This is a genomic window from Xinfangfangia pollutisoli (assembly GCF_020179405.1).
Lineage (GTDB): Bacteria > Pseudomonadota > Alphaproteobacteria > Rhodobacterales > Rhodobacteraceae > Pseudogemmobacter > Pseudogemmobacter pollutisoli.
Window position 1 is genome coordinate 1 of sequence record NZ_JAICBZ010000003.1, and the last position, 55,562, is coordinate 55,562.

Genomic DNA, 55,562 nt, shown 5'->3' on the forward strand with positions numbered 1-55,562 from the left:
ATGCCTCGACCGCGGCGTTCGAACTGACCTCGGGCCGCCGGCCCTTGGTGGTCAATTGCGGCTCGGGCCTGCCCTTCGGCGCCGATTGGCGGCTGGCGGGGCGGGCCACGCAATCGCATTCGGCGCTGACGCTGGCGGGGTCGTCCTCGTCGCGCTTCGGGCGCAGCGCGGGGTCGGCGCGGCTGGACGATGCGGCCCGCGTCACCGATCTGCGCCAGGCCGCCGGCAGTGAAGGCGCGCTGGTGCATCTGGCCCATGACGGCTGGTCGGCCACCCATGGCCTGACCGCGCTGCGCGACTTGCACCTGTCGGCCGATGGCCGCCGGCTGGGCGGCACTGACACGCTGGTTGCCCTGACCGCAGCCCAGCGCCGCCGGCTGCAGGATGTGCTGGCCCGGTCGAACCTGGCCGGCATCGGCTTTTCCATCCGCTTCCATCTGCATCCCGATGTGGATGCGCGGCTGGACATGGGCGGCAATGCCGTGTCGATGGCGCTGCGCTCGGGCGAGATCTGGGTCTTCCGCCATGACGGCCAGGGCCGCCTGGCGCTGGAGCCTTCGGTCTATCTGGAAAAGACCGGCCTGACCCCGCGGCCGACGCAACAGATCGTGCTTTCCGGCACGGTGACGGAAATCGAGACCCGGATCGGCTGGACCTTGGCCAAGGCACAGGATACTCCGCTGGCCATCCGCGACCTGGACCGGGACGATCCGGTCCCCATCTGACTGCCATCAGAGGACCAGCATGACCGTCACCGCCCCCGTCTCTTCCGCCCCGACCGCCCCGATCCGCCTGCGCCGCGCGCTGTTGTCGGTGTCCGACAAGACCGGATTGGTCGATTTCGCCCGCGCGCTGCATGGCCATGGGGTGGAACTGCTGTCCACCGGCGGCACCGCCAAGGCGCTGCGCGATGCGGCCCTGCCGGTGCGCGACGTGTCCGAGGTGACGGGATTCCCGGAAATGATGGATGGCCGCGTCAAGACGCTGCATCCGATGGTGCATGGCGGGCTTCTGGCGCTGCGCGACAATGACGATCACGTCTCGGCGATGGAGACCCATGGCATCGGCGCGATCGACCTGCTGGTGGTGAACCTGTATCCGTTCGAGGAAACCGTGGCCAAGGGCGCCGATTACGCCACCTGCGTCGAGAATATCGACATCGGCGGCCCGGCGATGATCCGCGCCGCGGCCAAGAACCACGCTTTCGTGGCCGTGGTGACCGATGTGCAGGATTATGCCGCGGTGCTGGCCCAGATCACCGATCACGGCGGCACGACCTACGGCTTCCGCCAGCGCCTGGCGCTGACCGCCTATGCCCGCACCGCCGCCTATGACACCGCCGTGTCGACCTGGCTGGCCGGCGCCCTGGACGAAACCGCGCCCCGCTACCGCAGCTTTGCCGGCACCCTGGCCCAGACCCTGCGCTATGGCGAGAACCCGCATCAGCAGGCGGCCTTCTACCGCGACGGATCGTCCCGGCCCGGCGTCGCCACGGCGAAGCAATGGCAGGGCAAGGAACTGTCGTACAACAACATCAACGATACCGACGCGGCCTTTGAACTGGTGGCGGAGTTTGCCGGCCAAGGCCCGGCCTGCGCCATCATCAAACACGCCAACCCCTGCGGCGTCGGCCGGGGCGAAACCCTCGCCCAGGCCTATCAGCGCGCCTATACCTGCGACACGACCTCGGCCTTCGGCGGCATCGTGGCGCTGAACCAGCCGCTGGATGCCGCCACGGCCGAGGAAATCGTCAAGATCTTCACCGAAGTCGTCATCGCCCCCGGCGCCAGCGACGAGGCCAAGGCGATCTTCGCCGCCAAGAAGAACCTGCGCCTGCTGACGACCGAAGGCCTGCCCGACCCGAAACAGGGGATGCTGGCCTTCCGTCAGGTCTCGGGCGGGTTCCTGGTGCAGGATTCGGACGTGGACAGCATCACGCCGGCCGATCTGAAGGTGGTCACCAAACGCGCGCCCACCGCGCAGGAGTTGGAAGACCTGTTCTTCGCCTGGAAGGTCGCCAAGCACGTCAAGTCGAACGCCATCGTCTATGTGAAGGACGGCGCCACCGTGGGCGTGGGCGCGGGCCAGATGAGCCGGGTCGATTCGACCATGATCGGCGCGCGCAAGGCGGCGGAAATCGCAACGGCCCTGGGCCTGGCGGAAAGCCCCGCCATCGGCTCGGTCGCGGCGTCTGACGCCTTCTTCCCCTTCCCCGACGGGATCGAGGTTCTGGCGGCCAATGGCGTGAAAGCGGTGATCCAGCCCGGCGGCAGCCTGAAGGATGCCGATGTGATCGCGGCGGCCGACCGGCTGGGCCTGGCCATGGTGCTGACCGGCCAGCGCCATTTCCGGCACTGATCGCATGCGGATCGCCCTTCTTGCCGCAGCCCTGACACTGGCCGCCGATCAGGTCTCGAAAGTCCTGATCGTGCATGGGCTTGACCTGCGCAACCGCGGCGAAATCGACGTGCTGCCGCCGTTCCTGAATTTCCGCATGGCCTGGAATCGCGGCATCAATTTCGGCCTGTTCACCGGCGAGGGCGATCTGACGCGCTGGCTGCTGATCGCGGTGGCGCTGGTGATCTCGGCCTGGGTCTGGCTGTGGGTGCGACGCACGACTCCCTCGGCCCTGGTGCAGGTCTCGGCCGGAATCCTGATCGGCGGCGCCCTGGGCAATGTGATCGACCGGCTGGCCTATGGCGCGGTGGCCGATTTCCTGAACATGTCCTGCTGCGGGATCGAGAATCCCTTCGCCTTCAACATCGCCGATATCGCGATCTTCGCCGGGGCCTTCGGGCTGGTGCTGTTCGCAGGCGGTCCGGCGCGGGGGGCGGGAAATCCGCCAAAGCGCGGGAAACGTGACCGAAAGACCCCGTGACGGGGCCGGACACTTGCGCTAAGACGATGGGCGAAGGGCCGGACAAGGCCGTAAGACGACGGGCGGAGGCAGGCGAATGCGGGCAGGACGGGGCGTGACGGCCATCGCGAGCGTTGCGGTGCTGGCGCTTCTTGCCGCTTGCGGCCAGAAGGGCGACCCCAAGCTGATGAATCTGCGGTCGACCGAAGGGCCGGACGAATTCGCCATCGTGCCCCCCAAGCCGCTGATGATGCCCGACACTCTGGCCGATCTGCCGCCGCCCACCCCGGGTGGCAACAACCGCACCGATCCCACGCCCGAAGCCGATGCGATCGTGGCGCTGGGCGGCAAGCCGCAGGCCCAGGCGGGCGGCGTGCCGTCGACCGATGGCGCGCTTTACGCCCATGCCGGCCGTTTCGGCGTCGATGGCGGCATCCGCTCGACGCTGGCCGGCGAAGATCTGCAATGGCGGCGCGACAACAATGGCCGGGTGCTGGAACGGCTGTTCAACCTGAATGTCTATTACAAGGCCTATGCCGATATGGCGCTCGATCAGCAGACCGAGCTGGCCTATTGGCGCAAGCGCGGCCTGCTGACGCCCTCGGCCCCGCCGCGGGGCAAGGACGAGAAATAGGCCCTCGCGCCGCAACCCCGGCCCGGCGGGGCCGGCCCTTCCCGGAGCCCGCATGCGCCTGTTCCCCTTCCTGGCCCTGAAGCCGCTGGTGCTTCTGACCGCCCTTCTTGCCCCCCCGGCCCTGGCCGAGCAGGTGACCACCTTCCGTCTCGACAACGGGCTGGATGTGGTGGTGATCGAAGATCACCGCGCGCCCCTGGTGGTGCAGCAGATCTGGTATCGCGCCGGCGCCGCCGATGAGATGCCCGGCAAATCCGGCATCGCGCATTTCCTGGAACATCTGATGTTCAAGGGCACCGAAAAGATCCCGCCCAACATGTTCTCGGCCCTGATCGAGCAGCAGGGCGGCGATGACAATGCCTTCACCTCGTGGGATTACACCGCCTATTACCAGCGCATCGCCGCCGACCGGCTGGAAATGGTGATGGAGATGGAAGCCGACCGGATGCGCAACCTGCGCATGACGGAAGATGACGTCACCACCGAGCGTCAGGTGATTCTGGAAGAACGCGCCCAGCGCACCGACAGCGATCCGGGCGCGCTTCTGGGCGAACAGATGCGGGCGGCGCTGTTCCTGAACAGCCATTACGGCATCCCGATCATCGGCTGGCGTCACGAGATGGAAGGGCTCGGCCGCGACGACGCCCTGGCCTGGTATCGCAAATATTACGCGCCCAACAATGCGACGCTGATCATCGCCGGCGACGTGACCCCCGATGAGGTCAGGCGTCTGGCCGAGAAATACTATGGCCCCATCGCGCCTTCGGACGGCATCGCCCCGCGCATCCGCCCGCAAGAGCCGCCGCAACTGGCCGAACGCCGCCTGAAACTGGCCGACGAGCGGGTCTCGAATCCCTATGTCTACCGCGTCTATCTGGCCCCGGAACGCAATCCGGGCGACCAGGACGAAGCGGCGGCGCTGCTGATTCTGGCCGAGTTGCTGGGCGGATCGGGGCAGACCTCGGTTCTGGCCCGCGCGCTGCAGTTTGACACGCAAACCGCGGTCTATACCTCGGCCTTCTATGACGGCACCTCGATCGACGATGGCACGTTCGGCCTTTATGTCGTGCCCGCCCCCGGCGTCACGCTTGAGGCGGCCGAGGCGGCCGTGGACGCGACCCTGGCCGATTTCCTGCAGAAAGGCCCCGATCCGGCCGCGTTCGAACGGATCAAGACCCAGATCCGCGCTTCGGAAATCTATGGCAAGGACGATCTGCAGGGCCTGGCGAACATGTATGGCGAAGAACTGACCATCGGCCTGTCGGTCGAAGACATCCAGGGCTTCGACGAGGTGCTGGCGGGCGTGACGATCGAAGACGTGATGGCCGCCGCGCATCAGGTTCTGAACCGCAATTCCTCGGTCACCGGCTGGCTGACCCAGCCCGAAGAGGCCGTGAAATGAGCTTCCTGCGCCCCGTTCTTGCCGCCCTCGCCCTGGCCCTTGCCACCCCCGCCCTGGCGGAAATGAAGATCCAGGAAGTCACCAGCCCCGGCGGGGTGAAGGCCTGGCTGGTCGAAGATCACGGCATCCCCTTCACCGCGCTGGAAATTCGCTTTGTCGGCGGCACCTCGCTGGATGCGCCGGGCAAGCGCGGCGCGACAAATCTGATGGCGGGCCTGATCGAGGAAGGCGCCGGCGATTTGGACAGCCGCGGTTTCGCCGAGGCGCGCGACGCGCTGGCCGCCAGCTTCCGCTTCGATGCCAGCAATGATGCCTTCTCGGTTTCGGCCAAGTTCCTGACCGAGAATCGCGATCAGGCGGTGGATCTGCTGGCCCTGGCCCTGACCGATCCGCGCTTCGATCAGGATGCGGTCGACCGGGTGCGCGAACAGGTTCTGTCCGGGCTGCGCTCGGATGAAAAGGATGCCGGCACCATCGCCAGCCGCAGCTTCGACCGTCTGGCCTTCGGCGACCATCCCTATGCCTCGGCCGGCGAGGGCACGGTCGACAGTGTCACCGCCCTGACCCGCGACGATGTGATCGCGGCCTGGAAGGGCGCGCTGGCTCGCGACCGGGTGGTGATCGGCGCCGCGGGCGACATCACCGCCGAAGAGCTGGGCCTGGTGATCGACCGGCTTCTGGGCGGCCTGCCCGCCACCGGCGCGCCGCAACCCGGCCCCGCGCCCTGGCTGCTGAAACCCGGGGTGACCGTGGTCGATTTCCCCTCGCCGCAATCGGTGGTCTATTTCGGCCATCAGGGCATCGACCGCGACGATCCCGATTTCTTCGCCGCCTATCTGTTGAACGAAGTCATGGCCGGCGGCCGGTTTTCCTCGCGGCTGATGCGCGAAGTGCGCGAAAAGCGCGGTCTGACCTATGGGATCGGCACCTGGCTTATCCCGATGGATCTGGCCGATCTGTATCTGGGCCAGTTCTCGGCCTCGAATGACAAGGCCGGGCCGGCGATGGATGTGGTCAAGGCCGAATGGGCGCGGATCGCGGCCGAAGGCATCACCCAGCAAGAGCTGGACGAGACCAAGACCTATCTGACCGGCAGCTATGCGCTGCGCTTTTCCGGCAACGGGCCGATTGCCGGCATTCTGGCCGGGATGCAGCTGGACCATCTGCCGATCGACTATGTCGACACGCGGAATGACAAGATCGAGGCGATCACGCTGGAAGACGTGCAGCGCGTGGCCAAGCGGCTGTACCAGCCCGACCAGCTGCATTTCGTGGTGGTGGGCCAGCCCACCGGCCTGACCTCGACCCCCTAGGCACCGCCGGGGCGGGGCGCGATTTTTCGGCGAAAAATCGCCCGCTGCCCGGCCGCGCTTTGGCTTTCGCGACTCGGGGTCACCTGCTAGATATATACGGATGACCCTTCACACCCCCAAGATAACGGGCGCCGCCGGGCGCCCGGTGATCCGCCAGCTGGATGAGGCGGCAGTGAACCGCATCGCCGCGGGCGAGGTGGTGGAACGCCCGGCCTCGGCGGTGAAGGAACTGGTGGAAAACGCGCTCGACGCGGGCGCCGGCCGGATCTCGGTCGAATACAGCGATGGCGGCAAGACGCTGATCCGCGTCACCGACGATGGCTGCGGCATGACGGCCGAGGACCTGCCGCTTGCGCTGACCCGCCATGCCACGTCAAAGATCGACGGTTCCGACCTTCTCGACATCCGCTCTTTCGGCTTCCGGGGCGAGGCGCTGCCCTCTCTGGGCGCGGTCGGCCGGCTGACCATCACCTCGCGCGCCCAGGGCGCCGAAGGGGCGCGGATCACCTGCGATGGCGGCCGTCTGGCCCCGCCCCGCCCCGCCGCGCTGACCCGCGGCACGGTCGTGGAACTGCGCGACCTGTTCCACGCCACCCCGGCGCGGCTGAAATTCCTGCGCAGCGACCGGGCCGAGGCCCAGGCGATCCACGAAGCGGTGAAGCGTCTGGCCATGGCCGAGCCGACGGTGGGCTTCACCCTGACCGAGGTCACCGCCGATGGCCCCCGCACCATCCTGCGGCTCGACCCGGAAACGGGCGATCTGTTCGATGCGCTGCACCGCCGGCTGACCCGGCTTCTGGGCGCCGATTTCACCGCCAACGCCCTGCCCATCGACGCCACCCGCGACGGGCTGCGCCTGGCGGGCTATGCGGCGCTGCCCACCTATTCCCGCGGTTCTTCGGCCCAGCAATATCTGTTCGTCAACAGCCGCCCCGTCACCGACCGGCTGCTGCTGGGCGCGCTGCGGGCCGCCTATTTCGACGTGTTGTCGCGCGACCGCCACCCGGCGGCGGTGCTGAACCTGATCGCCGATCCGCAGCGCGTCGATGTGAACGTCCACCCCGCCAAGGCCGAGGTGCGTTTCCGCGAACCCGATGCGGCGCGCAGCCTGATCATCACCGCGCTCCGCACCGCTTTGTCCAGCGCCGCGCCGCGCTCGGCCACCACGCTGGCCAGCGAGACCCTGGCCGCCTTCCGCCCCGAACCACAGGCCGGCCCGCAACCCGCCCCGCGCCCCTGGCCGCAATACCCCTCGCTTGACCCGCGCCCCAGCCAGGCCACGCTGGCGCAATCCTACGCCTTCCAGTCGCCCGCCCCCGGCTTTGCCGAGGCGCCCCAGGCCCGCATCGCCGAAGACGCCGCCGCCCCCGCGCCCGAGGACAGCGCCCATCCCCTGGGTGCCGCCCGCGCCCAGTTGCATGAAAACTGGATCATCGCGCAAACCGCCACCGGCATGGTCATCGTCGACCAGCATGCCGCGCATGAACGGCTGGTCTATGAACGGCTGAAACGCCAGCTTGACGAAAACGGCATCGCCCGCCAGGCGCTGCTGATCCCCGAAATCGTCAGCCTCTCGCCCGCCGATGCCGCACTGATCCTGTCGGCCGCCCCGCAGCTGGCCGAAGCCGGGCTGACGGTCGAACCCTTCGGCGGCGCGGCCGTCGCCATCACCGAAACCCCCGCTGTGCTGGGCGCCGTGAATGGCGAGGCGCTGTTGCGCGACATTCTGGACGAATTGGCCGACCAGGGCGCCAGCCAGCTGACCCGCGCGCGGATCGACGCCGTCCTGTCACGCATGGCCTGCCATGGCTCGGTCCGCTCGGGCCGGCAGCTGCGCCCCGAGGAGATGAACGCCCTGTTGCGCGAAATCGAATCCACGCCGAATTCCGGCCAGTGCAACCATGGCCGCCCCACCTGGGTGGAGTTGAAACTGCACGATATCGAACGGCTGTTCGGCCGAAGATGATCACGCTCTTTGGCCAGACCTATGCCTGGACCGCGCCCGAGATCCTGATCCCCGGCGCCGCTCTTCTGGGCCTTGCGCTTGCGCTGCTGCTGATCCTGCGCGCCGCCCGCCGCAGCGCGCGCAGCGCCGAGCCGATGCTGCGCGAGCTGATCTTCATGGGCCAGCGCGTGCAGGCCCTGTCCGAAGGCCAGGAGCGGCTGACCGGCGGGCTGACCCATGTCTCGGAAGCCGCGGCACACAGCCAGTCGTCGCTGCTGCGGCTGATGGAAAGCCGCCTGGCCGATGTGCAGCGCCAGATGACCGAGGCCCTGCACGGCACCGCCACCCGCACCGCGCGGTCCTTGGGCGAATTGCAGCAAAGGCTGGAAACCATCGACAAGGCGCAGGCCAATATTGAGAAGCTGTCGGGCAATGTCTTGTCTTTGCAGGATATCCTGTCGAACAAGCAGACCCGCGGCGCCTTTGGCGAGATCCAGCTGCATGACATCGTGCAAAAGGCCCTGCCCTCGGATTCCTACACGATGCAGGCCACGCTTTCGAACGGCCGTCGCGCCGATTGCCTGATCCATCTGCCGCAGCCCCCCGGCCCCATCGTCATCGACGCGAAATTCCCGCTTGAGGCCTATGAGGCGCTGCGCCGCGCCCAGACGCCGCGCCAGCAGCAGGAAGCCGCCACGCTGCTGCGCGGGGCGGTGCGCCAGCATCTGCGCGCCATTGCCGAGCGCTACATCGTCGAAGGTGAAACCGCCGACGGGGCGCTGATGTTCCTGCCCTCGGAAGCGGTCTATGCCGAATTGCACGCGAATTTCCCGGAAATCGTGCGCGAAGGCTTTGGGCTGAAGGTCTGGATCGTCTCGCCCACCACCTGCATGGCCACGCTGAACACGATGCGTGCCGTGTTGAAAGACGCCCGCATGCGCGAACAGGCCGGCGCGATCCGCAAGGAATTGTCGCTGCTTTACGGCGATGTCGACCGGCTGTCGCAGCGGGTGGAAAACCTGGATCGGCATTTCGGCCAGGCCGCGAAAGACCTGGACGAGATCAAGATCTCGTCGGACAAGGCCGCCAAACGCGCCCGCCGGCTGGACAATTTCGATTTCGAGGAACTGGCGCCCGGCCTGTCCGCGCCGCCCGCCCTGGGCAAGGCGGCCGCCGAATGAAACCCTTCCCCCTGGCCCAGGCCCTGGCCGCCCTGTTCCTTTCCGCCCCGGTCGGCGCGGTCGAGATGCAGATCCCCGGCCCGCTTGGCCCGCTTGCAGCCCAGGCGATCGCGGTTCAGGACGCGCGCCATGTCGTGGTGCTGATCCCCGGCTCGGGCCCGACCGATCGCGACGGCAATGGCCCGCTGGTGCGGTCCGACACCTACAGGCTGCTGGCCGAGGGCCTGGCCGAGGCCGGCATCGCCTCGGTCCGGATCGACAAGCGCGGGCTGTTTTCCAGCGCCGGCGCGATTGCCGATCCGAATGCGGTGACCCTGGCCGATTATGCCGCCGATGCCCGCGCCTGGGTGGTCGAGGCGCAGGGGCTGGCGCCCTGTGTCTGGCTGATGGGCCATTCCGAAGGCGGGCTGGTGGCGCTGCTGGCCGCGGGCGATCCGCCGCCGGGCCTGTGCGGGGTGATCCTGCTGGCCACGCCGGGCCGCAAGGTCGGGCAGTTGATGGTCGAACAAGTGGCCGCCAATCCGGCGATGTTCTTCCTGATGGGCGAGATGCGCGCCATCGTCGCTGATCTTGAGGCCGGAACGCCGCGCCCGGCCCAGACGATTCCGCTGCCCTTGCGCCCGCTTTTTCCGCCCGAGCTGCAACCCTATCTGATCGACGTCTTCGCCCATGATCCGGCGCAACTGGCCGCGGGCTGGTCGGGGCCGGCGCTGATCGTGCAGGGCGGGCGCGACATTCAGGTCACACCCGCCGATGCCGATATCCTGGCCCGCGCCATGCCGCAGGCGCGGCGGCAGGATCTGCCCCTGGCCACCCATATGCTGAAAGACGATCTGCCCGGCCAGCCTTTCGCCACCTATGCCAATCCCGCGCTGCCGCTTGATCCGGCGCTGATCCCGGCGATCAGCGCTTTCCTGCCCTAGATCGCGGTCCCTCCGCCCTGTCCTCGGATCCCAGATGCGCCACCTGACCCAAGCCGATTACACGCGCCAAGCCTGGAAGAACGGCGCCGGCACCACGACCGAGATGCTGCGGATCCAGACGCCCGCCGGCCTGCTTCTGCGCCTGTCGCGCGCCGCGGTGGTGGAAGACGGGCCGTTTTCCGTCTTTCCCGGCATCGCCCGCAACCTGACCGTGCTGTCCGGCCCCGGCTTCCGGCTGACCGGCCCGGGGCTGGATCTGCGCTGCGACCCGCTGGTGCCGGTGGCCTTCCCGGGCGATCTGCCGGTTGTGGCGACCGAGACGCAGGGCCAGCAATCCGACGATTTCAACGTGATGACCGCTGTCAGCCTGCCCGCCCCCGAGGTGATCCTTGCCCAGAACGACCGGCTTCCCGCCGGCGGTCTGCTGGCGCTATACGCGCTGGGGCCGGTCACCGTGAACGGCGCAGACGTGGCACGCAGCGATCTGATCCTGACCGAAGGCGAGGCGCTTTTGCAGGGCGACTGGCCGGTGATCGCGGCGCGGATCTTCGGCCTGCCCCCGGCCGAAGCGGGGCTTTAGCCGCGCCGCAGCCGCGCGATGAAGAACCCGTCCATCCCGCCCTGCGCGGCCCAGTAATCCGGCCTGAGCCGCAGCCCGCCGTCTTCCGTCCACCAGGTCTCGTCCACGCCGGGCAAGGCCATCCGCTCGGTCCCCAGCCCCGGATGCCGCGCCAGCGCCGCGGCCAATTGGCCCTCGCCCTCGTCCGGCAGCAGCGAGCAGGTTGCGAAGACCAGCCGCCCGCCCGGCTTCAGCCAGGCCAGCGCCCGGTCCAGCAGCCGCGCCTGCAAGTCGACCAGGCCGGCGATTTCCGACCCGTCCTTGACGAAGGGCAGATCCGGGTGGCGCCGCACCGTTCCGGTCGCGGAACAGGGCGCGTCCAGCAGGATCGCATCGAAAGCGCCGTCCGGTGACCAGTCCAAAGCATCGGCCACCACGATTTCGGCCGACAGCCCGGTCCGCGCCAGATTGTCGCGCAGCCGCGCCATCCGCGGGCCCGAAATGTCCAGCGCGGTGACCCGCGCCCCCGCCGCCGCCAGCTGCAAGGTCTTGCCGCCCGGCGCGGCGCACAGATCCAGCACCCGCTCGCCGGGCTGCGCCGCCAGCAGCCGCGCCGGCAGGGCGGCCGCGGCATCCTGCACCCACCAGCCCCCGGCCTCATAGCCCGGCAGGGCCGAAACCTGGCCGGGTGCCGTCAGCCGCAGGCTGCCCGTGGGCAAGGCCTCGCCCTCGGGCGCCAGGGCCCCGGGGCGCAGCGTCAGGTCCAAAGGCGGCTCGGCGGCGAAGACCGTCTCCATCTCCGTCACCGCCTCGCGCCCCCAGGCATGGACCAGCGGTTGGCGCAGCCAGCGCGGCAGTTTCTGCACGCCCGGCAAGGGTCCCTCGGGCACGGCCCGCAACACGGCATTGACCAGCCCGGCCAGATGCCGGGTCTTGCCGCCGCGCTTGGCGATTTCGACCGCGGCATTCACGACACCATGGCCCGCAGCCCCCTGGGCGCGTTCGACCACCGCCAGCCGCAACAGGTTGCGCACCGTCAGAGGCGGCGCCTTCCGCAGATGCGGGGCCAGCGCCCGGTCGGCCGACTCCAGCGCCCGCAGCGTGGCATCGGCCAGCCGCAAGGCCCGCGCCCGGTCGGCCGGCGGCAGATCCGGCGCCGGCAGCGCGGCCAGCATCTGCCCCTCGCCCAGGACCGCATCCAGCATCGCCAATGCCGCCGCCCGCGCCCGCACGCCTTCTGCCATGGCCATTCCCTTTGCACCCGCCGCCCCGGCGCCCTATATCAGCCCGGACCCCGGCACAAGGAAACCCGACCATGGCCGACCCGACGCAAGACCCGGCGCAAAACCCGGCGCAAGATCTTCCCCCCGCCGCCCAGCGCGCCCTGGCCGAGGCCGAGGCCCGCCGCAAGGCCGCGACCGAAGCCGCTCTGCCCAAGGAATATGGCGGCCGCAAAGCGGGGCCCGAGCCGGTGCGCTATGGCGATTGGGAGAAAAAGGGCCTCGCCATCGATTTCTAGGCGCCCTGATTTTCGTAGAAAATCGGTTCCCCTCAAAGACCCAGCACGTCCATCATGTCATATTGCCCGGGCTTCTTGCCCTGGCCCCACAGCGCCGCCCGCAGCGCGCCGCGCGCGAAGATCGCCCGGTCCGTCGCCACATGGCGCAGCACCACCCGCTCGCCCGCGCCGGCAAACAGCACGTCATGCTCGCCCACGATATCGCCGCCGCGGATCGCCGAAAAGCCGATCGTGCCGCGGTCGCGCGCGCCGGTGATTCCGTCGCGCCCCGAAACCTTGGCCGTCTCGAAATCCACCCCGCGCCCCTTGGCCGCGGCCGCGCCCAGCATCAGCGCCGTGCCCGAGGGCGCATCGACCTTCATCCGGTGATGCGCCTCGATCACTTCGATATCCCAATCCTCGTCCAGCGCCGCGGCCACTTTCTCGACCATCTTCACCAGAAGATTGACGCCCAGGCTCATGTTCCCGGCCCGCACCACCACCGCATGGCGCGCGGCCGCCGCGATCTTCTCCAGATCCGCCGGCTCAAGCCCGGTCGTGCCGATCACATGCACCGCCCGCGCCTGCGCGGCCAGCCCGGCATAGTCCACCGTCGCCGCGGGGCGGGTGAAATCCAGAACGCCCTGCGCGCGGGCAAAGGCCTCGACCGGATCGTCGGTCGCCTTGACGCCCCAGGCCGGCCCGCCCATCGCCTCGCCCAGATCGCGCCCGACCCAGTCATGCCCCTCGCGCACCAGGCCCGCCACCAGCCGCGCCTTGCCGCTGTCCTGCACCACCTGCGCCAGCATCCGGCCCATCCGGCCCGACACGCCCGTGACCACCAGTCCCGGCATCTCGCTCATCTTCACCTCCTGCGCTGGCCCCCGCTTTAGCGCCCAACCGCCCGCACCGAAACCCCGCCGTTGCGGGCCGCCGCGAAAGGCCCTATGTCGGGCAAATGTCCAACAAGCGCACCCATACGGGGCAAGGCCCCTCGCAGCGCCAGCTGCGCGTCGGCGAATTGATCCGCCGCACCCTGTCCGACGTGCTGAACCGGGCCGAGATCCACGACCCCGAGCTGAACGCCATGTCGATCACCGTGGGCGAAGTGTCCTGCTCGCCCGATCTGAAGATCGCCACCGTCTATGTCATGCCGCTGATGGGCTCGGTTCCGGTGGCCGAAGCCATCGCCGCGCTGGCCCGCAACAAGGCCGAGCTGCGCCATCGCGTCGCGCAGGACATGACGCTGAAATACGCCCCCGACCTGCGCTTCCGTCCGGATGAAACCTTCGACCGGCTGGACGACACCCGTCGCATGTTCTCGGACCCGGCGGTGGCGCGCGACATCGCGCAGCCGGATGACGCCGAGGATCAGAACGGGGACGCAGACGGAGACGGGGCGCGCGACTGAACCATGCCTGCGCTTCTTGCCCTGATCCTGGCGCTTCTGACCCTTGCCGCGCCATCCGCGGCCCAGGCCTGCCACGATGACCAGTTCGAGGGGATCTCTTTCACCCTGTGCGAAGTCGGGCCCGGCGATGACCTGCAGCTGTTCCATTCCGGCGCTTCAGGCCCCTATGGCAGTTTCCGCGCCATCGACCAGGCCCTGGCGCAGAAGGGCCAGACCCTGGGCTTTGCGATGAATGCCGGCATGTATCACCGCGACCTGTCGCCGGTGGGCCTGTACCGCGCCGATGGGGTCGAGCTGTCGCCGCTGATCACCAGCGCCGGGCCGGGGAATTTCGGCCTGCTGCCGAATGGCGTCTTCTGCTGGGGCAAGGGCCGCTACCGGGTGATCGAAAGCCGCACCTTCAAGGCCGAGGCGCCCGATTGCCGCTATGCCACGCAATCGGGCCCGATGCTGGTGATCGGCGGCAAGCTGCATCCGAAATTCCTGGCCAGCAGCGATTCCACCTATATCCGCAACGGCGTGGGCGTGTCGAAAGACGGCAAGCGCGCCGTCTTCGCGATTTCCAACCAGGCGGTGAATTTCCACCTCTTCGCCCGGTTCTTCCGCGACCATCTGGGCCTGCGCGACGCGCTGTATTTCGACGGCAATATCTCGCGCCTTTATGCGCCCGACCTGAAACGCCATGATGGCGGCTTCCCGATGGGGCCGATCCTGGGCACCGTGATCGCGAAAGGCTAGGGCATGGCCCGCAAGCGCAAGGGAAACCCGGTCCATGGCTGGGTGGTGGTGGACAAGCCCGCCGGCATGGGCTCGACCGAGGTGGTCAGCCTGGTGCGCCGCGCCTTCGAGGCGCAGAAGGCCGGCCATGCCGGCACGCTGGACCCCGACGCGACCGGCGTTCTGGCCGTGGCGCTGGGCGAGGCCACCAAGACCGTGCCGCTGATCGCCGAGGCGCTGAAATGCTACCGCTTCCGGGTGACCTTCGGCGCCGCGACCTCGACCGACGATGCCGCCGGGGCGGTTCTGGCGACCTCGGCCCTGCGCCCGTCGCGCGACGATATCCTGGCCGCCCTGCCCGGCTTCCGCGGCCAGATTTCGCAGGTTCCGCCGCAGGTCTCGGCGGTGAAGGTCGATGGCGAAAGGGCCTATGACCTGGCCCGCGAAGGCGTGCAGATGGATCTGGCAGCGCGGCCCCTGTGGGTGGATCGGCTGGAGCTGCTGGACCAGCCCGATGCCGATCATGCCGATCTTGAGATGGTCTGCGGCAAGGGCGGTTATGTGCGCGCGATCGCCCGCGATCTGGGCGCGGTGCTGGGCTGTCTTGGCCATGTGCAATGGCTGCGCCGCAGCTGGTCGGGCCCGTTCCGCGCCGAAGATGCCGTGACGCCCGACGCCCTGCGCGCCCTGGCCGAGGCCGGCCGGCAGGACGAGGCGCTGTTGCCGCTGGAGATCGCCCTGGGCGACCTGCCGCAGCTGCAAGCCACGCCCGAAGGGGCGGTGCGGCTGCGCCATGGCAATGCCGGCCGCGTGCTGGGCCATCTGCCCTGGGGCGAGGCCGCCTGGGCTTCGGACCAGGGCCAGGCCTTGGCGGTGGGCGTCTATCGCGACGGCGAGTTGCATCCGAACCGGGTGTTCAACCGGTGATCCTGCGCCGGCATGCGGCTGGGGGCACCCTGTCCGAGGCCGCCTATTCCGCCTGCCAATCCTATCGCTACGCGCTGACCCGCTGCTGGCAGGCCCAGGCGCCGCGGCTGGCTTTCGTGATGCTGAACCCCTCGACCGCCAGCGAATTGGCCAATGATCCGACCGTCGCCCGGTGCGAGGCGCGGGCGCGCGATCTGGGCTATGGCGCGTTCCGGGTGGTAAATCTGTTTGCCTTCCGCGCCACCGATCCGCGCGCGCTGAAGGCCACGGCCGATCCGCAGGGGCCGCTGGCCGACCGGGCGCTGGCCGAGGCGGCGGATTGGGCCGACCATCTCCTGTGCGCCTGGGGCAATCACGGCGGCTTCCGTCAGCGCCATGCCGCCGTCCTGCCGCTGCTGCGCGCCGCCGGCAAGCCGCTGTTCCATCTGGGCCTGACCGGCGCCGGCCAGCCGCGCCATCCGCTTTACGTCGCCCGCGCCCGGGCGCTGGACCCCTGGGTCTAAGCCCGGCGCCGCGCCCGTTCAGGCCGCCAGCAGCTGGATATCGGCCAGGTCCACCACACCATTGACCGTGGCCAGTTCGGTCCCGTCCAGGAAGATGCGCGACAGATCCTGCCCTTCGACCGGCTCGACCGTCAGCTGCGGGTCGGCATGGGCCTGCGCATCGTAGACCACCACGATCTGATCCTCGGCCGCATCGTAATCGCTGATCGCCGCCGGATCGCCCGCGCCCTCGTCCAGCCATTGGCTGAGCGTGAACGTATCCGCCCCCGCCCCGCCCGAGGCCTGGTCACCGGCGCCCAGCAGCAGCCCATCGTCGTCCTCGCCGCCATTCAGGAAATCGGCACCGTCATCATCGCCTTCGGGAAAGACGCCCGACAGAAAATCGGCGCCGGCATTGCCATCCAGCGTATCCGCCCCCGCGCCACCGGCCAGCGAATCATCGCCATCGCCGCCGGCCAGCCAATCCGCATCCGCGCCGCCGTCCAGGCTGTCGGCACCGCCGCCGCCCAGCAGCGTATCCGCCCCGTCTTCGCCCGACATTCTGTCATCGCCTTCCCCGCCCGCCAGCGCATCGGCCCCATCGCCGCCCTGCGCCAGATCGTTGCCGTCCTGGCCCTGCAAGACGTCATCGCCCGCCCCGCCCGACAGCGTGTCATCGCCCGCGCCGGCCCAAAGAATGTCATCGCCGGCCTCGCCCCCGATCAGATCCTGTCCGGCCCCGGCATTGATCTGGTCATTGCCGCCGCCGCCCCAGATCCCGTCGTCATTGCCCGCACCATCCAGCAGATCATCGCCCGCCCCGCCCTGCAGGCTGACCGCCGCATCGGCCGGCACCGGATCGTCACTTGTGTGAATGCCGTCGCTGTCTTCTGCCGATCCCGCCGCCGCCCCCTGTGCAGAATCGTCTTGCAGCAGGTCGCCGCCACCATCGGCGGGCGGGTCCGCGGATGTGTCGTCCTCGTCGTCGGAATTGGCGGTCTGATCGATGGCCAGAACCCCTTCGGCCACGACCCCGGCAAAAACCGCCCCCAGCAGGCTGATCAACCCCAGCATCACCCGTCCTTCACCCACAGCCGCGCCGCCAAGGTTAACGCAAGGATTTGTTAACCATTTGATAGCGCGTATGAAATCAGGATCCGAATAGCACGAATCGGCCGTTTCCGCAAAGCGGCCGCCCCGCGGCAATTGCGACAAATGCGGCAGACAGCTTGGCGCCGATGCGCCGGCGGGTGGGGCGGATGGTGGGCCGCATCGCGGCTCTTCCCTTTGGGCGCGTTTTCCCCTATAGGCGCGCATCCGCCCCGCAAGGGCGGTCAAGGGCCCTGCTGGACGACATCCCGGCTTGTGCCGTCATCGTAACCCGAAAGGAGCATCCGATGTCGATCACTGTTGAAGAAAAGACCCGCCTGATCAAGGAATACGGCACCAAGGAAGGCGACACCGGCTCGCCCGAGGTGCAGGTTGCGATCCTGTCGTCGCGCATCGCGACGCTGACCGAGCATTTCAAGACCCACAAGAAGGACAACCACTCGCGTCGTGGCCTTCTGATGCTGGTCGCCCAGCGCCGCAAGCTGCTGGACTATCTGAAGAAAAAGGACGAATCGCGCTACACCGCGCTGATCGGCCGCCTGGGCCTGCGCCGCTAAGGCCAGCCGCAAGGTTCAAGGAAACGCCCGTGCCGAAAGGTGCGGGCGTTTTCATTTGGGCGCTCATGATTGGCTTGTCTTGTAGCCCAGAACACCACATCTTTTGGCCAAAGGCCGAAGCCCGGGGAACGAAATTGGCAAATGATCTTCGCAAAGGCAAAGTCGTGCGTCGAACGACCGGCAAACTCGCCTCCGCCGAACTTAGTGTATCGAAAGTGACCGGGGGTTGGGTCACCCGAGAAAGTTCGGGCGGCCGTCTTGTCGATGTTCGCAGCGCCGAAGGGACTTCAATGCCCAGTCCGAAGTCGCAAGCGGTGGTCGACGAGGCTTCCGGCCGGCGACGCGACGCACTCAAGCGCCTGGCCGATCGGTAGATGCACTATCGGCTGACATTGGCCGACGCGTTGACTGCCCATGACGAAGCCCTGCGCTATGGCGGGCGCGACGGGATCACCAGCCTGCACCTAATCGAATCCGCACTCGCTCGACCTTATTCGGGCTATCATCGCCCGATGGCTCGCAAGGCCGCTGCCGTCCTGCACAGCATGGTGGGCAATCACGGCTTCGTCGATGGCAACAAGCGGACAGCCTGGCTGCTGGTCGAACTCCTGATCGCTCGCAGCGGATACAGGCTCGCCATTCCTGACGACGCCCCCATCGATGACCTTGTCGTTGCCGTCGCCGCGGGGGAAATCGATTTCGGCGCGCTTGTCGACTGGTTCAGGGACAACCTGCGCAAAGCCTGACCGCGAATCTCTCTGCTTCCCATCCCGCCCGATTTCCTGTATGGCCCCGGCCATCTGTGACGTGACGCCCTTGGCCCCGGGCACATGCATCAGGATTGGGGCGGCGGCAATGGGGCCGCCAGACACGCGCGGCACCCGTCAGGGGATGGGAAAGCCCGCAAGAGGAAACCTTATGTTCAACATTACCAAGAAATCCATCCAGTGGGGCCATGACACGCTCACGCTGGAAGCGGGGAAGGTTGCGCGCCAGGCCGATGGTTCGGTCATCGCGACGCTTGGCGAAACCCAGGTCATGGCCAACGTGACCTTCGCCAAAGCCCCCAAGCCCGGCCAGGACTTTTTCCCCCTGACCGTGCATTATCAGGAAAAATACTACGCCGCCGGCAAGATCCCGGGCGGCTTCTTCAAGCGCGAAGCCCGTCCGAGCGAAAAGGAAACCCTGGTTTCCCGCCTGATCGACCGGCCCTGCCGCCCGCTGTTCGTTCCGGGCTTCAAGAATGAAGTCCTGGTCATGGCGACCGTCCTGTCCTGCGACCTGGTCAACGATCCCGACATCGTCGCGATGATCGCCGCCTCGGCCGCGCTGACCATCTCGGGCGTGCCGTTCATGGGCCCGATCGGCGCCGCGCGCGTCGGCTTCTCGAAGGGCGCCTATGTCCTGAACCCGCCGATGGACGACATGACCAAGCTGCGCGACAACCCCGAGCAGCGGCTCGATCTGGTTGTGGCCGGCACCAAGGATGCGGTCATGATGGTCGAATCCGAAGCCTATGAGCTGACCGAAGAGGAAATGCTGGGCGCCGTCGTCTTCGGCCACGAGCAGATGCAGCCGGTCATCGACCTGATCATCGACTTCGCGGAAGAATGCGCGAAGGAACCCTTCGACTTCGCCCCGCCGGATTACGCCGCGCTCTACGACAAGGTGAAGACCGCGGGCGAGGCGCAGATGCGTGCCGCCTTCGCGCTGAAGGACAAGCAGGAACGCACCAACGCCATCTCGGCCGCGGTCGACGCGATCAAGGGCACGCTGTCGGAAGAAGATCTGGCCGACATCAACCTCGGCTCGGCGATCAAGAAGCTTGAATCGTCCATCCTCCGCGGCGACGTGGTGAAGAACGGCATCCGCATCGACGGCCGCGACACCAAGACCGTGCGCCCGATCACCATCGAGACCGGCGCCCTGCCGCGCACCCATGGCTCGGCCCTGTTCACCCGCGGCGAAACCCAGTCGCTTTGCGTGGCGACCCTGGGCACCGGCGAGGATGAGCAGATCATCGACGCGCTGAACGGCAATTTCCGTTCGAACTTCCTGCTGCATTACAACTTCCCGCCCTATTCGGTTGGCGAAGTGGGCCGCGTGGGTTCGCCCGGCCGCCGCGAGATCGGCCATGGCAAGCTTGCCTGGCGCGCGCTGCAGGCGGTTCTGCCGCCGGCGACGGAATTCCCCTATACGATCCGCATCGTGTCGGAGATCACCGAATCGAACGGCTCGTCCTCGATGGCCACCGTCTGCGGCGGCTCGCTGTCGATGATGGATGCGGGCGTGCCGCTGAAATCGCCGGTTGCCGGCGTGGCGATGGGCCTGATCCTGGAAGATGACGGCTCCTACGCCGTGCTGACCGACATCCTGGGCGACGAGGATCACCTCGGCGACATGGACTTCAAGGTTGCGGGCACCGAAGCCGGCATCACCTCGCTGCAGATGGACATCAAGATCGCCGGCATCACGCCCGAGATCATGAAGCAGGCGCTGGCGCAGGCCCGCGACGGCCGGATCCATATTCTGGGCGAGATGAACAAGGCGCTGGCCGCTCCGGCCGGTTTCTCGGCCTATGCGCCGAAGATCGAAACGCTGACCATCCCGACCGACAAGATCCGTGAAGTGATCGGCTCGGGCGGCAAGGTCATCCGCGAGATCGTGGAAGTCTCGGGCGCCAAGGTCGACATCAATGATGACGGCGTGATCAAGATCGCCTCGTCGGATGCGGCGGCGATCAAGAAGGCGCATGACATGATCTGGTCGATCGTGGCGGAACCGGAAGTCGGGCAGATCTACACCGGCAAGGTGGTGAAGCTGGTCGATTTCGGCGCTTTCGTGAACTTCTTCGGCAAGCGCGACGGTCTGGTCCATGTGTCGCAGATCTCGGGCAAGCGGCTGAACCATCCGAACGAGCTGCTGAAGGAAGGCCAGGAAGTGAAGGTCAAGCTTCTGGGCTTCGACGAACGCGGCAAGGTTCGCCTGGGCATGAAGATGGTCGATCAGGAAACCGGCGCCGAGATCGCGCCGGAGAAGAAAGAAGAAGCCGCCGAAGGCTGATTTCTTTCACACCCTGTACAATCAAGGCCCCGCGGAACACCGCGGGGCCTTTTCTTGTCGTGAAGGCACGGGCCCGGCCAACATGGCCCCCTCCAGCTTCCAGAACAACCGCGTCACCAGCCACGACCGGATCCCGTCCCATGTCGCGGCAAACATGTCGCGCAAGCTGCGCCAGCTGGGCATCCTGTCGCAGATCGTGCCCGGCGCGGGTCGCCGGCCGGCGATCTACGGGTTCGAGCCGCTGATCGCGATCCTGCGCGAAAAGACCGGCGACTGACCGCCCTATCCCGCCAGATGCTCGACCAGGATCAGCGCGCCCAGGGCGAACAGGGCGCAGCCGCCCAGGGTCTCGGCCAGGCGGCCGAACTGGCGGCCCAGATAGCGGCCGGCCAGGATCCCGGTTGAGCTGAACAGCATCGTCGTGCAGCCGATCGCCGCGGCGATCACCAGGATATTGACCTCAAGGAAGGCCAGTGACACGCCCACCGCCATCGCGTCGATCGAGGTGCCAATCGCCGTGACCACCGTGGCCCACAGCGTCAGCGGCGCCCGGTCCTCGGCCGCGCCGCCGCGCCAGGCCTGCCAGACCATATGCCCGCCCACCGCGCCCAGCAGCGCGAAGGCGATCCAGTGATCCACCGCCGCCACATATTGGCTGAAGGCCATGCCCAGCGCCCAGCCGATCAGGGGCGTGATCGCCTCGATCAGGCCGAAGATCACCCCGGTGCGCAGCGCGAACCCCACGCCCGGCCGGCGCAGGCTGGCGCCCCGGCCAAGCGCCGCCACGAAGGCGTCAACCGACATGGAAACGGCCAGAACGCCGATGGAAACCGGGGTCATCACAAGATCCTCTGGGCTGATCCGGGCAAGGAACGGACCCCGCCCGCAGGGTCGCTTCGCCACGGTCTTGCAAGGCCCTGTCAGGCTAGGTCGTGCCACGCAGATCCGCTGCGAGAATGTTGACACGCCTCCGCCCGGTCTGGCGGCTGCTACTCCCCGATGCGGGCGACTTAGGCAATTGGGCAAAGAGTGTCAATGATAACAATCAGTTACACATGCTTCTCATTTGCAACTGGCAGGGCTTGCCCTTCGCGGCCCGCAATAGTAACGTTATATCATAACCATTCCGAGAGCCCAGATGCCCCGCCCCGACACCCGCCTGCCCGTCACCGTCCTGTCCGGCTTCCTTGGCGCCGGCAAGACCACGCTGCTGAACCACATCCTCAACAACCGCTCGGACCGCCGCGTCGCGGTGATCGTCAACGACATGTCCGAGGTGAACATCGACGCCGATCTGATCCGCGAAGGCAGCAGCCTGTCGCGCAGCGAGGAAAAGCTGGTCGAAATGTCGAATGGCTGCATCTGCTGCACCCTGCGCGGCGACCTGTTGGACCAGGTCCGCAAGCTGGCGGCTGAAGGGCGCTTTGACTATCTGTTGATCGAATCCACCGGCATTGCTGAACCGCTGCCCGTCGCCGCGACCTTCGATTTCCGCGACGAGGCGGGCGACAGCCTGTCCGATGTCGCGCGGCTGGATTGCATGGTCACCGTGGTGGATGCGATCAACCTTCTGGGCGATTTTTCCAGCCATGATTTCCTGGCCGACCGCGGCGAAACCGCCGGCGAGGGCGACGAGCGCACGCTGGTGACGCTGCTGACCGAGCAGATCGAATTCGCCGATGTCGTCGTGCTGAACAAGATCACCGATGCCGGGCCCGACCGCGCCGATGCCGCGCGCAAGATCATCAAGGCGCTGAACCCCGACGCGCGCCTGATCGAGACGGATCACGCCCATGTCGCGCCCGAGGCGATCTTCGACACCGGCCTGTTCGACTTCGACCGCGCCGCGACCCATCCGCTTTGGGCCAAGGAGTTGTACGGCTTCGCCGATCATACCCCGGAAACCGAGGAATACGGCATTTCCTCCTTCACCTATCGCGCCCGCGCGCCCTTCCACCCGGCACGGCTGCATGCGGTGCTGAATGGCGCCTTGCCCGGGGTGATCCGGGCCAAGGGGCATTTCTGGCTGGCGACGCGGCCCGACTGGGTGGCCGAGTTTTCGCTGGCGGGGGCGGTGTCCTCGGTGGCTCCCTTGGGCCGCTGGTGGGCGGGCGTGCCGCGCGACCGCTGGCCCGACCACCCCGAGGCCTTGCGCGAAATGGCGGCGAAATGGCAGGAACCCTGGGGCGACCGCCGGCAGGAAATCGTCTTCATCGGCCATGGCATGGACGAGGCGGCGATCCGGGCCGCGCTGGATGCGGCGCTGGTCGGCGCGCCGGGCTTTGTCCCCGCCGCCTGGGCCGGCCTGCCCGATCCCTTCCCCGCCTGGGGCCGCCGGGCGGCCTGATGCGCAACCTCGCCTCGCCCCGCGCCCGGGCCCGCGCGGGCGATCCGATGCGCGATCATGACGCGCTGCCCCCGGCCCTGCGGCAATGGGCGGCCCAGGCCGCCCTGCCCTGGAGCGCGCGCAGCCTGCGCCGCGCCTGGACCCGCGCGCTGGCCCGCACCGGCTGCCCCGATGCGGCCCTGCACCGCCTGGCCGCAGCCGAGACCGCCACCCTTGCGCGCGAGACGGCCCGGGTCTGGGGCCCGGGCTATCCGCGCGCCGATTGACCCGCCGATTGACCCGCCGATTGACCCGTTGCCCGGCCCGGCCCTCTGGCGCTATCCTGTGCGAAAAAGAGGCAGGCATGCGCAGCGACGACCGCAGCGACGATTTCGGAGACGAGGCCGCAGGCCCAGATGAGGATGCCGAGGCGCCGGTCGCGGTCGATGCTTTCGCACTTCAGCGCCAGCGCGTCGCCGATCTGGGCGGCTTCATGCTGGAGCTGGACCATCACGTCCTGACCTATCTGCCCGGACGCGGCGAAAGGCTGGTGGTCAGTTTCGACAATCTGGCCGCGGTGCGCGAAATGGATGACCGGATCATCTGGGGCCAGAAATTCCTGACCGCCCAGGGCTTTGACGTTCTGGGCCTGCAGATCAAACGCCGCGACTGGTACCGCGACCGCCAGGTGATCGGCGCCCTGACCGATCTGCGCGATGACGGCTTCTTCCGCCGCTTCCCGGCCGTGTCGATGTATGGCTCGTCGATGGGGGGCTTCGCCGCCCTGGCCTTCGCGCCCTTGGCGCCGGGCTGCACGGTGATGGCCTTCGCCCCGCAGCGCAGCCTCGATCCCGCGCTTTGCCCCTATGAGACGCGCTATCGCCATGCGCGGCAGACCACCGACTGGTCGCTGCCCTTCGGCGATGCGGCCCAGGGCCTGCGCGCGGCCAGCCGCGCCTATATCGCCTTCGACCCGACCCAGCCGGAAGACCGCGCCCATGCCGCAGCGCTTGACGCGCCGCATGTCACCTTCCTGCCGATGCGGCACATGGGCCACAAGCTGCCGCCCGGCCTGCTGAAGATGGGGCTTCTGAAACCCGTCTCGCTGGCCGCTTTCGAGGCGCGGCTTGAGCTGCCCGCCTTTGCCCGCCTGATGCGCGCGCGGCGCGACTCCATGCCCTGGCGGGCCGATTTCCTGGCCCGCTGCAAGGCGCGCGGCCATTACCGGCTGGGCCTGGCCCTGGCCGAAAAGATGATGGCGGACCGTCCGCATTGGAAGATCCGCCATCAGAAGAAGGAATTGGCGGCCGCGCTGGCGGCCGCCTGAACGGGGGCTTGCCGGTTCAGACCGGGCGCTTGGCGAAGCGCAGATAGGGCAGCTTGATGTCCAGCTCGCCGAACTTTTCCTTGGCCTGCTCATTGTTCAGCGACAGCGCCACGATCACGTCCTGGCCCGGAACCCAGTTGGCCGGCGTGGCGATCGGCACGCCATCGGTCGCCTGCACCGCGTCCAGCGCCCGCAGGATCTCGGCGAAGTTCCGGCCCACCGACATCGGATAGGTCATGGTCAGCCGCACCTTCTTGTCCGGCCCGATGATATAGACCGTGCGCACCGTGGCGGTGTTGGCCGGCGTGCGGCCTTCGGACGGCAGGTAATATTCGGCCGGCAGCATGTCATAGGCCTTGGCCACCGTCAGCGAGGTGTCGTCGATGATCGGGAAATCGGCCGGGCTGCCGGCGAAGGCCTCGATGTCGCGCTTCCACTTGCCGTGATCGTCGACCGAATCGACCGAAACGCCGATCACCTTGGTGTTGCGCTTGGCCCATTCCGGCGCCAGCTGCGCCACGGCGCCGAATTCGGTCGTGCAGACCGGGGTGAAATCGCGCGGATGGCTGAAGATGATCGCATAGCTGTCGCCCAGCCAGTCGTGGAACTTGATCGTTCCGGCCGTCGATTCGGCAGTGAAATCGGGGGCGATGTCATTGATGCGGATGGACATGGCAAACTCCTGTTCGGTTCCTGTCCGAAGACATAGCCCCAGAGGGAAAGAGTTTCACCCCCCCGTGCAACCAATGCGACAAAAGAGAACAAAAGACCGCCGGCCCGGATCAGAACAGAATGCCCGTCCCAAGCCGCCCGCCGGCACAATGCCGCGCCTTCCGCCGGAATGCAGCGTTTCCCGACCGCATTCCGTCGCTTGGTCGCTTGCGGCTTTGGCCGCGCCGCGACAGAATTGATCAAATTCCCCGGTTGTGGAGACGGCAATGCTGACAAAGCGCGACTTCTATATCAACGGCGCCTGGGTCGCCCCCGCCAAGGCCCGCGATTACAACGTCATCGACCCCTCGACCGAAGAGCCCTGCGCGGTCATCTCGCTGGGCGACCAGGCCGATACCGATGCCGCCGTAGCCGCCGCCAAGGCAGCCCTGCCCGGCTGGTCGGCCACGCCGCCCGCCGAACGGGCGCGGCTGGTGGCGAAGATCCTCGATCAATACGAAGCCCGGGTGCAGGAATTTGCCAAGGTCATCGCCATGGAGATGGGCGCGCCGATCGACTTCGCCCTGTCCGACCAGGCGCCCTGCCTGCCCTGGCACACCACGAATTTCCTGAAGGCCTTCGAGAAGATCGAATGGGTCCGCCCGCTGGACCCCTCGGTGCCGGCCGAAAAACCCCAGCCCGCCGTGGCGATGGAGCCGATTGGCGTCGTCGGCCTGATCACGCCCTGGAACTGGCCGGTGAACCAGGTCGCGCTGAAGGCCATTCCCGCCATGCTGGCCGGCTGCACCTGCGTCTTGAAACCCTCGGAAGAGGCGCCGCTGGATGCGATGATGTTCGCCGAATTCTGCCATGACGCGGGCATCCCCGCCGGGGTCTTCAACCTGGTGAATGGCGACGGCGCGGGCGTGGGCTCGCAACTGTCGACTCACCCGGACGTGCAGATGATCTCGTTCACCGGCTCCACCCGGGCCGGCAAGGCGATTTCCAAGGCCGCCGCCGAAACGCTGAAACGCGTGGTGCTGGAACTGGGCGGCAAGGGCGCCAACCTTGTGTTTGCCGATGCCGATGACAAGGCCGTCGAACGCTCGGTCCGCCGGATGATGGAAAACACCGGCCAGTCCTGCAACGCCCCCTCGCGCATGCTGGTGGAACGCTCGTTCTACGAAACCGCCGTGGCCAAGGCGGTGGCCGTGGCCGAATCGATCCCGGTCGGCCCGGCGCTGGAACACGGCGCCCATATCGGCCCGGTCGTGAACAAGCGGCAATGGGACCAGATCCAGGGCTATATCCAGAAGGGCATCGACGAAGGCGCGCGCCTGGCCACCGGCGGCCCCGGCCTGCCCGAAGGCTTCAACCGCGGCTTCTATGTGAAGCCCACGATCTTTGCCGATGTGAAACCCGGCATGACGATCGAGCGCGAGGAAATCTTCGGCCCGGTGATGTGCATGATCCCCTTCGACACCGAAGAGGAAGCCGTCGCCATCGCCAATGACACGCCCTATGGCCTGACCAATTACGTCCAGTCGGGCGATCCCGCCCGCTCGAACCGTCTGGCCCGCCGCCTGCAGGCCGGCATGATCGAGATGAACGGCAAGCCGCGCGGCGCCGGGTCGTTCTTCGGCGGCGTCAAACAGTCGGGCCGCGCCCGCGAAGGCGGCATCTGGGGGATCGAGGAATTCCTCGAACCCAAGGGCATCTCGGGCTACGACTTCACCGTGAAGGACGCGGCCGAATAAGCGGAAGCGCACAAGACATGCCGATTCCCGCGCCTGCGTGCGGGAATCGGTAGAGACGAAAGGAAGACGCAAGGAAGACGGCCGGAAGACTGGCGGAAGACGGAAAGCAGACGCCGAAACGACGCTTTCCGGCAAGCCTTCCTGGCCTTCGGGGCTAGCCTTTGCTGCATCGAGGCAGCTTCCCGGACCTTGCAGATGCAACACCGCCACCTCACCTCGCCCCTGCAATTGCGCGGCCATACGCTGCGCAACCGCATGGTTTTTGGGGCCCATACCAACAACATGGCCGATCAGGGCCTGCCCGGCCCCCGCCAGGGCGGCTATCTGATCGAACGCGCGCTGGGCGGTGCGGCGATGGTGGTCTGCGAACCCGTGCCCGCCCATCGCACCGGCGTCTTGACCGGCCGCAACCTGCGCCCCGAATCCGACGACATCATCGCCCCTTTCCGCCCGATCACCGCGGCGATCAAACAGGCCGGCGCGGTCGCCATCCAGCAGATCTACCATGTCGGCGCCCATGGCGATTCCGACCTGTCCTTCCAACCGCACTGGTCGCCCTCGGGCGGGCCCTCCTACCATGACAGCGACGGCAGCCACCGGATGACTGTCAACGAAATCAACGAGATCCTTGATGCCCACACCGCCGCCGCGATCCGCGCCAAAGCCTGTGGCTATGACGGGGTCGAGGTCTGGGCCGCCTACCATTCGCTCCTCGATCAGTTCTGGACCCCCTGGTCCAACACCCGCGACGACGAATGGGGCGGGTCCCTGGAAAACCGCACCCGCTTTTCCCGCAGGCTGATCGAAAACATCCGCCGCGCCTGTGGCGAAGATTTCGTCATCGGCCTTGCGATCAGCCATTCCGAGATCTTCACCGAGGTCACTCTGGGGCTAGAGGCGATGAGCGAAATCGTCGCCCTGCATGATGCGACCGGCCATGTCGATTACGTCACCGTGGGCGCCGGCAGCTATCTGGATTTCGAACGGATCATCCCGCCCTTCACCCATGCCGAAAAGCTGACAACGCCGCTGACGGCGGCGCTGAAAGCGGTTGTTAAGCATGCGAAGATAACCTCGGAAGCCGGCATTCGAACACCCGACAATGCCGAGACGATCCTGTCGGCGGGCGAGGCCGATCTGGTCAGCATCGTGCGCGGCCAGATCGCCGATCCGCATCTGGCGCGCAAGGTGATGGAGGGGCGGGCCGAAGACATCCGTGGCTGCATCTCGTGCAACCAGATGTGCTGGGGCCGGCGCTCGCGCGATTACTGGATTTCCTGCCTGATCAATCCCAGCGCGGGGCGCGAATTCGAATGGGGCGGCGACCGCTTCACGCCATCACCGAACAAACGTTCGGTTTTGGTCGTGGGCGCCGGCCCGGCCGGTCTGGAAGCCGCCCGCGCCGCCGCCGAACGCGGCCATAGGGTCGAGCTTGTCGAGGCGCTGCCGGTGATCGGCGGCCAGTTTCGGCTCGCCGGCCAGCAACCGCGCCGGGCGCAGATTCTGGACCTGATCGAGTGGTATGAACGCCAGTTCACAAACCTTGGGGTAACCCTGCGGCTGAACACGTTCCTGGATGAAGACGAGATCGCCGCCCATCCGGCCGATGTCATGGTCCTCGCCACCGGATCGCTGCCGGACGAGGCGGGTTTCCAGCGCTGGCTGCCCGGAGAGGCGAGTTTGCCGGGGCTGGAAAACGGCCATGTCCACAGCCCCGAAGCGGTGCTGCGGCGTGAGGTGCGGCCGGGCAGCGCGGTGATCCTGTATGACGAGGGCTCGAACTGGCGGGGCGTGGGCACGGCCTGGTTTCTGGCCGAACAGGGCCATCAGGTCACCATCGTCACGCCGCAAGCCTATGTCGGACAAGAGATTTCCCGAACCGCCGCCGATGGCGCCGCCCGGCGTGCGCTGGCGCAGAAGGGCGCGCGCTTCGTGACCGAAAGCCTGATCGCGCGCTGGCATGGCAATGGCGCCACGGTGCGCAGCCTGCTGACCGGCGCGGAGCAGCTGATCCCGGCCTCGGCCCTGATCATGTCGACCACGAACCGCAGTTTTGATCCCTGGCCCGAGACCTTTCCCGGCAAGGACACCCATCGCATCGGCGACTGCGCGGCCCCCCGCCTTGCGGCCTATGCCTTCCATGAGGGCCGCAAACTGGCGCTGTCGCTTTAGCCCAGCAGCGCCTCGACCGAGAAGCGGTCGGGAATATCAAAATTGCCGTTCAGGATCAGATCAGCCATGCCTTCGGCCGCCTTCGGCGCCAGGCCGAAGCCGATCTTGAAGCCGCCATTCGCGACGAAATGCCCGGGCCGCCCTGGCCATGCGCCCAGAACCGGCCCCCGGCTTTTCGCCCTAGGCCGCACGCCCGCCCAGCGTTCCAGCACGGGTGCTGCGGCCAGGGCCGGCATCACCGCCCGCGCCCGCGCCACCAGCGCCTCGGCCTGCTCGTCGGGCCCCGCGACCTGCCAGTCCGTCTCGGAGGTCGAGCCGATCGCCACCGTCCCGTCACCATGCGGCACGACATGCAGACCGCCGGCATAGATCTGCGGCAGCGCCGCCGCGTCATGGCGCAGCAGCACCGCCTGCCCCTTGACCCCCGCGCCCAGCTTGCGCCCGAAATCCGCCGACAGATCGGCCAGCCCCGCCGCCCCGGTGGCATGCACGACGGCCCCGTCCTCGGGCGCATCGCCGATCACGATCTCGGCCCCCGCCGCCCGCAAAGCCGCCACCAGCGCCGCCCCCGCCGCGCGCGGCGACAGGCGCGCGGTCAGCGTGTCCTCGACCAACAGCCCGGTGGGCGAGGCGGGCTCCCACGCGGCCCCGGCCGCCGCGACCACCCGCCATTCGGCCCGGCCCTGCCACAGATCGCGCGCCGCATCTGCCCGCTGCCGCGCCGCCGCCACCGCTGCCGCATCGGCCAGCGGCTGCAACCGGCCCGAGCGGCGATACAGCGGATCGACCCCGCCCGCCGCCGCCACCGCGCCCCACCAGGCCTCGGCCATCAGCAGGCTGTCCAGCTGAAACGCCTTCAGCGCATTCCAGCCCTCGGGCGCGAAGGGCGCCAGCGCCCCCACCAGCCCGCCCGAGGCCCCGGCGCCGATCCGCGCCGTCTCGATCAGCCGCACCCGCGCGCCGCGCCGCGCGCAGGCCCAGGCCACCGCCAGGCCAAAGATCCCGCCGCCCCGCACCGTCACATCGACGCTTGCCATCGCAGTCTCCCTGGCCCAGATGATCCGGGTCAGGGGATAGGACGATGACCGACAGCCTACAACCGGAACTCGACTGGAAGGACGGCGCGATCCCGGTCGCCCGCGCCTTCGACGACCCGTATTTCTCGCTGGCGGGCGGGCTGGACGAGACGCGGCATGTCTTCCTGGCCGGCAATGGCCTGCCCGACAGGCTGCGGGACGGGTTCCATGTTGCCGAACTGGGCTTCGGCACCGGGCTGAACCTGCTGGCCCTGGCGCTGGCCTGGCAGGCGATGGGCGCACCCGGCACGCTGCACTTCACCACATTCGAGGCCTTCCCGATGGCCGCGCCCGACATGGCGCGCGCGCTGGCGGCCTTCCCCGAGGCTGCGGCCATCGCCGCGCCGCTGATCGCCGCCCGCGCCAAAGGCGCCACCGAGATTGCCCTGCCGGGCCTGCAGGTCGCGCTGATCCTGGGCGATGTGCGCGACACGCTGCCGCGCTGGCCGGGCCGCGCCGATGCCTGGTTCCTGGATGGGTTCTCGCCGGCGAAGAACCCCGAAATGTGGGGTGAAGACCTGATGTCCCAGGTCGCCCGCCACACCGCACCCGAGGGCACATTCGCCACCTATACCGCCGCCGGCCATGTCCGCCGCGCGCTGGCCGCGGCGGGGTTTCAGGTCGCCCGCCAGCCCGGTTTCGCAGGCAAGCGGCACATGTCGGCCGGGCGCCTTATTGCAGCACCATCCCCTCGGGCCAGCGCATCCGGTAGCTGAGGCTGATCTCGCGCTTTTCGCCCGCCGCAAGATCGAAATCCCATTGCTGAATGCCGCGCTGGCCATCGACATCCTGCACCGTGGGCGCGGGATCGGCGCTGAGCGTGATCGTCAGATCCGACTGTTCCGAATAGGGAATCTGGTCATAGACCCGCACCGGCCAGCTTTCGCTGCCCAGGTTTTCCAGCTTCAGCACCGCCGTTTCGCTGGCCTCGTTCGAGGTCGACAGGAAGCCCGTCTGCCCCGAATCCCGCTGCGGCATGTCGCGGCTGATCCGCAGCGTTTCCAGCGCACCGAAGGGCAGGTCGGCCTCGGCCCCGGGGGCGATCAGATCCAGATACTGGCTGCCCACCAACACGCCTTCGCGGAAGATCAGCGCCTCGCCCGGCAGCAGGGGCTCGTCGCCCGGATTGACGAATTCCGCCATCACGAAGGCCGAGCGGTCCCAGCGCGGCACCGCCTTGGCATAGACCACCGGCGCGGTCTCGATCCGGTCCAGCGGCAGGCGCAGATCCTCGACCCCCGAGGCGATGTCGACCGTGCCCGGATAGGGATAGACGACCGTATCGCCTTCGATCGCGGCCGTGGCGGTGACCGGGGCGGGCACCATGGCCGGCTCCACCTCCATCATCGCCCCGCCGCCCGGCATCGCTTCGGTGACGCGGGCGTAATCTTCCGAGCTGGGTTCCGGCCCGATCCGCCGCAGGTCGGGCCACAGCGCCGAGGGCGCGGCCTGATCGGCCGGGCGCGAGGTTGACAGGGTCAGCGCGACGCCGGCCCAGTCTTCGCCCGTGTCCTGGCTGACCATGACCGCGCGGTCGATGGCCAGATGGTTGCCGCCCGCGCGGGTCAGGTTCAGGTCATAGACCGGCCGCCAGCCGGCGCCATCGACGTAATGGGTGATGGTGATCTTGCCGGGCCCGGCTTCGGCCGTGTCCACCGCCACCGACAAAGCGGTATAGGCGCTGTCGCCCGCCGGCAGCGCGTCATAGGCGGCCTGCGCCTCGGCCCGGGCCTTCTGCGCCTGCTCCAGCGCGTCCTGCGCGGCCCAGAGGTCCGCCTTGGCCCGCGCCGCCGCTTCGGCCGCCGCCAGGGTTTCGCGGCCCACCATCTCGGCCATGGCCTTCAGGCTTTCGGGCGTGGCGCTGTCGGGCAGCGTGCCGCTGAACGAGGTCAGGAAGGCCGCGCTGGCATTGGCGGCGGTGATCCGCGCCTGCACCGCCTCGACCGCGGCAAGGGCGCTGCGTTCGGCCGCCTTGGCCGCATCCAGCGCGGTCTTCGCGGCCTCCTGCTCGGGCGTCAACGCCTCGGGCCGCGGCGGCAAGCGGTCCGAGCGCAGCGAGAAGGCGCCGAAGCTGATCCCCGCGCTGCCCGACAGCTGCATCAGCCGGGTTTCCGTGCCGCCGGGCAGGTCGGTGACCAACAGGTCATGCGCCCCGGCACTGGCGGTGGTGAAGTCGACCTCGCGGGTGATCTTCGCCCCGTCGGGATAGACCGTCACGGCGGTGATGCGGCTTTCGGCCGGGATCGTCTCGGCCAGGGCCGGCAAGGCGGTGGTGGCAAGAAGAAGGGCAAGAAGACGGCGCATGACAGGACCTCGGGTCACGGAAGGACGCCCCATCATGCGCCCGAACGCCCGGGCCGCAAGGCCGGAATCCCGGTCCCAAGCCCGGCGCCCCGGCCTGCGTCGCGCCGATCAGACGATCTCGAATGTATCGGGATCGGGGCCGCAGCGCTGGCCCTCATCCAAAGCGGCGATCGCCGCCATTTCGGCCTCGGTCAGGGCGAAGTCGAACAGCGCCAGGTTCTCGGCCAGCCCCGCCGCCCGGGTCGAGCGCGGAATGACCGCGGCGCCGATCTGCAGATGCCAGCGCAGGATCACCTGAGCCGGGCTTTTGCCGCAGCGCGCCGCGGCGGCGGCGATGGGTGCTGCGGCAAAGCTTTTGCCCTGGCCCAGCGGCGTCCAGCTTTGGGTGACGATGCCCTGCGCGGCATGGAAGGCGCGCAGGCCGGGCTGCTGCAGCCGCGGATTGACCTCGACCTGGTTCACCGCCGGCACCACGCCCGTCTCGCCGATCAGGCGCTGCAGATGCGGCTGGTGGAAATTCGACACGCCGATCGACCGGCACAGCCCCTCGTCCCGGGCCTTGATCAGCGCGCGCCAGGTTTCAAGGTAAAGGTCGCGGGCGGGCGTGGGCCAGTGGATCAGGATCAGATCGACCCAGGGCAGGCCCAGCCGGTCCAGACTGTCGCGCACCGCCTTCAGCGTGCGGTCATAGCCCTGTTCGCTGTTCCAGACCTTGGTGGTGACGAAGATCTTCTCGCGCGCGATGCCGCTGGCACGGATGCCTTCGCCCTGGCCGATCTCATTGCCATAGATCGCGGCCCCGTCGACCAGCGGATAGCCCAGCCGCAGCGCCGTGGCGGTGACCTCGGCCGTCTGCGCCGCCGGCACCTGCCAAAGGCCGAAGCCCAGTTGCGGAAGGCTGTGGCCGTCATTCAGGGCAAGGGTGGGAAGGGTCATGGGCGGGGCCTTTCGCTGTGCTTTGGCGCAGGAAAGACCGGGCGGCGGCCGGGCGCAAGGCGAAACTCAGCGCGGGGAAAGGGCCTGCCGGGCAAGGCCGGGGCGCGGATGGCCGGGAAAGCCCGCGCCAAAGCGGCGCCGGGCGTTTCGTCCCGGTCGCGGCACAGCGCGGTGAAACGCTGCCAAAGCGCATCGTCGCAATGAAAAAGGGTCTCGGCCATGGCCGAGACCCTTGCAGGACAGGGTTAAGAAACCCTTAGCCCTTTTTCAGCACCCGCTGGCCCAGCAGCTCGGCGATCTGCACCGCGTTCAGCGCCGCGCCCTTGCGCAGGTTGTCGCTGACGCACCACAGGTTCAGCCCGTTCTCGACGGTCGAATCCTGCCGCACGCGGCTGATATAGGTCGCATATTCGCCCACGCATTCGACCGGGGTGACATAGCCGCCCGGCTCGCGCTTATCGACCAGCATCACGCCCGGCGCCTCGCGCAGGATGTCCTGCGCTTCCTGCCAATCCAGGAAGTCTTCGGTCTCGATGTTCACCGATTCCGAATGGCCGACGAAAACCGGCACCCGCACGCAGGTGGCCGTGACCTTGATCTTGGGATCCAGGATCTTCTTGGTCTCGGCGACCATCTTCCATTCTTCCTTGGTCTCGCCCGAGTCCAGGAACACGTCGATATGCGGGATCACGTTGAAGGCGATCTGCTTGGTGAACTTCTTCGGCGGAACGTCATCGACCGGGTTGTAGATCGCCTTGGTCTGGTTCCACAGCTCGTCCATGCCTTCCTTGCCGGCGCCCGAGACCGACTGGTAGGTCGACACGACCACCCGCTTGATCTTCGCCCGGTCATGGATCGGCTTCAGCGCCACCACCATCTGCGCGGTCGAGCAGTTGGGATTGGCGATGATGTTGCGCTTGGCATAGCCCATGATCGCATCGGCATTCACTTCCGGCACGATCAGCGGGATCTCGGGGTCGTAGCGATAAAGCGACGAGTTGTCGATCACGACACAGCCCGCGGCGGCGGCCTTGGGCGCATAAAGTTTCGTCGCGTCCGAGCCCACCGCGAACAGCGCGATGTCCCAGCCAGTGAAATCGAACGTGTCGAGGTCCTTGGTCTTGAGAGTCTTGTCGCCGAAGCTGACTTCGGTGCCCAGAGATTTTCGCGACGCCAGCGCAGCGATCTCATCGACCGGGAACTCGCGCTCGGCGAGGATGTTCAGCATTTCGCGGCCCACGTTGCCCGTGGCACCCGCGACGACGACCTTATAGCCCATCGGGGTCCTCCAAATCGTCCCCGACCATGGGGACGCGGCCCCTTAGCGCAAAGGAACCCCCGGGGGAAGGCGGAAAAGGGGGCGCGGCTCAGCCGCGGCGATCCTGTGACATAAGATATGCGCCCAGACCCAGCGCCACGGCCAGCGCGATGAACAGGAACACCGCCCGGAACGGGGCGGCGGGATCGGCGGCCGAGGCGGCGGTCGTGGCATGGATCCGTCCCGACACCTCTTGCAGAAGCCCGGTCGAAGCGATGCCGAACAGGTTGACCAGCGTCACCCCGCGCCCGACCAGATGGTTCGGGAAGAAGGCGCGGGCATGGGCGATGACCAGCGGGAAGGTGGATCCGAAAAAGCCCACGCCGATCAGGAAGCCCAGGGACAGCAGATCCGATTGCGCCGGCCACAGCGCCAGGCCCAGAAGGCACAGGAACATCAGCAGATTGCCGGGAAAGATCACCCATTTCAGCGTGCCGAACCAGCGGTCCAGCGGCCCATAGGCAAAGCTGCCCGCCACCATGGCCAGCCCCATCCACAGGCCGGCCTGGCCGATCTCGGGCCGGCTGTAGTGCCAGACATCGCCGAAATAGGGGCCCAGCCACAGGCCCCGCAGCCCCGCCGCCGGGGCATAGCAGACAAACATCATCGCCAGGATCGGCCAAAGCGCCGGATTGGCCAGCAAAGACAGCACCGATCCGCCCTGCCCCAGCGGCACCCTGACCGGATCGCGCACCCACAGCCCCACGGCAACCCCGATCGCCGCCGTCAGCCCCGCCAGCGCCCAGACCGTCTCGCGCCAGCCGAAGGCCTCCGCCGCGGCGGTCAGCGGCAGCGAGGCGGCGATGTTGCCCAGCGATCCGATGCCGATCGTCGCCGCCGCCAGCGTGGCGAAGGCCGCGGCCGAAAACTCGCGCGCGAAGATGTAATAGCTGGCCATCAACACCGGCGAACAGCCCACCCCGATCAGCGCCATGGCCAGGATCAGCATCTGCGGCGATCCGGCCGAGGCGAAAATCGCCGCCCCCGCCGCGCCGACCATCAGGCAGGCCGAGGCGGTCAGCCGCGGGCCGAACCGGTCAAGCGCCACGCCCACCGGCAGTTGCATCGCGGCAAAGGCCAGGAACCAGGCGCCCGAGGCACTGGCCAGCTGCGCCTTCGTGGCGCCCAGATCGGTTTCCAGCACCGGGGTCAGCACCGCCAGGAAGGCCCGATAGAATTGCGACAGCACATAGCTGAACACCAGGCAAGCGATGCCTGCGCGCATGACCTTCTCCTCCTCCGCCCTCTCGGACTTCATGGCAGGGCCGGCTGGGCCCCGCAAGAGCCTTGCGCCCGCCCCGGCCCCTGCGTCAGATGGGCCTGCCTTGTCCCGCCGGAGGTTTCATGCGCGCCCTTGTTCTGACCCTTTCGCTTGGCCTGCTTCCCCTTGCCCCTGCCGCCCGCGCCAATGATGGCTGGGGCGGACTGTCGGCCACGGGCCTGACCTTCGGCCAGACCGATGCCATCGCCATGCAGGAGGAAGACCTGTTCATCGGCACCGACCGGATCGCGGTCGATTACCTGTTCCGCAACCTGACCGATCAGGACGTGACCGGCGAGGTGATCTTCCCGCTGCCGCCGATCGGCGTCTGGTCGATGATGGAAGCGATGTGGAACCTGCCCGAGGATCTGACCCGCGACAATCTGGTGAATTTCCAGGCCAGCGTCGATGGCGTGCCGGTGGCGGTGAAGATCGACCGCATCGCCGTGATCGAGCCGGAATGGCAAGAGAACCGGCCGCTGAACGAACAGTATGACACGCCCGGCCGCGACGTGACCGCCGAGCTGGCGCGCTTCGGCCTGCCGCTGACGCTGGATTTCCAGGCGGTCAGCGCGGCCCTTCTGGCGCTGTCGCCCGCCGATCAGGCCGCCGCCAAGGCTGCCGGCCTTGCCGATTATTACGAAGGCTATCCGACCCAGGGCGTCCCGCCCGAGGCCTTTCCGCTGTGGTCCATCGTCTATCGCTATCACTGGACCCAGACCTTCCCGGCCGGGGCCGAGCTGCGGGTGCATCACGATTACGAAAACCGCCCCTCGGGCGGGGTGTTCTATTATGCGGATCCGCCGGAAGAGTATCAGCAATATCTGGTCGACCAGTATTGCATCGACAAGGGCACCGCCAAGGCCATCGTCACCGCGCTGGACCGGCCGGGCGAAGACGAATACGGCCATTACGGCACGGCCCTGAACATCCAATACGTCCTGCGCACCGCCAACAGCTGGGCCGGCCCGATCGGCAAGTTCCGCCTGACGCTGGACAAGGGCACGCCCGAGAACGTGATCTCGCTGTGCATGGACGGGGTGACGAAGACCGGACCCACGCGGTTTGTGGTCGAGAAGACGGATTTCAGCCCCGACCGCGATCTGGAGATCCTGGTCGTCCAGCCGATGCAAGACCAGTAGCGCCGGGGGCCCCGCCCCCCGCGTCTGGCCGCCCCCGCGGCTGCCCTCCTGAGGGGTCAGGCCGCGCGCGGCACCGGACCCGGCACCGGCATCACCCGCTCGCGGATCGGCAGATGCACCAGCGCCGAAAAGGCGCCGACGCCGACGCCGATCCACCAGACCAGCGTATAGCTGCCGTTCAGGTCATACATCTTGCCGCCCAGCCAGACGCCCAGGAAGCCGCCGATCTGGTGGCTGAGGAACACGAAGCCATACAGCGTGCCCATGTAGCGCAGCCCGTAGATATGCGCGACCAGCCCCGAGGTCAGCGGCACGGTGGCCAGCCACAGCGCCCCCATCACCGCCGAGAAGACCAGAACCGAGGTGGGCGTGATCGGCAGCAGGATGAACACCGCCGCGGCCAGGGTGCGCGCGACATAGATCCCGGCCAGCAGGTATTTCTTCGTATAGCGCTTGCCCAGCCAGCCCGCCGTGATCGTGCCCACGATGTTGAACAGCCCGATCACCGCGATCGACACCGCCCCCAGCGCCGAGGATGTGGTGATCCCCATCGCCGCCAGCATCCCGTTCGGCGCCGGCGCGCCGCACAGCTCGGTCACGAAGGCCGGGAAATGCGCGGTGATGAAGGCCAGCTGATAGCCGCATGAGAAGAAGCCCAGGAAGATCAGGCTGAAAGACGGGTCCTTGAAGGCCCGCACCAGCACCGTGCCCAGGGTTTCTTCCAGCTCGGCCCGGCTGGCGACATGCGGCGAGCGGATGAACGGCAGCGCGAACAGCGTCAGCAGGATCACCGCGGCGAAGACCAGAAAGACCGTGTGCCAGGTGTAGAATTGCAGCAGAAACTCGGCCGTCGGCGCGCCGAAGACCTGCCCGGCCGAGCCGGCGGCGGTGCCGATCCCCAGCGCCATCGACCGATGCTCGGGTGCGGCCGCCCGGCCGACAATCGCCAGGATCACGCCAAAGCCGGTGCCGGCGATGCCGAAGCCCACCAGGATCGCCAGGGTCTGGTGCTGCCAGGGCTCGTAGGCATAGGCCGACAGGACCAGGCCCAGCGCATAAAGCAGGGCCCCGCCGATGATCGCCCGCCGGTCGCCGAACCGCTCGGCCACCGCGCCGAACAGCGGCTGGCCGATGCCCCAGGCCAGGTTCTGGATCGCGATGGCCAGCGAGAATTCGCTGCGCGCCCAGCCGAATTCCTGCGCCACCGGGATCTGGAACACCCCGAACGAGGCGCGGATCGCGAAGCCGATCATCAGGATCACCGAGCCGGCGATCAGCACGGGCGTGATCAGCGGGGCACGGGCGGGGGAGGCGGGATATGACGACATGGGGGCTCCTGGCGGCGCGGGCCGGGTCGCAAACGGGGGCTTCGGGCGCGCGGAGACGCAAGGTGCCGCCGCATTGCGGCAAGGTCAAATGCTGAATTGTGATGCAGACAATCACGCGCGCGCATCGCCGGGGCCGGGATCAGGCCCCGGCGATGCGGCGCAGGCTTGCCAGATGGCGCCAGAGGGCAAAGGAAGGGGGCAAAGGGGGATCCGACATGCTGGAGCTTTCCGTCCTGGGCGCGGCACTGGGCGCGGGCATGGTCTATGTGCTGGTGCCCGGGCCTGCGACGCTGGCCACGCTGTCGCTTTCGGCCGGGCGCGGGCGCGGGGCGGCGCTGCGGTTTCTGGCCGCGCATCTGGTCGGAGACCTTTGCTGGACCTGCCTGGCGCTCGCGGCGCTTCTGGGCCTGTCGCGTCTGGGGCCGGGGTTGTTCGACCTCTTGGGCCTGGCCTGCGGCGCCTATCTGATCTGGCTGGGCCTGCGCGCCCTGCGCCCCCGTTCCCCCCAGGATCAGGCGCCGGCGGCCGTGGTCAGCAACCCCTGGCGGGCCGGGCTGGCCTTCGGCCTGTCGAACCCCAAGGCCTATCCTTTCGCCCTGGCGATGCTGACCGCGGTTCTGGGCCCGCATGCCGCGGGCCTTGGCCCGGCCGAGGCGGCGCAGCTGCTGGCCGCCTGCGGCCTGGGCTTCTGTCTGGCCGATCTGATCGTGGTGTTCTGGACCGGGCTTGCGCCGATCCGCCAGCTTTACCGCCGCCATGCCCGGCTGATCGGCCGCGCCATGGGCCTGGTTTTCATCGCCTTCGGGCTGAAGGCCGGCCATGACGCGATCCAGTCGCTGCGCGGCCGCGCCGGTTAGCGTTGCTGCTTTTCCGCCTGCACCCGGCGCCGCGCCTCTTTGCCGCCGCGAAGAACATGCCCCCGCGTCGCCAGCACCGCCTTCACCTCGGCCATGGCCTGCTTCCAGTCGGCGCTGTCCTTGAAGGCGATCCCGCCCGCTTCCGTTGCAAGGGCCGCTTCCTCGTCGCTCCAGTCGCTGGCAGCAAGACTGTCATGCAGCGCCCGAAGCGCGCGCAGCCGGGCCAGAAGCGCCCGGGTCGGCAGGCCGACCAGCGCCTCGGCCGTCATCGGCGCGACCCGGCGCCGCCCGCGCCCCGCCGCGCTCATCCGCCTGCCTTGCGCGTCTGATCCAGCACGGCGATGCGCTGCGCGGTGGCGGGGTCTTCCAGCAGATCCACCAGCGGTGCATCCAGCCTGCGGCGCCAGTTCGGGTGTTCGGTGATCGTGCCGGGCAGGTTCGGCTGTTCGGGCAGCGCGAGAATGTCCTCTAGCGGCGCCAAAGCCAGGCGCGATCCGGTGCGGCCGATATGGCGCAGCGCCGCTTCGACCACGGGCGCCGTGTCTTCGGGCGCGGGGCGCGGATCGGGCATGCCGAAGGTCGACCACAACAGCCCGCGATCCCAGGCCCGGCGCGAGTCTTCGTCGGCCCGGCTGGCGCCCGGCGGCAGCCGGCCCAGCCGGTCGGCCCAGTCCAGATCGCGGCCCGACCACCAGCCCGCCACCGTCGCCGTGTCATGCGTGCCGGTCATCGCCACCGTGTCGGCCGGGTAATCCTGCGGCCCGATAAAGCCGTGATCGGCCGCGCGTTCGAACCACAGGACGCGCATGCCCGGCATGCCGCGTGCCGCGATCGCCTCGGAAAAGCCGAAGGGCTTTGTCCCCAGATCCTCGGCCACGATCAGCGCGCCGGCGCGATGGGATTCCAGCGCGCAAAGCCGCATCAGATCGTCGAACGGATAGGCCAGATAGGCGCCTTCGCGCGACTCCAGCCCCTCGGGCACGATCCACAGCCGCGCCAGCCCGAACGCATGGTCGATCCGCAACCCGCCCGCCCGCGACAGGGCCGCGCGCAGCATGGCGATGAAGGGCGCAAAGCCGGTCTGGCGCAGCCCCTGCGGCGAGAAGGAGGTGAGTTGCCAGTTCTGCCCCAGGGGCCCCAAGGGATCGGGCGGGGCGCCGATGGTCAGGCCCTGCAGCAGCGCGCCGCGCATCGCCCAGCTGTCCGAGCCGCCGGTATGCACCCCCACCGCCAGATCGGCCAGAAGCCCGATCTTCATCCCCGCCCCGCGCGCCCGCGCCTGCACCGCGCCCAGGCTTTGCCGCGCCAGCCATTGGGTGAACAGATGAAACGCGACGTCCTCGGCATTCTCGCGCGCGAAGGCCTGCGCCGCCGCGCCCTCGGGGTCATGGAAGGCGGCAGGCCAGGCCTGCCAGCCCTCGGCGCCCTGTGCCCGGAACCGGCAATCCAGCGCGTCGAAAAGCGCATGGCGCACCAGCGCCGGCCCCTCGGCCGCATTATCCGCCGCGATCCGCTGGTGCAGCTCGGGCGACAGCCCGGCAAAGACCGCCCGCAGATCGGCCTGCCGCTGGGGCATCGCGCCGGGCCAGTCGATCAGCCCGCCGCCCGCCCGCTCGGGCAGGGGTGGCAGGCCCAGCAGCGCCGGATCGCCCATGGCGGCGTTGAAGAAGGTGCGGCTGGACGGCGAATAGGGGCTGAACCCCTGGCCCCAGCCGGGAAACAGCGCATGCACCGGGTTGATCATCACCGCATCCGCCCCGCGCGCGGCGAAAAGCCCGACCGTCTCGGCCAAGGCGCCGAAATCGCCAAAGGCGCTGGCGCGGGCCCCGCGCAGGGCCGGGATCTGCACCGAGGGCCCCCAGAACCTGCCCGGCCCGAAATGATCAAAGCCGGTAAAGCGCGGCGGAGCGACCGCCAGGGTCACCGCATCCTGACCCAGCGACAGCGTGTAATAGCCCGGCCGGTCCAGCGCCGGCAGCGCGCCATCCTGCAACGCCAGCCGCTGGCTTTGCCCGTCTTCGCCGGTGATCTCGGCGGTCTTGCGCCGCCCGACCAGCCGGGCCGGCAGGGGCTGCGGCTGCCCGGCCTCGGCGGTGATCAGCTTTGGCAGCGCCTGGGCTTCGGCCGCCACCCGCGCCAGGCTGCGCCGGATCGCGGCGGCGTCGGCCGCCTCATAGCCCAGCGCGCCCGCGATCTGGGCCAGCCGCTCCTCGGACAGGGTGAACGCAGTCCCCATCAGATCGCGCCAGCCCAGCGAAAGACCAAGAGCCTGCGCAAGCGTCTGAATCTCGGTCACGGCCGCCCTCGTCTCTGGGGTTTCCCGTGACGATAGCCAGCCGCTGCAGCTGCGGCAACGGCCCTGTCGCGCCGCAGCAATCGCAGGCGCGGCCCGCGCGCGATCTGTGTCAGTCCAGCCGCACGCGCGGCTCTTCCAGCCCCTGTGCCACGCCGTCAATCGCAAAGACACAGCCGGCATCGGGGCAGGCGGCCAACTGGTCGGGCGTCATGCCTTCCTGCGCGGTGGTCACGTAAAGCGTGGTCAGATCTGGCCCGCCAAAGGCCGGGCACGAGGAATGCGGCGCGCCGACCGGCACGGTCTGCACAAGGCGGCCATCCGGCCCGTAACAGGCCACACGCCCCGCGCCCCATTGCGCCATCCACATCCGCCCCGCCGCGTCGATCACCGCGCCATCGGGGTTCAGCCCCTGCGGCGCCAGATCCAGAAACAGCTGCGGCGCGGCCGCGGGCCAGCCCTCGGCATCCAGCGCCACGCGCCAGACCTTGCCCTGGACCGTATCAGCGAAATGCGCCGCCCGCCCGTCGGGCGCGAAACAGATCGCATTCGGGATGGTCAGGCCGGGAAACAGGCAGCGCGTCTCGCCCCGGTACCAGCGCCAGATCGCGCCGCGGCCCGGATCGTCGCCACCGCGCTTGCCCATCGTGCCCCACCAGAAGCCGCCCTGCCGGTCGGCCCGCCCGTCATTCGAGCGGGTCTCGGGCTGGCCCGCCGCGACGGGCGCGAACAGCCGCGCCTCGCCATCGTCCAGCCGCACCCGCCACAGCCCGCTTTCGCCCGCCACCACCGCCAGATCGCGCGTCACCCGCCCCATGGCCGACACCATCTCGGGCATGTCGAACCCGACCGCGCCATCGGGGCCGCGGCCCAGAAGCCGGCGGTGCAGGATGTCGAACCACCACAGCATCTGCCGGTCCGGCTGCCACAGCGGCCCCTCGCCCAGCTCGCACCGCCGGTCGTCAAAGATCATCGCGCCTGCTCCCATGCGGCAACCACGGCCCGGGCCCGGGTGCCCACCTCGGCCGGAGACAGGCCGGGCGTGTACAGCGCCGTGCCGATGCCGAAACCATCGGCCCCGGCCGCCAGCCAGGCGCCGAAATTCGACGGTCCGGCCCCGCCCACGGCATAGACCTGGGTGCCCCGCGGCAGGACGGCGCGGATCGCCTTCAGCCCCTCGGGGCCGATCAGGCTGCCGGGGAACAGTTTCAGCCCCGTCGCCCCCGCCTTCAGCGCCGCGAAACATTCGCTGGGCGTCATCACCCCCGGCCAGCTTTCCATCCCCTTGGCGCGGGTGGCCGCGATCACCTCGGGGTCCATGTTGGGCGAAACCACCAGCCGCCCGCCGGCATCGGCCACCTCGCCCACGTCCTTGACCGTCAGCACAGTTCCGCCGCCGATCTGGGCATGGGCGCCGAAGGCCCCCGCCATGGCGGCGATCGAGGTCACCGGATGCGGCGAGTTCAACGGCACTTCGATGCGGGTGATCCCGGCCTGAATCAGCGCCTCGGCCACTGGAAGGGCCTCGGGCGGGGTCAGGCCGCGCAGGATGGCGATCAGCGGGCGATGGGTCATAGCGGCCTCGGGCGGCGAAGGGTGGACAGGCCCGCAAGCGTGCAGGCCGCGACATCAAGAGTGCGGGGCGTGACGCCCTGGGCGGCAAGCGCCCTGGCATAGGCGGCCGACAGCCCGGCCGAGCCGATCAGCGTGACCGGCTGGCCCAGCCAATAGGGTTTGGCGGCGGCCAGTTCGGCGCCGATCAGCAGGCCTGACAGGCGCGCGCGGGCGAGCGCCGGGGCAAGCCCGGTCAAAAGCCCCTCGGCCCGAATGGAAAACAGCCGCGCGGCCAGTCGTTCGGGGCGCGACAGGGTTTCGGACAGGGCGTCCAGAAACGCCTCACCCGCGCCTTCGGCGCCCTCGTCGGTCTCGGCCATGCCATGGCGCAGGACCGACTGCTGCGACAGAAGCGCGAAGATCTCGCCGGTCATGACGCTTTGAAAGCTGACCACTTCGCCCGCGCTGACATGGGCCCATTTCGAATGGGTGCCGGGCAGGCAATAGACGCCGTCACCGGCATCTTTCCCGCCCGCCAGCGCCAGGGCGCCGGCGATCTGGGTTTCCTCGCCGCGCATCACATCGGCGGGTTTCGCCTGCGACAGGCCCGGCGCGATGAAGACCCGCAGGCGTTTGTCGCGCACCGGCGCCTCGACCAAAGCGGCCGGATCCAGGGGTGTGCAGGGCACGGCGCGATAACGCGCCTCGATCCAGCCCTGCCGGGCGCCCACCATGCCCGCGGCATAGACCGGCGTCACGCCGGGCCCCAGCCAGGGGTCCACCAGCCGCAGCAGCGCCGGTTCGAACCCGTCGGGCGAAAGCCGGCCCATGCCCTCATCCGAGGCGGCCTCGGCCAGCACCGCGCCATCGGCGCCGATCGCCCGAACCCGCAGGTTCGACGTGCCCCAATCGGCGGCGATCCAGTCGGCTGCGATCACGAACCCCTCCCTGCCCTGCGCGCCAAGGCTTGGGCGAAGCCCCGCGCGCCGTCAAGCCCGGCCCGCAAAGCGGCGCCGGGCGGCCGGCACGCTTTGGTCGACGGCTCAGGCCAGATGGGCGCGGAAGCTTTTGACCACTTCCTCATAGACGGCGCGCTTGAAGGGCACGATCGCCGCGACCATCTCGTCGACATCGATCCAGCACCATTCGGCGAATTCGGGATGCTCGGTGTCGATGCGGATCTGATCGTCGCTGCCCAGATAGCGGAACAGGAACCATTTCTGCTTCTGCCCGCGATACTTGCCGCCCCAGACCTTGCCCAGCAATTCGGGCGGCAGGTCATAGGTCACCCAGCCGTGGGTCTTGGCAACCTTCTCGACCAGATCGCGGGTGACCCCGGTCTCTTCCCACAATTCGCGATAGGCCGCGTCCGACGGCTTTTCGCCCGGGTCGATCCCGCCCTGCGGCATCTGCCAGGCGGGGCCCGGATTGTCGATCCGGCGCCCCGCGAAGACGCGGCCTTCGCGGTTCATCAGCATCACGCCCACGCAGGGGCGATAGGGCAGATCCTTGTCCATCCCCGCCTCAGGGCTTTTCGGTGGGGGCAAGCGTCGTCAGCCCCTTCAGGATGTCGACGGCATAGGCCAGCTGATAATCCTCGTCGCGCAGCTTGGCCGATTCCTCGGCCGCCGCCTGCTCTTCCAGATACAGCTTCTTCTCGTCCTCGGTCATCGAGTCATTGGTGATCGCGCCGCGCAGATCGGCCTCGCTGCGGCTTTTGGCGGCCGTCTCGCTGGCCGGATCCTGCGCCGGGTCGGCCGGCGGCGGGTCGGGCTGTTTCACCACGATATCGGGCGAAATCCCCAGCGCCTGGATCGACCGGCCCGAGGGCGTGTAATAGCGCGCCGTGGTCAGCCGCATCGCGCCATCGCCCTTCAGCGGGATCAGCGACTGGACCGAGCCTTTGCCAAAGCTTTTGGTTCCCACCACGATGGCGCGGTGGTGATCCTGCAAGGCGCCGGTGACGATTTCCGAAGCCGAGGCCGAGCCGCCATTGATCAGGATCACGATCGGCTTGCCGTCGATCAGATCGCCGGGCTTGGCGTTGAACCGCTCACCCTCGGCGGGATCGCGGCCCCGGGTCGAGACGATCTCGCCCGAATCAAGGAAATCGTCGGAAACCGAGATCGCCTCGTTCAGCAGACCGCCCGGATTGTTGCGCAGGTCGATCACCACGCCTTCCAGCTTGTCCTTGCCGCCCAGCTCGTCAATCGCCTTCTTCAGCTCGTCGCGCACCCCCGGCGTGGTCTGGTCATTGAAGGTGGTGATGCGCAGCACCGCCACATTGCCGACCACCCGGCCCTTGACCGCGGTCAGCTTGATCGTGTCGCGGATGATCGACACGTCGAACGGATCGGGCGTGCCCTTGCGCACCACGGTGATGATGATCTCGGACCCGATCGGGCCGCGCATCAGATCGACCGCCTGGTCCAGCGTCAGGCCCAGGATCGCCTCGCCATTCACATGGGTGATGTAATCGCCGGCCTTGATCCCGGCCTTGTCGGCGGGCGTGCCGTCCATGGGCGAGATCACCTTCACGAAGCCGTCTTCCTGGGTGACCTCGATCCCCAGCCCGCCGAACTGGCCCTTGGTCTGCACCTGCATATCCTCGAAATCCTTCGCGGACAGGTACGAGGAATGCGGGTCAAGCGAGGTCAGCATGCCGTTGATCGCGGCTTCGACCAGCTTCGTGGTATCGACCGGCTCGACATATTGGGCGCGGATTCGCTCGAAAATGTCGCCGAACAGGTCAAGCTGTTCATAGACAGAACTGTCCCGCTTCGCCTCTTCGGCGATCAGGGGGCCCACCTGGCTGGTCAGGATCACGCCGGCAAGCGAACCGCCCAGGGCGGCCAAGACGAGTTTCTTCATTGCGATCTCATTCTCCGGTCGTGGCGGTCGCGGCGAACCATTCCGTCGGGTCCACGGGCGAGGCGCCCAATCTCAGTTCCAAGTAAAGCGTTTCCGATCCATCCGCGCCAGTCCCCTCGCCCGAGGCTGCGGCCACTTCGGCCGCCGCGCTGTCGGTGCCATCCATCAGGCCCAGCGGCGCACCCTGCGGGACGACTTCGCCCACCTGGCCGTAAAGCGTTCCCAGGCCGGCGAGAACCATCAGATACCCGTCTCCGGGCTCGATCACGATCACATTTCCGTAGTCAAGCAGCGGGCCCAGATAGCGGATCGTCGCCGGCCAGGGCGCGGTGACCAACGCGCGGGGCCGGGTGGCCAGCGTCATGCCGGGGCGGCGGACACCGGCGGCATCGGCCTCGTCGGGCATGCGGATCAGCGTGCCCAGAACCGGCAGGGGCAGCCGGCCCATTGCGCTGGCAAAGGGCTGGGCCACCGGCGCATCGGGGTTGCCATCGGCCGACAGGCCGGCTGCGAAAGCATCCAGCGTATCGGCCGATTCCAGCAGCGATTTCAGCACCTCGGGGTCTTCGGTAAAGCGCTTGGGCAGATCGGTGCGGTCCGAGATCGCCTTGGACAGCGCGGTCCGCGCCTCTTGCGCGGCCTGCAGCCCCTTACCCAGCATGGCGCCCGCCTGGCCCTGCAGGGCGCGCAGATCGGCCATTTCCTGCAATTCGGCCTTCAGCCCCTCGGCCTCGGCCTGCAGGGCCGGGGTCACCTCGGCCAGCATCATCCCGGCCCGGGCGGTGCCCAGCGGCCCTTCGGGATGCAGCAACAAAAGCGGCCCCGGATTCTGTTCCATCCGCGCCAGAACCGCGACCAGCTGGCCGATTTCCTCGCGCTTGGCCTCGAAGGACAGCCGCAGCGTCGCCTGGCGCAATTCGGCCTGGCGCATCGCCTCGCGCAGCGCCGCCAGCCCCTGCTCATAGGCGCGAATCGTCTGGGTCAGCGCGGCCACCCGGTCGCGCGCGCCCGAGGCCTCTTGCAGGGCCGCGACCGCCGCCGTCAGATCGGCCGAGGCGCGGGCGGCCTGTTCGGCCACTGTCTCGGCCCGCGCCGCGGCGGCGCTGACCAGCAGCGCAAGAAGGGCGGCGCGCAGGATCATGCGATCAGGCTTTTGCCGGTCATCTCGGACGGCTGGGGCAGGCCCATCAGCTGCAGCAGCGTCGGCGCAAGATCGGCCAGCCGGCCCGGCTTCAGGCTGGCGCCCGCCGGCCCGCCGACCAGGATCACCGGCACCGGATTGGTCGTATGCGCGGTATGCGGCGCGCCGGTGACCGGATCGACCATCACGTCGCAATTGCCATGATCGGCGCAGACGATCATCGCGCCGCCGGCCTTTTCCAAAGCCGCCACAACCCGGGTCAGACCCTGATCCACCGCCTCGCAGGCCTTGATCGCCGCCGGCAGGCTGCCGGTATGCCCGACCATGTCGGGATTGGCATAGTTGACCACGATCAGGTCATAGCCCTTCTCGATCGCCGCCACGAACTGGTCGCTGACTTCGGGCGCGCTCATTTCCGGCTGCAGGTCATAGGTCGCGACCTTGGGCGATTTCGGCATGAAACGGTCCTCGCCCGGGAACGGCGCCTCGCGGCCGCCATTCAGGAAGAAGGTCACATGCGGGTATTTCTCGGTCTCGGCCAGGCGGAACTGGGTCAGCCCGTGTTTTGCCACCCATTCGCCGATCGTGTTCACGATATCCTGCTTGGGGAACATCGAGGTCATATAGGCATTATGCGCCTGGGAATAATCGACCATGCCCAGCCGCGCGGCCAAGGCCGGGCGCGGGCCGCAATCGAAGGCGTTGAAGCCCGGATCGCCGATGGCGGCCAGGATTTCCCGCGCGCGGTCGGCGCGGAAGTTCAGGAAGAACAGCCCGTCGCCATCCTTCATCCCGGCATAATCGCCGATCACCGTGGCCGGCAGGAATTCATCGGTCTTGCCCGCCGCATAGCCCGCGGCAATCGCCGCATCGGCGCTGTCGGCCCGCGCCTGGCCCTGGCCAAAGACCATGGCGCGGAAGGCCTGTTCCACCCGCTCCCACCGATTGTCGCGGTCCATGGCGAAATAGCGCCCCGTCACGGTGACGATCTTCACGCCCCTGGGCAGCGCCGCCGCCAGCGCCGTCACCTGACCGGCGGCCGAGGTCGGCGCCACGTCGCGGCCATCGGTGATCGCATGGATCACCACCGGCACGCCTTCGGCCGCGATCACCCGCGCCGCCTCGATCATGTGCAGCTGATGCGCATGCACGCCGCCCGGAGAGGTCAGCCCCGCCAGATGCACCGTGCCGCCCGACGCCTCCATCGCCGCGATGAACTGGCGCAGCGCGGCATTGGTGGCGAAGCTGCCCTCTTCGATCGCCAGGTCGATCTGGCCCAGATCCATCGCCACCACCCGGCCGGCGCCGATATTGGTGTGCCCCACTTCGGAATTGCCCATCTGCCCGGTCGGCAGGCCCACATCGGGACCGAAGGTCACCAGCGTCGCATGCGGGCAGGTCTGCCACAGGCGGTTGAAGGTCGGCACATGCGCCTGGGCGGGGGCCGAGACCTTGGGGTCCGGGCCAATGCCCCAGCCGTCAAGAATGCAAAGAACCACGGGTTTCGGGGCGGGCATGGGCATCTCCTGCGTCTTGCGCCGGTTTTGTACGCCCCGCCGCGGCCGGCGGCAACGTCACAGTCCGGGGCGGCCCTGCTTTTCGCGCAGCCGCTGCCGCCACAGGGTGAACAGCCCCGCCCCCACGACGATCGCCGCCCCGATCAGCACATTCATCCGCAGGCTTTCCGAAAACAGCAGGAAACCCAGAAGCGACACGAAGGGCAGCTGGAAATAGGCGAAGGGCTGGATCGCCGAGGCCTCGGCCAGGTCATAGGCCTTGATCAGCAGCCAATGGCCCAGAACCGCCGTGCAGCACAGAACCGCCATCATCGCCCAGTCGCCCGCCGCCATCGGCTGCCAATGCATCAGTCCGAAGGGGGTGATCGCGATGGCCCCGACGATTCCGGCCCAGAAGAAGCTGGTCGAGGGCGCATCGTCGCGCGCGACATAGCGCGTCAGCAGCCCGTAGACCGCGAACATCAGCGCCGAGGCAAAGGGGAACAGCGCCCAGACCGAAAACACCCCGCTGCCGGGCTGCAGAATGATCAGCACGCCGACAAAGCCCGCGCCCACCGCCGCCCAGCGCCGCCAGCCCACCTTCTCGCCCAGGATCGGGCCCGACAGCATCGAGACCAGCAGCGGATAGCAGACGAAAACCGCATGGGTCTCGATCAGACCCAGCTTCACGAAGGCCACGACCATCAGGCAGATCTCGACGATCAGCAGCAGGCCGCGCAGCGCCTGAATGGCGGGATGCGCGCTGCGCACCGCCGCGCCCAGCCCACCGGGGCTGCGCATCGACACCAGGGTGACAAAGACCGCCATGAACCAGAAGCGCACCGTGACGACCATATAGACATTGGTCGCCGCCCCCAGATGGCGCGACAGCCCGTCCTGCAGGGCGAAGACGGCAGAGGTGGCGATCATCAGCCAGATGCCGAGGCGGGTGTTCTGCGGACTGCTCATCAGGGCCTTGGGGCGCGCGGGGTGTTTCGCCCCGGTAGCATGCCCCGGCGACGCGGGACAGGGGCGCCGCGCCCGGGCCGCCAGAATCCCGCCTAGCGGCGCCAGGCGCGGCGGCGGCGCGCCCACCAACGCCGCGCGCGGATCGACCAGGCCGAGACCGGGGCCTGAAGGGCGGGGATGTCGATGGCCAGCAGGAACAGCCCGGCGGGCAGCATCCAGAGGCCGAGGATGGGCAGAAACCACAACAGCCCGCCCAGCGTCAGCAGCAATGCCACCGGCAGGCGGATCAGCGCGGCGCGGTCGGATTGTAGATGGGCGATCCAGCCGTCGATCCAGGGCAGGCTGCGGCGCAACCGCGCGAATTGCCGGTCAAGCCGGGCGCGCCTGCGGTGGCGCAGCCGCTGTCCGTGCCCCGCGGGGGGCGACGGCGGCAGGTCGGGACGGGGCTTGGACGGCATCGGCGTGTCGGGCCCTTTCGCAACGCGGACAGGCGCGCCCCGCCGGATGCGGGGGCGAAGCCCTGTTCTAAGGGAGATGTGTAACCGGGGGATTGCAGGGGGGCCGGTCGCGGGCCGGTTGCCTGCTTGGCGCAGGTCAGTCGCCGGAAAGCCCGGGCTCGTCCAGCAGGGTGCGGCCCTGGCGGTCTTCGATCTCGATCAGCCAGAGGTCGGGGTCGCGGGCGCGGCCGCGGCGCAGCACGGCATCCACCTCGGGCTCGGCGCCTTCGGCCAGCACGGTCCAGCGCCGGCCGCCCGTGGCGAAATCGGTCTGGCGTTCGAAGGCGCGGGCCTGGCCGTCCAGCGTGGCCAGTTTCACCACCACCGCCCCGGCCGTGTCATCGCCCCGCGCGGTGACATAGGCCGGGATCGCGGCCGCCTGCAGCCGCGCCAGATAGGCCGCGACCCAAAGCCCCGAGGCCAGCCGCGCGGTCATGACCGCGCCTGAATTTTCGAAGAAAACTCTACCCTGGCGCCGATGCGCGTTTTCGTCGAAAACGCGCGCCCCTCAGGCATCGCCATCGCGGAAATCCAGCCCCATTTCCGAATAGCGCTCGGATTCCTCCTGCCAGTTCGGCCGCACCTTCACGGTCAGGAACAGATGCACGGTCCGGCCCAGGAATTCGGAAATCTCGGCCCGGGCGGCGGTGCCGATCGCCTTGATCGTCTCGCCCTTGTTGCCCAGCACGATCCCCTTGTGCCCGTCGCGCGCCACATAGACCACCTGGTCGATCCGGGTCGTGCCATCGGGCAGGTCTTCCCATTTCTCGGTCTCGACCGTCAGCTGATAGGGCAGTTCCTCATGCAGGCGCAGGGTCAGCTTCTCGCGCGTCATCTCGGCCGCGATCAGCCGCATCGGCAGATCGGCCAGCTGGTCCTCGGGGTAGAACCACGGGCCTTCCGGCACCTCGCCCGCCAGCCAGTCGCGCAGATCGGCCACGCCATAGCCGCGCTCGGCTGAAATCATGAAGGTCTTGGCGAAGGGGAAGGCGCCGTTCATCTTCTCGGCCAGGCCCAGAAGCACCTCGGCCTTGACCTTGTCGATCTTGTTGATCGCCAGCGCCACCGGCCGGTCCTTCGGCAATTCATCGGCCAGCCGGCCGATGATCGCCTGCGCTCCTTCGGTCAGCCCGCGATGCGCCTCGATCAGCAACACGACGATATCGGCATCCGCCGCCCCGCCCCAGGCGGCCTTGACCATGGCGCGGTCCAGCCGGCGCCGCGGGCGGAACAGGCCCGGCGTGTCGACGAAGACGATCTGCGCCTCGCCCGCCATGCAGACGCCGCGGATCCGGGTCCGGGTGGTCTGCACCTTATGGGTGACGATCGAAACCTTCGCCCCGACCATCCGGTTCAGAAGCGTCGATTTGCCCGCATTGGGCTCTCCGATCAAAGCGACGAAACCGGCGCGCGTGGTCATGGGATCCTCATCATCAAGGCCGCAGGGATAGCGGGTTCCGCCCGGATTTGCCAGAGCCATGCCAGAGCCTGCCGGGGGGCCCTGCCTACGCCCTGCCCGCGCAGGCCCGGTCAGCCGCCTTCAAGCCGCGCCAGAAGCGCCTTGGCGGCGGCCTGTTCGGCCAGGCGCTTCGATCCGGCCCGGGCGCTTTCGCGCGCGCCATCGGCCAGGCTGACCTCGACGGTGAAGACCGGCTGGTGATCAGGGCCTTCGCGCCCGGTCTCGGAATACAGGGGCGGCGGCATGCCGCGGGCCTGGGCCCATTCCTGCAGCGCGGTCTTTGGATCGCGGGCATCGGCCTCGACCGTGCCGATCCGGCTGGCCCAAAGCCGCAGCACCATGTCGCGCGCCACTTCGAACCCGGCATCCAGATGCACGGCGGCGATCACCGCCTCCATCGCATCGGCAAGCAGCGCCTCTTTCCGCCGCCCGCCCGACAGCATCTCGGACCGGCCCAGCTTCAGCACATCGCCCAGGCCCACTTCCCGCGCAACCTCGGCGCAGCTTTCCTTGCGCACCAGCGCATTGAAGCGCGGCGCAAGCTGGCCCTCGCTGGCCTTGGTATCGGCGCGCAGCAGCGCCTCGGCCATGGTCAGGCCCAGCACCCGGTCGCCCAGAAACTCCAGCCGCTGATTGTCGGGCCGGTTCGGCGCCGAGATCGAGGCATGGGTAACCGCGCGCACCAGCAGTTCGGGCCGGCGGAAGCGATGTCCGATCCGGTCCTGGAACGCCGCAAGCTCTGCCGCCAGTCTCACGCCAGGGATCTCACTCGACAGCCTTGAAGAAGCGGTCTGCCCGCCAGGTCCAGAAATACCACATCCGCGACCCGGCCGACGAGAAGATGATCCGGTCGGCGCGGCCGATCAGATATTCGGCCGGCAGCATGCCCACGCCCCCCGCGGCCACCGAGAAGCGGCTGTCGGCGGAATTGTCGCGGTTGTCGCCCATGAAGAAGTAATGGCCCGGCGGCACGGTGAAGACTTCGGTATTGTCGCCCGGTGCATTGTCGCGAATGTTCAGCACGTCATGCTTGACGCCATTCGGCAGCGTCTCGATCGCGCGCGACTTCTGGCAGATCGCGCCCTCGCCCACGGCGCCGTTCTGGCAGGCCGGGCGGTTGCGCATCGGGCCCTGCGGCTCGTAGATTTCCTCGAACATGCCATCGGGCTGCTGCGGCACTTCCACGCCGTTGATGTACAAGACCCCCGCCTTCATCTGCACCGTGTCGCCGGGCAGGCCGATCAGCCGCTTGATGAAATCCGACCCGTTGCCCGGATGGCGGAACACCACCACATCGCCGCGCTCGGGGTCGCTGGCGAAGATCCGGCCCGAGATCGGGCAGATCGCGAAGGGGCAGGAGTATTTCGAATAGCCATAGGCCATCTTGTTGACGAACAGGAAGTCGCCGATCAGCAGCGTGTCCTTCATCGATTCCGAGGGAATCCAGAACGGCTGGAAGAACAGGGTGCGGAACAGACCCGCGATCACCAGCGCCCAGAAGACGGTCTTGACGGTTTCAAGAATGCCGCCTTCGGATTTTGCCTTCGCCGCCATCTGCCTGCCCCTGATCCAGTGTCGGGGGGTGTTTGCGCGCCACTGCCGCCCAAGTCAAGCCGGGCCGGGCCGCAGCGGCCGGGCCTCGATCACCACGAAGGCCTGGGCCCAGGGGTGGTCATCGGTCAGGGTGACATGGATCACCGCTTCGTGACCCTCGGGCGTCATCTGCGCCAGCCGCTGCGCCGCCCAGCCGGTGACATGCATGACCGGCTGGCCCGAGCGCAGATTGGTGACCGCCATGTCCTTCCAGGCGATTCCCATCCGCAGCCCGGTGCCCAGCGCCTTGGAACAGGCCTCTTTCGCGGCCCAGCGCTTGGCATAGGTGGCCGCGACCGAGCGCGGGCGGCCCTCGGCCTTCTGCTGTTCGCGCGGGGTGAAGACCCGGTCGCGGAAGCGGTCGCCAAAGCGCGCCAGCGTCGCCTCGATCCGGTCGATATTCGCCAGATCCGTGCCGATCCCCAGGATCACGCGCAGGCCCCTTTGGCGATCACTGCCCGCGTTCCTTCCAGGCCAGGCCCAGAAGAACCAGGCCCCAGCCATAGGTCAGCAACTCGACCGCCAGCAGGATCCCGGGCACCACGATGGCCGAAGACGGCAGGCCGGTGACGATCATCACCGCCAGCAGGATCGAGATCACCCCCGACAGCACCAGCGACCATTTCCAGGCCGGCACATCCAGCCGCCAGCCCAGCATCAGCTTCAGAAGGCCCGAGGCCAGGAAGCCCACCGCGAAGACGAAGGTCAGGGTCTGCAGCCCCGCGATCGGGTTGAACAGCATGATCGCGCCCAGCGCCAGCACGGCCAGGCCCAGAAGCGCGCCCCAGATCCGGTCCGAGCCTTCGGCCAGCCGCAGCGCGCCCAACAGGCCGACCAGCCCGGCCACGACCAGGCCGGCGCCGACAAAGGCATTCAGCGTCAGCGAGGCCGGCAAGGGAAAGATCAGCGCCACCAGCCCGGCCAGAATCGCCAGCACGCCCACGACCACAACCTGTTTCCAATGCGTCATCGCTTTCCCCTTCCTGCCTCTGCCGCCATCGCCCGGGCCTATCCCGGGTCGCGCGCGTCATCCATCCTGCGCCGCATCTCTTCGATCGCCGGCCCAAGGCCGCGGAAGATCGCCTCGCCGATCAGGAAATGGCCGATGTTCAACTCGCGCACTTCCGGGATCGCGGCAATCGGCGCGACATTCTCATAGGTCAGGCCATGGCCGGCATGGACCTCAAGCCCCAGCGAGGCCGCAAGCGCGGCGCCGCGGCGCAGGGCGTCCAGCTCGGCCGCCGCCTCTTCCGCGCGGCCTTCGGCATCCAGATCGGAATAATGGCCGGTATGCAGTTCGACCACCGCGGCGCCGATCCGGGCCGAGGCCTCGATCTGCGCGGCCTGATGGCCGATGAACATCGACACGCGAATGCCCGCCGCGCGCAGCGGCGCGATGAAGCCCGCCAGGCGCTTTTCATCGCCCGCGACGTCCAGCCCGCCTTCGGTCGTGCGCTCTTCGCGCTTTTCCGGCACCAGGCAGGCAGCATGCGGTTTCAGCCGCAGCAGGATGGCCTGCATCTCATCGGTCGCGGCGCATTCGAAATTCAAGGGAATGCCAATGCCGGCCCGCAGCGCCTCCATATCGGCATCGCGGATGTGACGGCGGTCTTCGCGCAGATGGGCGGTGATCCCGTCGGCCCCCGAGGCCTCGGCCAGGATCGCCGCGCGCAGAGGATCGGGCCAGGCCGAGCCGCGGGCGTTCCGCACCGTCGCCACATGGTCGATATTGACCCCCAGCCTCTGCTTGCCCGTCACATACATGCCGTCTTTTCCTGCTTTTACCGTATCAGCCTAGGGCGAACCCGGGGCGTCGTCATCCGCATTCTGCGCCGCCGATGTCGCATCCCCGCGCGCCGCGGCCTCGTCGGTGCGGTGCTTGATCCGGGCCGCGGCCTCGGCCAGGGCGGCGCGCAGCTTGCCGCGCTTCTCGCGATGCTCCTGCGCCTTGGCCGCACGGGCCTTCTGATAGGCGGCGACCAGCGGGATGGTGATGTAATAGGCGATGGCCGACAGCACGATCCCGGGGCCCAGCGCGCCGATGAAATAGGGCACGTAGATTTCGTGCCAGAACTGGATCAGCCCATCCCAGCGCGCCACATCTGACGTGAACAGCGACTGGACGTTGAACCACAGGTCGCTGCCGGCATTGGCGAAGGCCTTGCCGATATATTCGGCATTCAGCGGCGCCTCGATCCCCACGATCCAATGGCCCAGCGACATGGCCAGAACCGCGAAGAAGGGCGTCGTCAGCGGGTTGGTGTTGAACGTGGCCAGCAGCGCCGCCAGCAGATTGCCGTTGATCGCCCGGCTGGCCAGCCAGGCGGCCACGAATTGCAGCCCCGGCAGCGGCAGGAAGCCCACCAGCGAGCCGGCAAAGACCCCCCGCGCCACGCGATGCGGCTGGTCGGGCAGGCGGCGCATGCGGTGAATGACATAGCGCGTCGCGCGCTTGAAACCCGAGCGCGGATAGACCTGCTCGCGCAACCAGGCGCCCCAACCCAAGGGATCTCTGCGTTTGAAGACCAATGCCTCGTCCTTCCTCAGCGCCGCGGCGCCCGTCTGATCTGCACCACAACCCGCCCGCTCTCAAGCGCGGTAAGCGCGTTGTGATCAAAATCGTCGCGCTGCGGATCGGAAACCCTCTGCCCCGGG

General features: G+C 68.3%; 57 protein-coding genes. 27 read left to right on the forward strand and 30 right to left on the reverse strand.

Features of this window, described 5'->3' with window-relative positions:
* The 10 genes from K1Y73_RS01835 to K1Y73_RS01880 all read left to right on the forward strand — a co-directional run.
* Positions 1-725 (forward strand): heparinase II/III family protein (locus K1Y73_RS01835; protein ID WP_225026211.1); only part of this gene is annotated, 725 nt, incomplete at its 5' end.
* 19 nt (positions 726-744) lie between these two features.
* The gene (gene purH / locus K1Y73_RS01840) at positions 745-2,358 is read left to right on the forward strand and encodes a bifunctional phosphoribosylaminoimidazolecarboxamide formyltransferase/IMP cyclohydrolase (RefSeq protein WP_225026212.1); all 1,614 of its coding nucleotides are present in this window, start codon (positions 745-747) and stop codon (positions 2,356-2,358) included.
* Between the two features lie 4 nt (positions 2,359-2,362).
* Positions 2,363-2,878, forward strand: a complete 516-nt coding sequence (gene lspA, locus K1Y73_RS01845) for a signal peptidase II (protein WP_225026213.1) — start codon at positions 2,363-2,365, stop codon at positions 2,876-2,878.
* Between the two features lie 76 nt (positions 2,879-2,954).
* Positions 2,955-3,491: a DUF3035 domain-containing protein gene (locus K1Y73_RS01850; RefSeq protein WP_225026214.1), complete on the forward strand. Its 537-nt coding sequence runs from the start codon at positions 2,955-2,957 to the stop codon at positions 3,489-3,491.
* Positions 3,492-3,543: 52 nt separating this feature from the next.
* A complete protein-coding gene (locus K1Y73_RS01855) occupies positions 3,544-4,893 on the forward strand; it encodes a M16 family metallopeptidase (protein WP_225026215.1) in 1,350 nt (449 codons plus the stop codon).
* Positions 4,890-6,206, forward strand: coding sequence for a M16 family metallopeptidase (locus tag K1Y73_RS01860; protein WP_225026216.1), 1,317 nt, complete (start codon positions 4,890-4,892; stop codon positions 6,204-6,206). Before K1Y73_RS01855 ends, K1Y73_RS01860 begins: the two co-directional genes overlap by 4 nt.
* A gap of 100 nt (positions 6,207-6,306) precedes the next feature.
* On the forward strand, positions 6,307-8,172 hold the full coding sequence (mutL, locus tag K1Y73_RS01865; protein WP_225026217.1) for a DNA mismatch repair endonuclease MutL: 1,866 nt from the start codon (positions 6,307-6,309) through the stop codon (positions 8,170-8,172).
* The gene (locus K1Y73_RS01870) at positions 8,169-9,332 is read left to right on the forward strand and encodes a DNA recombination protein RmuC (RefSeq protein WP_225026218.1); all 1,164 of its coding nucleotides are present in this window, start codon (positions 8,169-8,171) and stop codon (positions 9,330-9,332) included. Before mutL ends, K1Y73_RS01870 begins: the two co-directional genes overlap by 4 nt.
* Positions 9,329-10,255 (forward strand): alpha/beta hydrolase, encoded by a 927-nt coding sequence (locus tag K1Y73_RS01875; protein ID WP_225026219.1) that lies wholly within the window; start codon positions 9,329-9,331, stop codon positions 10,253-10,255. Before K1Y73_RS01870 ends, K1Y73_RS01875 begins: the two co-directional genes overlap by 4 nt.
* Before the next feature lie 34 nt (positions 10,256-10,289).
* Positions 10,290-10,835, forward strand: coding sequence for a HutD/Ves family protein (locus tag K1Y73_RS01880; RefSeq protein WP_225026220.1), 546 nt, complete (start codon positions 10,290-10,292; stop codon positions 10,833-10,835).
* Here K1Y73_RS01880 and K1Y73_RS01885 read toward each other — a convergent pair.
* On the reverse strand, positions 10,832-12,058 hold the full coding sequence (locus K1Y73_RS01885) for an RsmB/NOP family class I SAM-dependent RNA methyltransferase (RefSeq protein WP_225026221.1): 1,227 nt from the start codon (positions 12,056-12,058) through the stop codon (positions 10,832-10,834). The genes K1Y73_RS01880 and K1Y73_RS01885 overlap by 4 nt on opposite strands.
* Before the next feature lie 71 nt (positions 12,059-12,129).
* Here K1Y73_RS01885 and K1Y73_RS01890 point away from each other — a divergent pair, with 71 nt between their 5' ends.
* Positions 12,130-12,333, forward strand: a complete 204-nt coding sequence (locus K1Y73_RS01890) for a DUF1674 domain-containing protein (protein WP_225026222.1) — start codon at positions 12,130-12,132, stop codon at positions 12,331-12,333.
* Between the two features lie 32 nt (positions 12,334-12,365).
* Here K1Y73_RS01890 and dapB read toward each other — a convergent pair whose 3' ends face one another.
* Entirely contained in the window at positions 12,366-13,175 is an 810-nt protein-coding gene (dapB, locus tag K1Y73_RS01895; protein WP_225026223.1) for a 4-hydroxy-tetrahydrodipicolinate reductase, read from the reverse strand.
* 95 nt (positions 13,176-13,270) lie between these two features.
* Here dapB and rbfA point away from each other — a divergent pair, with 95 nt between their 5' ends.
* The 4 genes from rbfA to K1Y73_RS01915 are packed head-to-tail and all read left to right on the forward strand — an operon-like array spanning position 13,271 to position 15,870.
* Positions 13,271-13,723: a 30S ribosome-binding factor RbfA gene (gene rbfA / locus K1Y73_RS01900; RefSeq protein ID WP_225026224.1), complete on the forward strand. Its 453-nt coding sequence runs from the start codon at positions 13,271-13,273 to the stop codon at positions 13,721-13,723.
* A 3-nt stretch (positions 13,724-13,726) separates the two neighbouring features.
* Positions 13,727-14,461, forward strand: coding sequence for a phosphodiester glycosidase family protein (locus K1Y73_RS01905; RefSeq protein WP_225026225.1), 735 nt, complete (start codon positions 13,727-13,729; stop codon positions 14,459-14,461).
* 3 nt (positions 14,462-14,464) lie between these two features.
* Positions 14,465-15,367 carry a tRNA pseudouridine(55) synthase TruB gene (truB, locus tag K1Y73_RS01910; protein ID WP_225026226.1) on the forward strand — a complete coding sequence of 301 codons (903 nt, stop codon included), beginning with the start codon at positions 14,465-14,467 and terminating at the stop codon, positions 15,365-15,367.
* Positions 15,364-15,870: a DUF1643 domain-containing protein gene (locus K1Y73_RS01915; RefSeq protein WP_225026227.1), complete on the forward strand. Its 507-nt coding sequence runs from the start codon at positions 15,364-15,366 to the stop codon at positions 15,868-15,870. The genes truB and K1Y73_RS01915 overlap by 4 nt, the downstream gene beginning before the upstream one ends.
* An 18-nt stretch (positions 15,871-15,888) precedes the next feature.
* Here K1Y73_RS01915 and K1Y73_RS01920 read toward each other — a convergent pair whose 3' ends face one another.
* Positions 15,889-16,923: a calcium-binding protein gene (locus K1Y73_RS01920; RefSeq protein ID WP_225026228.1), complete on the reverse strand. Its 1,035-nt coding sequence runs from the start codon at positions 16,921-16,923 to the stop codon at positions 15,889-15,891.
* Positions 16,924-17,246: 323 nt separating this feature from the next.
* On the opposite strand from K1Y73_RS01920, the gene rpsO reads away from it, so the two are divergent.
* The 4 genes from rpsO (at position 17,247) to K1Y73_RS01940 (ending at position 20,856) form a co-directional block, all read left to right on the forward strand.
* Positions 17,247-17,516 carry a 30S ribosomal protein S15 gene (rpsO, locus tag K1Y73_RS01925; protein ID WP_225026229.1) on the forward strand — a complete coding sequence of 90 codons (270 nt, stop codon included), beginning with the start codon at positions 17,247-17,249 and terminating at the stop codon, positions 17,514-17,516.
* Positions 17,517-17,890: 374 nt separating this feature from the next.
* Positions 17,891-18,262, forward strand: coding sequence for a type II toxin-antitoxin system death-on-curing family toxin (locus K1Y73_RS01930; RefSeq protein ID WP_225026230.1), 372 nt, complete (start codon positions 17,891-17,893; stop codon positions 18,260-18,262).
* Positions 18,263-18,434: 172 nt separating this feature from the next.
* Positions 18,435-20,579, forward strand: a complete 2,145-nt coding sequence (gene pnp / locus K1Y73_RS01935) for a polyribonucleotide nucleotidyltransferase (protein WP_225026231.1) — start codon at positions 18,435-18,437, stop codon at positions 20,577-20,579.
* Positions 20,580-20,661: 82 nt separating this feature from the next.
* Complete coding sequence (locus K1Y73_RS01940) at positions 20,662-20,856, forward strand: hypothetical protein (RefSeq protein ID WP_225026232.1); 195 nt, start codon at positions 20,662-20,664, stop codon at positions 20,854-20,856.
* A gap of 5 nt (positions 20,857-20,861) precedes the next feature.
* Here K1Y73_RS01940 and K1Y73_RS01945 read toward each other — a convergent pair whose 3' ends face one another.
* The gene (locus K1Y73_RS01945; RefSeq protein ID WP_225026233.1) at positions 20,862-21,419 is read right to left on the reverse strand and encodes a manganese efflux pump MntP; all 558 of its coding nucleotides are present in this window, start codon (positions 21,417-21,419) and stop codon (positions 20,862-20,864) included.
* Between the two features lie 298 nt (positions 21,420-21,717).
* Between K1Y73_RS01945 and K1Y73_RS01950 the strand changes: the two genes are divergently transcribed.
* The 3 genes from K1Y73_RS01950 to K1Y73_RS01960 all read left to right on the forward strand — a co-directional run bounded on the left by K1Y73_RS01950 (position 21,718) and on the right by K1Y73_RS01960 (position 24,232).
* Positions 21,718-22,926, forward strand: a complete 1,209-nt coding sequence (locus K1Y73_RS01950; protein WP_225026234.1) for a GTP-binding protein — start codon at positions 21,718-21,720, stop codon at positions 22,924-22,926.
* Entirely contained in the window at positions 22,926-23,192 is a 267-nt protein-coding gene (locus K1Y73_RS01955) for a DUF6525 family protein (protein WP_225026235.1), read from the forward strand. Before K1Y73_RS01950 ends, K1Y73_RS01955 begins: the two co-directional genes overlap by 1 nt.
* A 77-nt stretch (positions 23,193-23,269) precedes the next feature.
* Complete coding sequence (locus K1Y73_RS01960; protein WP_225026236.1) at positions 23,270-24,232, forward strand: hypothetical protein; 963 nt, start codon at positions 23,270-23,272, stop codon at positions 24,230-24,232.
* A 16-nt stretch (positions 24,233-24,248) separates the two neighbouring features.
* Here K1Y73_RS01960 and K1Y73_RS01965 read toward each other — a convergent pair whose 3' ends face one another.
* Entirely contained in the window at positions 24,249-24,905 is a 657-nt protein-coding gene (locus tag K1Y73_RS01965; RefSeq protein ID WP_225026237.1) for a peroxiredoxin, read from the reverse strand.
* Between the two features lie 265 nt (positions 24,906-25,170).
* Between K1Y73_RS01965 and K1Y73_RS01970 the strand changes: the two genes are divergently transcribed.
* Together K1Y73_RS01970 and K1Y73_RS01975 are read left to right on the forward strand one after the other, a co-directional pair.
* Positions 25,171-26,640: an aldehyde dehydrogenase family protein gene (locus tag K1Y73_RS01970; protein WP_225026238.1), complete on the forward strand. Its 1,470-nt coding sequence runs from the start codon at positions 25,171-25,173 to the stop codon at positions 26,638-26,640.
* Positions 26,641-26,835: 195 nt separating this feature from the next.
* On the forward strand, positions 26,836-28,812 hold the full coding sequence (locus tag K1Y73_RS01975; RefSeq protein ID WP_225026239.1) for an oxidoreductase: 1,977 nt from the start codon (positions 26,836-26,838) through the stop codon (positions 28,810-28,812).
* Here the strand turns inward: K1Y73_RS01975 and K1Y73_RS01980 are convergent.
* On the reverse strand, positions 28,809-29,849 hold the full coding sequence (locus tag K1Y73_RS01980; RefSeq protein ID WP_225026240.1) for an NAD(P)/FAD-dependent oxidoreductase: 1,041 nt from the start codon (positions 29,847-29,849) through the stop codon (positions 28,809-28,811). The two genes, K1Y73_RS01975 and K1Y73_RS01980, sit on opposite strands and share 4 nt — an antisense overlap.
* 44 nt (positions 29,850-29,893) lie before the next feature.
* On the opposite strand from K1Y73_RS01980, the gene mnmD reads away from it, so the two are divergent.
* A complete protein-coding gene (mnmD, locus tag K1Y73_RS01985; protein WP_225026241.1) occupies positions 29,894-30,604 on the forward strand; it encodes a tRNA (5-methylaminomethyl-2-thiouridine)(34)-methyltransferase MnmD in 711 nt (236 codons plus the stop codon).
* Here mnmD and K1Y73_RS01990 read toward each other — a convergent pair.
* The 4 genes from K1Y73_RS01990 to K1Y73_RS02005 form a co-directional block, all read right to left on the reverse strand.
* Positions 30,561-32,192 carry a DUF4139 domain-containing protein gene (locus K1Y73_RS01990; RefSeq protein WP_225026242.1) on the reverse strand — a complete coding sequence of 544 codons (1,632 nt, stop codon included), beginning with the start codon at positions 32,190-32,192 and terminating at the stop codon, positions 30,561-30,563. The two genes, mnmD and K1Y73_RS01990, sit on opposite strands and share 44 nt — an antisense overlap.
* A gap of 108 nt (positions 32,193-32,300) precedes the next feature.
* Positions 32,301-33,128, reverse strand: coding sequence for an aldo/keto reductase (locus tag K1Y73_RS01995; protein WP_225026243.1), 828 nt, complete (start codon positions 33,126-33,128; stop codon positions 32,301-32,303).
* 256 nt (positions 33,129-33,384) lie between these two features.
* Positions 33,385-34,407 carry an aspartate-semialdehyde dehydrogenase gene (locus K1Y73_RS02000; protein ID WP_225026244.1) on the reverse strand — a complete coding sequence of 341 codons (1,023 nt, stop codon included), beginning with the start codon at positions 34,405-34,407 and terminating at the stop codon, positions 33,385-33,387.
* Between the two features lie 88 nt (positions 34,408-34,495).
* Positions 34,496-35,671 (reverse strand): MFS transporter, encoded by a 1,176-nt coding sequence (locus K1Y73_RS02005; protein ID WP_225026245.1) that lies wholly within the window; start codon positions 35,669-35,671, stop codon positions 34,496-34,498.
* A gap of 119 nt (positions 35,672-35,790) precedes the next feature.
* Between K1Y73_RS02005 and K1Y73_RS02010 the strand changes: the two genes are divergently transcribed.
* Positions 35,791-36,849, forward strand: coding sequence for a DUF4424 family protein (locus tag K1Y73_RS02010; protein ID WP_225026246.1), 1,059 nt, complete (start codon positions 35,791-35,793; stop codon positions 36,847-36,849).
* A gap of 56 nt (positions 36,850-36,905) precedes the next feature.
* Here the strand turns inward: K1Y73_RS02010 and K1Y73_RS02015 are convergent, their stop codons facing one another.
* On the reverse strand, positions 36,906-38,177 hold the full coding sequence (locus K1Y73_RS02015) for an MFS transporter (RefSeq protein WP_225026247.1): 1,272 nt from the start codon (positions 38,175-38,177) through the stop codon (positions 36,906-36,908).
* A gap of 215 nt (positions 38,178-38,392) precedes the next feature.
* Between K1Y73_RS02015 and K1Y73_RS02020 the strand changes: the two genes are divergently transcribed.
* Complete coding sequence (locus K1Y73_RS02020; RefSeq protein WP_225026248.1) at positions 38,393-39,034, forward strand: LysE family translocator; 642 nt, start codon at positions 38,393-38,395, stop codon at positions 39,032-39,034.
* On the opposite strand, the gene K1Y73_RS02025 is transcribed toward K1Y73_RS02020, so the two are convergent.
* From K1Y73_RS02025 to K1Y73_RS02115, 19 genes are all read right to left on the reverse strand, one after another.
* Entirely contained in the window at positions 39,031-39,342 is a 312-nt protein-coding gene (locus K1Y73_RS02025; RefSeq protein WP_225026249.1) for a hypothetical protein, read from the reverse strand. The genes K1Y73_RS02020 and K1Y73_RS02025 overlap by 4 nt on opposite strands.
* Positions 39,339-41,330: a 4-alpha-glucanotransferase gene (gene malQ / locus K1Y73_RS02030; RefSeq protein WP_225026250.1), complete on the reverse strand. Its 1,992-nt coding sequence runs from the start codon at positions 41,328-41,330 to the stop codon at positions 39,339-39,341. Before malQ ends, K1Y73_RS02025 begins: the two co-directional genes overlap by 4 nt.
* Positions 41,331-41,439: 109 nt before the next feature.
* Entirely contained in the window at positions 41,440-42,300 is an 861-nt protein-coding gene (locus tag K1Y73_RS02035) for an SMP-30/gluconolactonase/LRE family protein (RefSeq protein ID WP_225026251.1), read from the reverse strand.
* Complete coding sequence (locus K1Y73_RS02040) at positions 42,297-42,902, reverse strand: 2-dehydro-3-deoxy-6-phosphogalactonate aldolase (protein ID WP_225026252.1); 606 nt, start codon at positions 42,900-42,902, stop codon at positions 42,297-42,299. Before K1Y73_RS02040 ends, K1Y73_RS02035 begins: the two co-directional genes overlap by 4 nt.
* Positions 42,899-43,816: a 2-dehydro-3-deoxygalactonokinase gene (locus tag K1Y73_RS02045; protein ID WP_225026376.1), complete on the reverse strand. Its 918-nt coding sequence runs from the start codon at positions 43,814-43,816 to the stop codon at positions 42,899-42,901. Before K1Y73_RS02045 ends, K1Y73_RS02040 begins: the two co-directional genes overlap by 4 nt.
* Before the next feature lie 108 nt (positions 43,817-43,924).
* Positions 43,925-44,398, reverse strand: coding sequence for an RNA pyrophosphohydrolase (locus K1Y73_RS02050; RefSeq protein WP_225026253.1), 474 nt, complete (start codon positions 44,396-44,398; stop codon positions 43,925-43,927).
* 7 nt (positions 44,399-44,405) lie between these two features.
* Complete coding sequence (locus K1Y73_RS02055; protein WP_225026254.1) at positions 44,406-45,752, reverse strand: S41 family peptidase; 1,347 nt, start codon at positions 45,750-45,752, stop codon at positions 44,406-44,408.
* Positions 45,753-45,759: 7 nt separating this feature from the next.
* Entirely contained in the window at positions 45,760-46,890 is a 1,131-nt protein-coding gene (locus tag K1Y73_RS02060) for a murein hydrolase activator EnvC family protein (protein WP_225026377.1), read from the reverse strand.
* The gene (gene gpmI, locus K1Y73_RS02065; RefSeq protein ID WP_225026255.1) at positions 46,890-48,410 is read right to left on the reverse strand and encodes a 2,3-bisphosphoglycerate-independent phosphoglycerate mutase; all 1,521 of its coding nucleotides are present in this window, start codon (positions 48,408-48,410) and stop codon (positions 46,890-46,892) included. Before gpmI ends, K1Y73_RS02060 begins: the two co-directional genes overlap by 1 nt.
* A gap of 57 nt (positions 48,411-48,467) precedes the next feature.
* On the reverse strand, positions 48,468-49,358 hold the full coding sequence (locus K1Y73_RS02070; protein WP_225026256.1) for a DMT family transporter: 891 nt from the start codon (positions 49,356-49,358) through the stop codon (positions 48,468-48,470).
* 92 nt (positions 49,359-49,450) lie between these two features.
* A complete protein-coding gene (locus K1Y73_RS02075; RefSeq protein WP_225026257.1) occupies positions 49,451-49,816 on the reverse strand; it encodes a hypothetical protein in 366 nt (121 codons plus the stop codon).
* Positions 49,817-49,952: 136 nt separating this feature from the next.
* A complete protein-coding gene (locus K1Y73_RS02080) occupies positions 49,953-50,291 on the reverse strand; it encodes a DUF1491 family protein (protein WP_225026258.1) in 339 nt (112 codons plus the stop codon).
* 72 nt (positions 50,292-50,363) lie between these two features.
* Entirely contained in the window at positions 50,364-51,275 is a 912-nt protein-coding gene (gene era, locus K1Y73_RS02085) for a GTPase Era (protein ID WP_225026259.1), read from the reverse strand.
* Positions 51,276-51,385: 110 nt separating this feature from the next.
* Positions 51,386-52,069, reverse strand: a complete 684-nt coding sequence (rnc, locus tag K1Y73_RS02090) for a ribonuclease III (protein WP_225026260.1) — start codon at positions 52,067-52,069, stop codon at positions 51,386-51,388.
* 10 nt (positions 52,070-52,079) lie between these two features.
* On the reverse strand, positions 52,080-52,868 hold the full coding sequence (lepB, locus tag K1Y73_RS02095) for a signal peptidase I (RefSeq protein WP_225026261.1): 789 nt from the start codon (positions 52,866-52,868) through the stop codon (positions 52,080-52,082).
* A gap of 54 nt (positions 52,869-52,922) precedes the next feature.
* On the reverse strand, positions 52,923-53,339 hold the full coding sequence (gene acpS, locus K1Y73_RS02100; protein ID WP_225026262.1) for a holo-ACP synthase: 417 nt from the start codon (positions 53,337-53,339) through the stop codon (positions 52,923-52,925).
* Between the two features lie 19 nt (positions 53,340-53,358).
* Positions 53,359-53,877: an HdeD family acid-resistance protein gene (locus K1Y73_RS02105; RefSeq protein WP_225026263.1), complete on the reverse strand. Its 519-nt coding sequence runs from the start codon at positions 53,875-53,877 to the stop codon at positions 53,359-53,361.
* 38 nt (positions 53,878-53,915) lie between these two features.
* Positions 53,916-54,671: a pyridoxine 5'-phosphate synthase gene (locus K1Y73_RS02110; protein ID WP_225026264.1), complete on the reverse strand. Its 756-nt coding sequence runs from the start codon at positions 54,669-54,671 to the stop codon at positions 53,916-53,918.
* A 30-nt stretch (positions 54,672-54,701) separates the two neighbouring features.
* On the reverse strand, positions 54,702-55,436 hold the full coding sequence (locus K1Y73_RS02115; protein WP_225026265.1) for a DUF2062 domain-containing protein: 735 nt from the start codon (positions 55,434-55,436) through the stop codon (positions 54,702-54,704).
* Positions 55,437-55,562 lie beyond the last annotated feature (126 nt).

Bases quoted from the DNA above. Each gene is read 5' to 3' on its own strand.
- purH (WP_225026212.1), top strand. From the start codon at position 745: ATGACCGTCACCGCCCCCGTCTCTTCCGCCCCGACCGCCCCGATCCGC.
- lspA (WP_225026213.1), top strand. From the start codon at position 2,363: ATGCGGATCGCCCTTCTTGCCGCAGCCCTGACACTGGCCGCCGATCAG.
- K1Y73_RS01850 (WP_225026214.1), top strand. From the start codon at position 2,955: ATGCGGGCAGGACGGGGCGTGACGGCCATCGCGAGCGTTGCGGTGCTG.
- K1Y73_RS01855 (WP_225026215.1), top strand. From the start codon at position 3,544: ATGCGCCTGTTCCCCTTCCTGGCCCTGAAGCCGCTGGTGCTTCTGACC.
- K1Y73_RS01860 (WP_225026216.1), top strand. From the start codon at position 4,890: ATGAGCTTCCTGCGCCCCGTTCTTGCCGCCCTCGCCCTGGCCCTTGCC.
- mutL (WP_225026217.1), top strand. From the start codon at position 6,307: ATGACCCTTCACACCCCCAAGATAACGGGCGCCGCCGGGCGCCCGGTG.
- K1Y73_RS01870 (WP_225026218.1), top strand. From the start codon at position 8,169: ATGATCACGCTCTTTGGCCAGACCTATGCCTGGACCGCGCCCGAGATC.
- K1Y73_RS01875 (WP_225026219.1), top strand. From the start codon at position 9,329: ATGAAACCCTTCCCCCTGGCCCAGGCCCTGGCCGCCCTGTTCCTTTCC.
- K1Y73_RS01880 (WP_225026220.1), top strand. From the start codon at position 10,290: ATGCGCCACCTGACCCAAGCCGATTACACGCGCCAAGCCTGGAAGAAC.
- K1Y73_RS01885 (WP_225026221.1), bottom strand. From the start codon at position 12,058: ATGGCAGAAGGCGTGCGGGCGCGGGCGGCGGCATTGGCGATGCTGGAT.
- K1Y73_RS01890 (WP_225026222.1), top strand. From the start codon at position 12,130: ATGGCCGACCCGACGCAAGACCCGGCGCAAAACCCGGCGCAAGATCTT.
- dapB (WP_225026223.1), bottom strand. From the start codon at position 13,175: ATGAGCGAGATGCCGGGACTGGTGGTCACGGGCGTGTCGGGCCGGATG.
- rbfA (WP_225026224.1), top strand. From the start codon at position 13,271: ATGTCCAACAAGCGCACCCATACGGGGCAAGGCCCCTCGCAGCGCCAG.
- K1Y73_RS01905 (WP_225026225.1), top strand. From the start codon at position 13,727: ATGCCTGCGCTTCTTGCCCTGATCCTGGCGCTTCTGACCCTTGCCGCG.
- truB (WP_225026226.1), top strand. From the start codon at position 14,465: ATGGCCCGCAAGCGCAAGGGAAACCCGGTCCATGGCTGGGTGGTGGTG.
- K1Y73_RS01920 (WP_225026228.1), bottom strand. From the start codon at position 16,923: ATGCTGGGGTTGATCAGCCTGCTGGGGGCGGTTTTTGCCGGGGTCGTG.
- rpsO (WP_225026229.1), top strand. From the start codon at position 17,247: ATGTCGATCACTGTTGAAGAAAAGACCCGCCTGATCAAGGAATACGGC.
- K1Y73_RS01930 (WP_225026230.1), top strand. From the start codon at position 17,891: ATGCACTATCGGCTGACATTGGCCGACGCGTTGACTGCCCATGACGAA.
- pnp (WP_225026231.1), top strand. From the start codon at position 18,435: ATGTTCAACATTACCAAGAAATCCATCCAGTGGGGCCATGACACGCTC.
- K1Y73_RS01940 (WP_225026232.1), top strand. From the start codon at position 20,662: ATGGCCCCCTCCAGCTTCCAGAACAACCGCGTCACCAGCCACGACCGG.
- K1Y73_RS01945 (WP_225026233.1), bottom strand. From the start codon at position 21,419: ATGACCCCGGTTTCCATCGGCGTTCTGGCCGTTTCCATGTCGGTTGAC.
- K1Y73_RS01950 (WP_225026234.1), top strand. From the start codon at position 21,718: ATGCCCCGCCCCGACACCCGCCTGCCCGTCACCGTCCTGTCCGGCTTC.
- K1Y73_RS01955 (WP_225026235.1), top strand. From the start codon at position 22,926: ATGCGCAACCTCGCCTCGCCCCGCGCCCGGGCCCGCGCGGGCGATCCG.
- K1Y73_RS01960 (WP_225026236.1), top strand. From the start codon at position 23,270: ATGCGCAGCGACGACCGCAGCGACGATTTCGGAGACGAGGCCGCAGGC.
- K1Y73_RS01965 (WP_225026237.1), bottom strand. From the start codon at position 24,905: ATGTCCATCCGCATCAATGACATCGCCCCCGATTTCACTGCCGAATCG.
- K1Y73_RS01970 (WP_225026238.1), top strand. From the start codon at position 25,171: ATGCTGACAAAGCGCGACTTCTATATCAACGGCGCCTGGGTCGCCCCC.
- K1Y73_RS01975 (WP_225026239.1), top strand. From the start codon at position 26,836: ATGCAACACCGCCACCTCACCTCGCCCCTGCAATTGCGCGGCCATACG.
- K1Y73_RS01980 (WP_225026240.1), bottom strand. From the start codon at position 29,849: ATGGCAAGCGTCGATGTGACGGTGCGGGGCGGCGGGATCTTTGGCCTG.
- mnmD (WP_225026241.1), top strand. From the start codon at position 29,894: ATGACCGACAGCCTACAACCGGAACTCGACTGGAAGGACGGCGCGATC.
- K1Y73_RS01990 (WP_225026242.1), bottom strand. From the start codon at position 32,192: ATGCGCCGTCTTCTTGCCCTTCTTCTTGCCACCACCGCCTTGCCGGCC.
- K1Y73_RS01995 (WP_225026243.1), bottom strand. From the start codon at position 33,128: ATGACCCTTCCCACCCTTGCCCTGAATGACGGCCACAGCCTTCCGCAA.
- K1Y73_RS02000 (WP_225026244.1), bottom strand. From the start codon at position 34,407: ATGGGCTATAAGGTCGTCGTCGCGGGTGCCACGGGCAACGTGGGCCGC.
- K1Y73_RS02005 (WP_225026245.1), bottom strand. From the start codon at position 35,671: ATGCGCGCAGGCATCGCTTGCCTGGTGTTCAGCTATGTGCTGTCGCAA.
- K1Y73_RS02010 (WP_225026246.1), top strand. From the start codon at position 35,791: ATGCGCGCCCTTGTTCTGACCCTTTCGCTTGGCCTGCTTCCCCTTGCC.
- K1Y73_RS02015 (WP_225026247.1), bottom strand. From the start codon at position 38,177: ATGTCGTCATATCCCGCCTCCCCCGCCCGTGCCCCGCTGATCACGCCC.
- K1Y73_RS02020 (WP_225026248.1), top strand. From the start codon at position 38,393: ATGCTGGAGCTTTCCGTCCTGGGCGCGGCACTGGGCGCGGGCATGGTC.
- K1Y73_RS02025 (WP_225026249.1), bottom strand. From the start codon at position 39,342: ATGAGCGCGGCGGGGCGCGGGCGGCGCCGGGTCGCGCCGATGACGGCC.
- K1Y73_RS02035 (WP_225026251.1), bottom strand. From the start codon at position 42,300: ATGATCTTTGACGACCGGCGGTGCGAGCTGGGCGAGGGGCCGCTGTGG.
- K1Y73_RS02040 (WP_225026252.1), bottom strand. From the start codon at position 42,902: ATGACCCATCGCCCGCTGATCGCCATCCTGCGCGGCCTGACCCCGCCC.
- K1Y73_RS02050 (WP_225026253.1), bottom strand. From the start codon at position 44,398: ATGGACAAGGATCTGCCCTATCGCCCCTGCGTGGGCGTGATGCTGATG.
- K1Y73_RS02055 (WP_225026254.1), bottom strand. From the start codon at position 45,752: ATGAAGAAACTCGTCTTGGCCGCCCTGGGCGGTTCGCTTGCCGGCGTG.
- gpmI (WP_225026255.1), bottom strand. From the start codon at position 48,410: ATGCCCGCCCCGAAACCCGTGGTTCTTTGCATTCTTGACGGCTGGGGC.
- K1Y73_RS02070 (WP_225026256.1), bottom strand. From the start codon at position 49,358: ATGAGCAGTCCGCAGAACACCCGCCTCGGCATCTGGCTGATGATCGCC.
- K1Y73_RS02075 (WP_225026257.1), bottom strand. From the start codon at position 49,816: ATGCCGTCCAAGCCCCGTCCCGACCTGCCGCCGTCGCCCCCCGCGGGG.
- K1Y73_RS02080 (WP_225026258.1), bottom strand. From the start codon at position 50,291: ATGACCGCGCGGCTGGCCTCGGGGCTTTGGGTCGCGGCCTATCTGGCG.
- era (WP_225026259.1), bottom strand. From the start codon at position 51,275: ATGACCACGCGCGCCGGTTTCGTCGCTTTGATCGGAGAGCCCAATGCG.
- lepB (WP_225026261.1), bottom strand. From the start codon at position 52,868: ATGGCGGCGAAGGCAAAATCCGAAGGCGGCATTCTTGAAACCGTCAAG.
- K1Y73_RS02105 (WP_225026263.1), bottom strand. From the start codon at position 53,877: ATGACGCATTGGAAACAGGTTGTGGTCGTGGGCGTGCTGGCGATTCTG.
- K1Y73_RS02110 (WP_225026264.1), bottom strand. From the start codon at position 54,671: ATGTATGTGACGGGCAAGCAGAGGCTGGGGGTCAATATCGACCATGTG.